Source organism: Actinacidiphila paucisporea, from assembly GCF_900142575.1.
Lineage (GTDB): Bacteria > Actinomycetota > Actinomycetes > Streptomycetales > Streptomycetaceae > Actinacidiphila > Actinacidiphila paucisporea.
On record NZ_FRBI01000030.1, the window covers coordinates 1 to 57,671 of the forward strand.

A 57,671-nucleotide genomic window follows, 5' to 3' on the forward strand; every position below is an offset into this window, starting at 1 on the left:
GCGGCTCTGGTCGAACGCCTGGGCCGAGTTCGTGCCCTTCCTCCGGTTCGACGCCGAGATCCGCCGTGTCATCTGCACCACCAACGCCATCGAGTCGGTCAACGCCCGTATACGCAAGGCCGTCCGCGCCCGCGGGCACTTCCCGAACGAGGCCGCCGCGCTGAAGTGCGTCTACATGGCCGTCATGGGCCTGGACCCCACCGGCCAGGGATGCAAACGCTGGACCATGCGCTGGAAGCCCGCACTCCAGGCGTTCGACATCGCCTTCGACGGCCGACTCTCCATCGGCCGCCGCTAACCCACACAACCCCAGTTACACCAGTCGCTAGACAGACCCGCGCCCGGCTGGGGAGGCCGTGGCCGTCGCCCGCAGACTCAAGGACGACGGCGCGATGCCATGCGGTCGATGCCCGACCAGTACGACCACCCCACTGCCGCTCCACGCCGGCCCGGCCGCGTCGCCAATCGCGACGAAGGCCGAACCGGTCGACGGGACGGTCGAGCCGGACGGGCCAATGTTGTCGAGGCCGCATGACCACGGCCGGTGCCCTGCCCGGTTACCTCGATTCAGATCCAACCGGCCCGCGACGCGGCGTGCACAGCACTGATCCTGTTCCCTGCCTTCAGCTTGCGGATGGCCGAATGGATGTGGTTTCGGACCGTTCCCGGGCTCAGATGCAGCTGAGACGCGATGGCGCTGAGGGGACGGCCGTCTTCGGCCGCCTTCAGGATCTCCGCCTCACGGGCTGTCAGCGGGTTCTCGCCTACAGCCAACATCTCGGCGACCAGTTCGGGCGGGAAGTGCCATCCCCCCGCGTGCACCTCACGGATCACCCTGCTCAGCTCGCGGATCGAGGTCTCCTTGGTGAGGATTCCGTGCACTCCGGCCTTGAGGGCCCGCTGCAGGTGTCCTGGCCGGGCGTCGCAGGTCAAGATCACCACTGGGAAACCGGGCCGTTCCCGGTTCAGCTGCTCAGCGACCTCGATCACGTTCACGCCTGGCGTGTGCGTAGCGAGAACGGCGAGTCCCGCCTGGTGGTCGTCCACCAGCTCCAGCACTCTGTCGCCCCACCCTGTGTGGGCGACGACCTCGATGTCTCCCGACTGTTGAAGGAGTTCAGTGATGGCCTCCCGGGTGAGGGCTTCGTGCTCGGCCAGGACAACCTTGATCGGCATCTTCCCTCCACCAGTCCCTCTGTCAACGGCGCTGTCGCTAGCACTGACAGGTGCGGTCAGGTCACGGGCCGTGAATGAGCGTGTCGCCGACTGCGCGCAGCTGCGCAGGCAGACCGGCGAGCCCGGCCCCGGGGCCCGAACCGTGCTGGGCGGCACTGTCACTGGTGATCCGCAGATGCGCGGTGCGGTCGCCAGTCCAGACCTCGATCGGACAGTGACCGGCCTCGCTGTGCTGAATGGCGTCGGCGTTCGCTCGCGCGCCATCCAGCTGAACACCCCCTGCTTCGGTGGGAGCTGCGTGTCCAACGGGCGGGCGGCCCCCCAAAGCACCCCCGTGCCCTCCGGGTGGGAGCGCAACCTCTTGATGTCGGTGGCCAGTTCGCCGAGACGACGCCTGCTGACCGGGGAGCGGATCTCGGTGAAGGATCGGTGCGTGAGTACCGTCGCAAGGGCTGACCAGGCCGACATCTCGGGATCGGCCGCGGGCACGGAGCGACTCTCCGCCACCGCGAGAAACGGTGTGGAAGGACGTCCCTCAGACTGTCCCCGCAGGGGCGGCCTAAGTGCGGGAGCCGGCCTCGCTGGTCGGCCCCAACCGGCCGTTCTCCGGAAACAGATCTGCCAATCATCCGGAATATTGAATTCCGCAGGCGCGGCCACTATGGCTTTTTGTGACCAATCTGAACCTAGAGGGAGAGCCCCGATCGCCGACCGTTGGCGCACATTCACGTGAGCGTTATGGATTCCGCCGTGGTGCGGGTAACCATGCAGCGAAACTCGGCGACTGATGTCGATTTCCGTCGCCAGAGGTAAGTGTGACCTTACTGGAAGCTGGCAAAAGATCATTGATCGAACCCCCCGTTATGCGTACATGTGTACGCGCTTGCGATCCGTAAGTTGTAGAACCCCTCTCGTTTCAACTCCTCTACGGTCAGCCTGTGGCGGAAGGCGATCCGTGAGTTGATCTCCGACGTGATTGCTGCAGGTCGTGGGCCTCGGGCAGGTTGTGGGTGGGTGGACGAGCTGGTATCGGCGTAGGCGGCGATTGCCTGTTGGTCGGCGGGGCGAGCCGGTGCGGCGAGGTGCCGTGCCGGCTCGGGGGCAGGTTGGTCGGTGAGACCGATGAAATTGTTGCGGGTGATCCGCAGCTGGTCAATCTTCTCGTCGATCTTCACCGGGGTAGTCACGGGCCTAAGCGTGCGCTCGCCTGTATTGTCTCTGAAGGACAGCTGAAAGAGGGTGGATGAGTCCTGTTTGCGGAGCCTTTGATCTTGGATGGGCGCAGATTTAGGACAAATCGATTGGACTCGACGGCTGGTGGAGCCGGTCCTGGGACATTTCAGGGAGACCGGCGGCGATGTTCGTGCGGCTAGCGGCTAGCGGCTAGCGGCGTTTTTGCCCCGATTCTTCAGTATGGTCCGGTCGCTTATCGGCTCGGTGAGTCGCCCCATTGGGAGCGGGCGAGTTGACCGATGGCCTGCGGTGATGCCACACCCGCCGGCAGGTCGGTGATGGCGTAGGCGGTCTCGCGGGTGATCTTGCCCGTCTTGAGGTCGGTGCGGTGCCGGTGGATCTTGGCGAGCCCACTGGCCAATCGCCAGGTAGGAGCGAGCCCCGGTCAGCACCGCACTGCAGGCAGTGAGCAGGACCGCCACCAACGAGTGACGCCGCCCGGCCGATGGCGCGGGTCGCGAAGGACGGCCAGCTGATCGGCGATCCCACTCGCGGCGCGCTGGGCCTCGGTGGGCGACCTGGTCAGGCAGACGGTGGCAGTCTGGCGGCACATCGAAGCTCTGGAGGGGGAGGGCGACTTGGCAAGGTCACCCCGTCAACCGGAGCTTCGTTGCATTCGTGACGACCTACCCCGCGGCGCGTTCACGGCGATGTACGGCGCGCCGGCCCTGTGGGGCTGTCCTCCTTCGCCGCGGAGCACACCCGGCCGCCACCCCCCGACTCCGGCTTCGCCCGGGTCCTCACCGCCCAGGCCTCGACGCCCCCGCGCCCAGGACATCACAGCGCCCTGGAACAGGTCCGCGGGCGGATAATCGCGTACGGTCCTTCGCGGCGGCCGGATCAGCCCGCGGACCGAGCCTGATACAAGGTGGCCACACCAGGTGAGAAGGGCTCGTGGGCGATGAAGTGCTTGGTCAGTTCGACACGACTGTTGATGTCGAGCTTCGAGAACACGCGGCGGAGATGGCTGTCGACGGTGTGGGGCGACAGGAACAGTACGCTCGCCGCTTCTCTGTTGGTCTTGCCGTCGATGATCGCCCGCACGACGCGAAGCTCCGCATGTGTCAGGCTCTCCCAGCCCGACTTGGGCCGGTCGGCAGTCAGGCCACGTACATTGCGCACGCCGAGGCGACGCAGTTTCTTCTGTACTCGGGCCGCGTCACGCTGTGCGCCGCAATCCAGGTAGAGATCCATGGCGGACTCGAGGAGCCGAACCGCTCGGGTCTCCTTGCTTCGCGTACTCTGTTCCGCCCGTGCCGCGTCCTCAAGTGCGCTGCCCGCCGCCAGCGGGCGAGCGGCGAGCCGGTAAAGTTCCACGGCGCGGTGCAGAGCAATCGGGTCGTTGTGCAGCACGCCCTCGGCGTGTTCGGCGCCGCCCGCCAACGACTTCACGGTCGGGTTGCGCTCGGAGACTCGCCGGGCGTACTCGGCCGCCCGCTCGGCCTCCGTGCCGAGTCCCACCTGCCTTGCCAGGCGTACCAGTGTTGCCGCCGCCGTCGGAGCCTCGGTAAAGAGCAGCGGATCGGTTGTGACCTGCCCTTCGACGTTGATCAGCGTCTGGACCGTCATCGCCGGACGCCCACTGGCCGCGTGAAATTGGGCGAGTGCCCAATCCAGGCCTGCCCTGTCGGCTGTTGAGACGCCGGCCGTCAGCCGTTCGGTAATTCGCAACTGTTCACTGGCGGTGGCGAGATCACCTCGATGGACGCTGATTCGCGCCAAGACGACTCGAAGGGGTACAGAGTCCTCGGGCGCCGCCCTGTCCGCCAGACGAAGCCCGGCTTCTGCTTCGGCCCGTGCCTCCTCAAGCCGGCCCGTCGCTGCCATGAGTTCGGCGCGGTGGCCGTGCCACAGCGGCTTCGACCAGGCCTCGCCGAGTTTCTCCGCCTCCTGCTTGACGGCAGCACAGACGGCTGTCGCCTCCTCGAACTGGTCGGTTGCGATGAGGGCCCGGACCATCCACGTCCACAGCGGGGGTGCGCCCGCGTCATGGCACGGCGGTGTCGCCGCCTGTCGTGGGTCACACGCGGAGAATCCCCCGGCGATCGAATCAGTGCCGTTGCCGGACCCGTAGTTCCGACGGGTGACACGCGTCGGTGCGATGCCGTCCGGCCGCCCATGCCACGGTGCAGTGACCGCGCTGGGCATGCCGCTCACGCGCGCGGTGGTGCCCGAGAGCGCCTCATTGAGTTTGGCACGATCCAGCTCGCAGATGTCGTGCCTTGCCAGCGTGCGCAGGAGTAACTCAGCTGACGTGCCGTAGTAGTCGGCGTCCCCCAGTACTTGCCCCAGTTCGAGCACCAGCTTCACCTCGGCCGCTGCTTCCATACCGGGGCGCAAAGCGACGTCCGCCAGCCGGCCGGCTTCGGCGGCCCGCCCCGCTCCGGCGAGCAGACTCAGGGCGCTTGTCAGCGTGCGCGGTGACGCGTCGAACAGATCTCCCAGGGTCGATATGGCCCAAGCCGCCGCATCGTTGCCACCGCGCCCGAAGGGTTGCGACGGCGGTAGAGCGGAGGATGTGACGACCGGTAGGGCAAGCCACGGTAGCTCGGACGGTGCGTCCGCCGTGATGGCCGCGGATTGGTGCAGTGCAGGAGCAGGCGAAGGCCAGCCTTCGAGCCGTTCGTGAGGGTCCCCACCATCCGACTCGGCGCCGATCGCAGGCTCCGCCGACGTCGACGAGTCGGTGGCGGGAGCCCGTTCCCGGAACGGGCCACGCTGAAGCGATTCCTCTATCACCTCGTGTGCGAACGCCAGCCTTAAGCCGTCCCTTCGCATCAAGCCCAAGTGCACCGACTCGTCGGCGCTGGAGGACAGATCGGGGGCCGGAACGCCGAGCCGGGCTGCCGCCTCCTCGACCGTGAACGTACGACCGATCGTCCCGCCGTACGCGAGCAGGCGCCGAACCGCGGGCGGTATGTCGTCCAGCAGGCGGTCGACAGCGGCCAGCATGCCTTGGGGCAGACGTTCGGCCACGATTGAAGCTGTGCCATCCATGACGACCACCTGTCCGGCTTGCATGAACGCACTGAACAGCTTTTCGACCAGCCACGGGTTACCACCGCAGCGGGCTGCCCAACTGAGCACGGACGAGTCCGGCTTGACACCGAGAGTGCTGGTGCACAACTCGGCCACTGCCTCATCGTCCAGCGCTCCTAGATGAAGGCGCACCGCAGCGTGGTCGACCAACCAGCTGACGGCGTGCTGGGCGAGTGATCGTGAGGGACACGGCCGACGTGCGAGCAGCCACAGCACCGGTGATGAGGCGAGCGACCGCACCAGCCCCCGGAGAGCCAGACCACTGACATCGTCGATCCGCTGGACGTCGTCCAGAACGATCATGAGGGGGTGCCTGCGTGCCACGTTCTCGACGAGTTCACCGATACGATCGATCAACCAGAAAGGATTTTTGTCCGGTTGGACAAGGTCATCGAAATCGGCTTCACCGGAGATCACATGCCGCAGCAAATTGATCAGTAAGTGTATGGAGACCGGCTCATCGGTTCCATTCGCTCGCCCGGCTACCACGGTCAGGCCGCGTTCGGCCCCTTCCAGAGCTGCGGCCTTCAGTAAATGCGTCTTTCCTGTGCCCACCGGACCCTCGATGACGATGCAACCGCCGAAGCCCTCCAGGGTTGCATCCAAATGGCTACCCACTTCGGATAGTACGTGTTCACGCCCTACCAGTGGATTCATGGTTACCCCCGTGTTGCTCTGCGGAATCGTCGAAAGCATGCAATGGCCAACGCGGTAGGTGGGGCCAGTTGAGATGCGGGCGAAGGAAGCCATTGCTGGACGGGCGTCGGTCGGGTTCCCGGAGGTATCGCGGTGTTCGACTGTCCGCACTGGTCGGTTGAACACCCAGGAGACCGAACGCAAGATCACTTTGAGTGACGGTGCGACTACTTGTGTGTGCGCAGATGCCTTAAATGCGGGGTCCATGTGGGCACGATCTGATCGCGGCGATCTGGTGATCTCAGATGCCGGCGCGCTGGACTGTGCGGTGAAACCTTTTCGAAGCGCCATCGCTAGGAGTTGCGCCCGCACCGATGTCGAAGTCGAACTCGATCACAAAGCGCAAGAGTCAATGATCGTAGATCAGCCCCGGGTGGGAGATCGACGCAATCCAGCGTAACAGCCTGAATGTCTCACCGGCACTACCCGCATGAGTAGTGGGCAGGGCGACACATGACAACTAGTGTCATGCCATGGTGATTTGATGTTGAGTGGCGCAGAGAACGTGGGCGCGCTGGTCCAGAAATACAGGTTACTTAGCTGGCGCCGCACACCGAACTGGGGAGATGTGGCGGAGGGGCGCGTGCATTCGGAATGGACTGGAACTCCGCGCTCGAATTGATGTGATCTCAGCGAATTCATAGGAGTCCGCGATGCGTGAGTATGAGAGTGATCGTCGCCTCGATCGGGGGACAGGCGCATGACCCTCGGCTACCTTGGGGCCGCCGCGGATACGGCTGCTGTCGATGCCGTCATCAGGAGCTTCTTCGCCGAGCGCCGTACGGAAGCCGAAGCACTCGGCCAGGACTTCGGGGCGGCGGTCGCTGAACTGGAGAACTACGTTCTGCGCGGCGGCAAGCGCATCCGGCCAACCTTCGCCTGGCTGGGCTGGATCGGTGCTGGCGGTGACGAGGGTGACCCGGCCGCCACGCAAGTGCTGAGTGCTTGTGCGGGGCTTGAGTTGCTGCACGCGTCAGCCCTGATTCACGACGACATCATCGACGGGTCCCGGACACGTCGCGGGCATCCCGCGGCGCACGTGGCCTTCGCCGAGCGGCATCGGGCGCGAGGTTTCTCCGGTGACCCAGACGCCTTCGGCACGGGTACTGCCATCCTGGTCGGGGACCTTGCCCAGACTTGGGCTGACGTCATGGTCCGCGAGTCCGGGTTGCCGGCGGACGCGCATGCCCGAGTCGGAGCCGTGTGGTCCGCTGTGCGCTCGGAGGTCCTGTACGGTCAGTTGCTCGACCTGATGAGCCAGGCGAGTGACGACGAAGGCATCGGTTCGGCGCTGCGCGTCATTCAGTACAAGACGGCCTCGTACACGGTGGAACGCCCGCTGCAGTTCGGTGCCGCGATCGCCGGCGCGGAGGCCGACCTCGTCGCAGCCTACCGGGCGTTCGGCGTCGACATCGGGATGGCGTTCCAGCTCCGCGACGACCTGCTGGGCGTGTTCGGCGACCCGAATGTCACGGGCAAGCCGTCGGGCGGTGATCTTAGCGAGGGCAAGCGAACTGTGCTGCTCGCGACGGGGCTCAAGCGGGCGGATGAATGCGATCCAGGTGCGGCGAGCTTCCTGAGGGCGAAGGTCGGCACCGACCTCTCCGATGGCGAAATCGCCACCATACGCGGCATGCTCGTCGATTTCGGTGCCGTGGAAGGGGTCGAGCGGCAGATCGCGTTCCGCACCGACCGGGCCATGGCCGTGCTGGAGGCAAGTAGCGCCACTGCCCCAGCGAAGGATCAGCTCGCCGCGATGGCGATCAAGGCGACGCAGCGGGACCAATGATGGCACCGACAAATTCGGGCGCCTTCACCGGTCAGGGGCGTTCGGCGAGTGGCTCCGACGGTGACCGCGGCTGGCTCGGTGTCGGACGCGCCCACGGCAAGGCCATTCTGCTCGGGGAACACGCCGTCGTTTATGGCGCTCCAGCACTGGCCATTCCGGTTCCGCAACTGACGGTCACGGCGAATGCCACGCGGGTACTGTGTCCGGGCGACGGTGCGGACAGGGTCTCCTTCGCGATGACGGGGCCCGGGTCCGCGTCAGCGACAACGCTTGCCACGGACGGCCTGCGGCGCCTTGTGGCGGACTTCAAGGACATGACTGGCGTCAGCGGCCGCATGTGTGTCGATGTGCTCATCGACTGCACGATCCCGCAGGGCCGTGGGCTCGGCTCCAGTGCCGCGTGCGCCCGAGCAGCCGTTCTGGCATTCGCCGAACTCTTCGACCGCCGGCTGGACGCCAAGGCGGTGTTCGATCTCGTGCAGGCGTCGGAGAACGATGCCCACGGCAGGGCCAGCGGCATCGATGCCCTCGCCACCGGTTCGGCGTCTCCCATCCTCTTTCGTTCCGGCACCGCCCGGGAACTGCCCATCGCCATGCCGGGGAACGGCGGCCGACACTCCCCGGAGCGGTCCGACGGCCACACTGCTGCCAGCCGAACCTTCGGCTTCGATGGGGTGTTCGTCATCGCAGACAGCGGTGTCAGCGGCTGCACCAAGGACGCGGTGGACCTGTTGCGGAGGCAGTTCGAGCGGAACCCGGAAGCGCAGACGGAATTTGTAGGCCGGGTGTCGAGGCTGACCAACGCAGCCACGCTCGACCTCGTTCGCGGCCGGCCCGGCGATTTCGGCACGCGGCTGACCGAGAACCACAGGCTGCTCCGCGAGGTCGGGCTCAGCACGGACCGCATCGACGCACTGGTCGATACCGCGCTAGCGGCCGGGAGCCTGGGCGCCAAGATCAGTGGCGGCGGACTGGGAGGCTGCATGATTGCGCTGGCAGGAGAGCCTCGCACGGCAGAGGCGGTCGTGCGGCGCCTCCACGCGGCCGGCGCCGTACGGACCTGGGTCGTTGCGGCGGGGAGGTTCACGCGTCATGCCAATTGACTATCCGCTGGGGTGGGCCGGGCCGCGTGAGAAGGTGCTTGACCGCGGCGCGACCGCCGTCGCCCATCCGAACATCGCGCTGATCAAGTACTGGGGCAAGCGCGACGAGCGACTCGTCATCCCGTACGTCGACAGCCTCTCGATGACTTTGAACATCTTCCCGACGGTAACCACCGTCCGGCTCGTCCCTGAGGGGCAGGCCGACACCGTGATGTTGGATGGTACGTCCGCTTCGGGCGAACAGCGGCAGCGCGTCATCGCTTTCCTGGATCTGGTACGGGAGATGGCCGGGCGTACCGAACCGGCTGCCGTCGACACTCGTAACTCCGTCCCCACGGCGGCGGGGCTGGCGTCTTCGGCGAGTGGATTCGCTGCCCTGGCCGTCGCCGGCGCCGCCGCATACGGACTCGCTCTCGATCCCACTGCGCTGTCGCGTCTGGCCCGGCGCGGGTCTGCCTCGGCTGCCCGGTCGATATTCGGCGCCTTCGCAATATGCTACGCGGGCCGGGGTGTCGGGGCGGCCGCTGACCTCAGCTCCTATGCCGAGCCGGTGCCCGTCGCGAAGTTCGACCCGGCGCTGGTAATCGCCATGGTCAACGCGGGCCCCAAGCCAGTGTCCAGCCGCGCAGCCATGCGGCGAACCGTCGGTACATCGCCGCTCTACCGGTCGTGGGCGCTCTCGAGCAAGGCTGATCTGTCCGACATGCAAGCAGCGCTGCAACGAGGCGATCTCGAAGCCGTCGGGGAGATCGCCGAGCGCAACGCCCTCGGCATGCACGCGACGATGCTGGCGGCCCGGCCGGCGGTGCGCTACCTGTCGCCGGCCACTGTGGCCGTGCTCGACAGCGTCCTGCAGCTCCGGAGGGACGGTTTCGCGGCCTACGCGACCATGGACGCCGGACCCAACGTCAAGGTGCTCTGCCATCAAGCGGATGCTGCTCGGGTGGCTGACACCGTGCACGGCGCCGCAGCTGGATGCTCGGTGGTCACCGCCCGCCGCGGGCCGGGCGCTCGCCTGCTGATCGGGGCCGAGCAGTGACCGACCAGGGAACGATTATCCGGCATGCGCCGGGCAAGCTATTCATCGCAGGCGAGTACGCGGTGATGGAACCGGGCCACCCGGCGGTCCTCGTAGCGGTCGATCGCGAGGTCAGCGTCACCGTGTCGGGCTCCCACGGCGTCGACCTCGTGATCGACTCCGACCTCTGCCCAGGTCAGGCGAGATTCCAGCGGCGTAGCGGCGGGCTCGCGGGGCTCACTGCGGAAGACGCGCAACAGGCCCTGGACAGCCTCACCCATGTGGTGTCGGCGATCGAAGTGGTTGACGGACTGCTGGCCCAGCGCGAGTTGTCCGCGCCCCCGATGCGCGTCTCGATCAGGAGCCGCCTGCACCGCGACGGAACCAAGCTCGGCCTGGGGTCGAGCGGCGCGGTGACGGTTGCGGTGGTGACAGCTGCGGCCGCATACAGCGGTATGGAGTTATCGCCCGAAGCACGGTTCCGGCTCGCGATGTTGGCGACGGCGCGGCGCGAGCGCGGATCCTCCGGCGGCGATCTGGCTGCCAGCGTCTGGGGCGGTTGGATCTCGTATCAGGCGCCCGATCGGGCCGCGGTGCTTGACATGGTGGAACGCCGGGGCATCGAGGAGACGATCCGCGTGCCGTGGCCGGGTTTCGGTCTGCGGCGGTTGCCGCCACCCAGCGGACTCGCGCTGGAGGTGGGGTGGACAAGACAGCCGGCCAGTACCCCGTCGATGGCGGGGCGCCTGAGAGCACGCGAGTGGCAGGGCAGTGCCTCGCAACAGAGTTTCCTGGCGGACAGCGATGCGTGCGTGCGCGCCTCGATCCGCGCGCTCCAGCGGGGAGACGACGACGAGCTGCTGCGACAGGTCCGAGGCTCCCGCCAGGTGCTCGCGGAGCTGGACGACGAGTTCCGGCTGGGCATCTTCACCACCGCGTTGACGGCGCTTTGCGACGCCGCCGAGGCCGTTGGTGGTGCGGCCAAACCATCGGGCGCCGGCGGCGGCGATTGCGGCATCGCGTTGCTGGACGCCACGGCCAAAAGGGAGATCGTTCGCCTGCGCAAGGAGTGGGCCGCCGCGGGGGTGCTCCCCATACCGATTCGAGTCCAGCCGACGAAAGGAAGCGTGGAATGATCTCCGACCGCAAGGACGACCACGTCCGGTTCGCCGCAGAACAGCAACGTCACTTGGAGGGATACAACCAGTTCGACGATGTGTCCTTCATCCATCACGCCCTGGCCGGCATCGACCGGTCCGATGTCTCCCTGGCCACACGGTTCGGCGGCATTGAATGGAAGGTTCCGCTGTACATCAACGCGATGACCGGCGGCAGTGCCAAGACCGGTGCCATCAACCGGGATCTGGCGATCGCCGCTCGCGAGACCGGCGTTCCCATCGCGACCGGTTCCATGAGCGCGTACTTCGCCGACGAATCCGTGGCCGACACGTTCAGCGTGGTGCGCCGCGAAAACAAGGACGGGTTCATCATCGCGAACGTCAACGCGAACGCCTCCGTCGAGAGGGCTCAGCGGGGCATTGACCTGTTGCAGGCGGACGCCCTGCAGATCCACCTCAACGTCATCCAGGAAACGGTGATGCCGGAGGGTGATCGGTCGTTCTCCTCCTGGGCACCGCAGATCGAGATGATCGCGGCCGGAGTTGATGTCCCGGTGATCGTGAAGGAGGTCGGCTTCGGCCTGAGTGGCGAAACCATCTCGCTCCTAGCGGAATTGGGAGTATGCGTGGCCGACGTCGCGGGCCGGGGTGGCACGAATTTCGCGCACATCGAGAACGACCGGCGGGATCACGCCGACTACTCCTATCTCAACGGCTGGGGACAATCCACTCCCGCCTGCCTGCTGGATGCCCAGGGTGCCGGTATTCCGGTGCTGGCTTCGGGCGGTGTCCGCAGCCCGCTCGACGTGGTGCGTGGACTGGCGCTCGGAGCCGCGGCGGTGGGAGTGTCCGGCGGGTTTCTCAGGACCGTTCTCGACGGTGGCGTGCCGGCCCTGATCTCCCAGATCTCCGCATGGCTCGATCAGGTCGAAGCGCTGATGACCGCGTTGGGCGCGCGAACTCCGTCCGATCTGACCCAATGCGACGTGCTCGTCCGCGGCGACCTGCGCGCGTTCTGTGCCGACCGGGGAATCGAGACCCGCCGGTTGGCCACACGTTCTCTCTCCGGCACCACCATGCACGAGGCTGTTGGAGGCACCCGATGAACGACAACCACTCGATCGCCGGCGTTCCCATGAAATGGGTGGGGCCGCTGAGGGTTTCGGGAAACGCTGCGACAACCGAGACGCAGGTTCCGCTGGCAACCTACGAGTCGCCCCTCTGGCCCTCCGTCGGCCGGGGCGCGAAGATCTCCATGCTGGTCGAGCACGGCATCGTCGCCACGCTTGTCGACGAGCGGATGACGCGCTCGGTGTTGGTCAAGGCCAAGGACGCACCGACGGCGTACCTGGCCGCATTGGAAGTTGACGCGCGACTCGACGAGTTGCGCGAAGTCGTACGGACCTGCGGCAGATTCACGGAGCTGATCGGGTTCCGCCACGAGGTCGTGGCCAACCTGCTGTTCCTCCGGTTCGAGTTCACCACCGGCGACGCCTCCGGGCACAACATGGCGACGCTGGCCGCAGACGCGCTCCTGACCCACATCCTGCAGGCCATCCCGGGAATTTCGTACGGTTCGATTTCGGGGAACTACTGCACCGACAAAAAGGCCACCGCCATCAACGGTATCCTCGGTCGCGGGAAGAACGTAGTCGCTGAACTGCTTGTACCGCGCGACATCGTCCATGATGTGCTGCGCACCTCTGCCGCGAAGATAGCCGAGTTGAATCTGAACAAGAACATGATCGGCACTCTGCTTGCCGGTGGAATTCGCTCGGCCAACGCGCATTACGCGAACATGCTGCTCGGATTCTATCTGGCGACGGGCCAAGATGCGGCCAATATCGTTGAGGGCTCGCAGGGTGTGACCGTGGCCGAAGATCGAGCCGGCGACTTGTACTTCTCCTGTACCCTGCCGAACCTTATCGTGGGAACGGTTGGGAACGGAAAGGGACTTGAGTTTGTCGAGGAAAATTTGACGCGGCTCGGCTGCCGGGCAGCGCGCGAACCCGGCGAGAACGCGCGCAGGCTCGCCGCCATCGCGGCTGCGGCGGTGCTGTGCGGCGAACTCTCACTCATGGCGGCGCAGACGAACCCGGGCGAACTCATGCGAGCGCACGTGCAATTCGAGCGCAAGACCGAGATCACGAAGATCGGAGGCTAGAGATGTCCGGGGATTTCACTATCGGAATTCACGACCTTTCCTTCGCGACGACGCAGTTCGTCCTGACGCACGCGACACTGGCCGCCTACAACGGCACCCCCGTCGGCAAGTACCACGCGGGTATCGGCCAGAGATCGATGAGTGTGCCCGCCGCCGACGAGGACGTCGTGACCATGGCCGCCGCTGCCGTCGCCCCTATCGTCTCCCGGCATGGCTCCGACCTCATCCGGACGATCGTCTTCGCGACGGAGACATCCATCGACCAGGCCAGGGCGGCCGGAATACCTGTCCATTCGCTGCTGGGGCTTCCCTCGGCGACCCGGATCGTCGAGCTCAAGCAGGCGTGTTACGGCGCGACAGCGGCTCTGCAGTTCGCCATCGGCCTCGTCCGTCGTGATCGCTCGCAGCAGGTCCTCGTGATCGCCAGCGACGTCTCGAAGTACGACCTGGACACTCCCGGAGAAGCGACCCAGGGTGCGGCCGCGGTGGCCATGCTCGTCAGCGCGGATCCCGCACTCGTGCGGATCGAGGACCCGTCGGGTGTGTTCACGGCCGACATCATGGATTTCTGGCGGCCGAACTATCGTGCTACCGCCCTGGTCGACGGCAAGGAGTCCGTCTCCGCGTACCTGCAGGCGGTGGAGGGGGCATGGAAGGACTACGCAGAACAAGGTGGTCGCCGGCTCGACGAGTTCAGCGCGTTCTGCTACCACCAACCGTTCACGAAGATGGCCTACAAGGCGCACCGGCACCTGCTCCAGTATTGCGGGAGCAACATTGACGAGGGCGAGATCACCCGCGTCATCGGGCAGACGACGGCGTACAACACCGTCATCGGGAACAGTTACACCGCGTCGATGTACCTCGGGCTGGCCGCGTTGCTCGATAACGCCGATGACCTGAGCCACCAGGCCATCGGCTTCCTCAGTTACGGTTCCGGCAGCGTCGCCGAGTTCTTTGCCGGTACCGTGGTCCCCGGATATCGGTCACACCTGCGACGCGCAGCGCATCACGAGGTGATTGTCCGGCGCCAGGAAATCGATTACGCCAAGTACCGGGAACTCCACGAGCAGTCCTTGCCAGTTGACGGCGGGGACTATCGCGTGCCGAGGGAAACCACCGGGCCGTACCGGCTGGCCGCACTGTCCGGTCACAAGCGGATCTACGAGCCGCGATAGGACGCCCGCTGAGTCGCGGATCAGCGGCTCCGGGGGGCTACCAGGCCTGATTCGTAGGCAACGACCACGAGCTGGGCGCGGTCGCGGACCTGGAGCTTGACCATGGCCCGGTTGATGTGGGTCTTCGCCGTCAGCGGACTGATGACCATGCACTCGGCGATCTGGTTGTTGGACAGCCCCTGCGCGGCCAGGGTGACTGCCTCGCGTTCACGGTTGGTCAGCTCCTCCAACCCCGTGCCGACCGCTGTGCTCGTCGGTTGGGCGAGGTATCGGCTGATCAGCCTTCTGGTGATCGACGGTGCGAGCAGGGCGTCACCGCGCGCGGCGACGCGTACCGAGTGAAGAAGGTCGTCCGGTTCGATGTCCTTGACGAGATACCCCGCAGCGCCGGAGCGCAGCGCGTTGAACACGTACTCGTCGAGGCCGTAGTTGGTCAGGATGACTACGCGCACCCCGGCCAGGGCCGGGTCCGCGGCGATCTGCCGGGTCGTTTCGATACCGTCCATAACCGGCATCCGGATGTCGACGAGGGCGATATCGGGCAGGTATTGCCTGGCGAGGGCCAGGCCCTCCAAGCCGTTGGCAGCCTCGGCCACCACCTCGATGTCGTCCTCGGCGTCGAGAAGCGCGCGGAATCCGCCGCGCAGGAGCGACTGGTCGTCGAGCAGCAGGACACGAATCATGGAATCCGCGTCACCACCAGGAGTTCGGCCTGGACGGTGAAACCGCCCTGGGTGCGCGGTCGCGCGGGGGTGCTCATACGCGCACCCTAGCGGGTTCCGCCGCGAGCGACCCCGGCTCACGGACGACCTGTTGACTACCGTGCACGCGCCGACAGGCTACTCGGACAAGCCGGAAGGAGTGCTCCTGTGTCAAGCCGGTGGGTCGAGGCCCAGGAGTGAGGTGAGGAGGTCGCTGAGGATCTGCGGGCCATGCTGGGTGAGTATGGATTCGAGATGGAACTGCACGGATCGGAATCCTGCGCCCCGCAAGGCATGCACGTGGCCTGTGCGAGGGTCACGGCTGATGTCTACGGGCTTGCGCTGGTCGGTGCCGGGAATGAAGTCGTGTTCGGAGCCGGCGGCGTAGGTGTTGTAGAAGCCAACGAGTTCGGATCGGCCGAACAGGTTGACCGACTTCTGGACGCCTTGGTTGGGCACCGCGAGCCGCACGATTCCGAGGCCGAGCTCGGTGGCGAGTATCTGGTGACCCAAGCAGATGGACAGGAACGGGACGGTGCCGGCGAGCAGGTCCCGGGTGAGTAGGCGGAGGGTGTTCATGCGCGGGTCTGTCGTGTCGCGCGGGTCGCCGGGGCCGGGACCGACGATGACGAGGTCGAATTCCTCCGGGGACCGCGGATTGTCGAATCGCGTGATCGTGGTTCGGACGCCGAGGGCCTGCAGTTGATGTCCGAGCATCCCCATGAACGTGTCCTCGTTGTCGACGACCAGCACACTCCGCCCGTCCAGCGCCGGGTCAGGTGTTCTCTGTGCTCCCTCGAACCAGAATCGCGACAGCGTGGTGTTGCGGGACTTCAGTGCCCGACGCACCTGGGGATCGGCGGCCGGTGGCGCGTGCGCTTCCACCGCAGCCGGCTCACCGCGGGTGCCCTCCACCGCGAGGCCGAGCGCCTCGAGCATGCCTGCGGCCTTCGCCCGGGTTTCGGCGACCTCGGAATCAGGGTTGGAGTCACGGACGAGGGTGGCGCCGACGCCCAGCCGTAGCCAGCCGTCCTCGCGGACCTCGGCGGTCCGGATCATGATCGCCGAGTCGAGCGTGCGGCTGCCCACCGCATCGCGGCCGAGGAGCGCGAGAACGCCTCCGTAGTATCCACGGCCTGTCGTCTCATGACGGCCGATGACCCGGAAGGCGTTTTCGAGTGGACTGCCCGTGACGGTCGGAGCGAGTAGGGTCTCTCGCAGTAGGTCGCGTACGTCGAGAACGCTATGGCCGGTCAGGACGTATTCGGAGTGGGTCAGGCGTGCCATTTCCTTGAGGAACGGGCCGTGGACCTGGCCGCCGGCTGTACACATGCGGGCCATCATTTTCAGTTCTTCGTCGACGACCATAAAGAGTTCGTTGGCCTCCTTCGGGTCGTTCAGGAACTCTAGGAGTCCGGAGATCTCCGGGCCGGTCGGGGGGTGCCGGTAGGTTCCACTGATGGGGTTCATCGAGACGGTCCCGTCAGCCATGCCGACGTGTAGTTCCGGCGACGCGCCGACGAACGTGCCCGCACCGGTGTGGAAGAGGAACGTCCAGTACGATCCGAGCTCGCCGGTCAGCAAGCGTCTGAAGATGGCGAGTTCCGTACGAACCGAGTAGTCGTCCAAGCGTGCGACAAAGGACCGCCTGATGACGAAGTTGGATCCCGCGCCCTGTCCGATCTCGTCACGCAGCACCCTTTTGACAATCGCCGCGTAGTCCTCATCGCCGATGTCGAATCCGGCCTCGGCCCCGCGCACTTGCTGCTCCGGCAGGCCTGCCAGGGCCTGACCGCGGGTGAGCTCAGCCTGCTCGTGGACTCGCATGGCGAGCAAGGGCGCGTGATCGTCGCGGCAGGCGAACCCACGTTCGGTGATCTGCCGATACGGGATCGCGACGAGGAGGTCGTGTTGCGCGCCGCTCACCGGTCGGTCAGGCAGGGGCAGATCGGCGAGGTTGTCCACGGTGCAGACCTCGCCGGTCAGAACCTCCACGTTCGCGTCTGGCGCCGAGCCGGGCCGATAGAGCAGGGCGAAGGCACGCCCGTCCTCGCCGAGACCGGTCAGAACATCAGGAGGGCCGGCCGTGCTCGAATCCGTCCCAAACATGTCGTTCCCCTTTGCGTGAGACCAGACCATCTCCTCGATACTGCGGCGGCGAAAGACGTCGCACAATAACGTGAGTCTCCATCGCGTGTTTCCGGTAACGACCCCGGTGCGATGGCGTGAATATCTGAATCAAGCGCTACTGCTCGTGTGGGTAGTGGTCGGGCAGGTGTCTCACGATTACGGTCGTGGCATACCTGTTCGAGAGAGCGGTGAAAACGACTGTGGACGTGCTGGTCCAAAAATACGGCGGTACTTCTTTGCAGACGCTTGACTGCGTTCGTCATGCCGCCCTCCGCGTCGCGGAGGCGCGGCGGAGCGGAGTGTCGGTGGCCGTGGTCGTGTCCGCACGCGGCGGCAGAACCGACGATCTGCTGCAACTGGCAGCCGACGTCGGTGCTGCTTCGCCGTCCCGGGAACTGGACCAGTTGCTGGCCGTCGGCGAGTGCGAGTCGGCGGCGCTGATGGCCCTCACCCTGAACGGGCTGGGGGTGCCGGCGATCTCGCTGACCGGTCACCAGGCCGGGATCCAGACCACCGATCGGCATGGTGACGCGCTCATCTCGAGGATCGGAGCGGGACGTGTGCGGGCGGCTCTGGAGGGTGGCAACGTCGCCGTGGTCACCGGTTTCCAGGGCGTCGACCACGCCGGGGACATCGTCACACTCGGGCGTGGCGGCTCCGACACGAGCGCCGTGGCGCTGGCGGCGCGACTTCGTGCGGTGGCTTGCGACATCTTCACCGATGTGGACGGCGTCTTCAGCGCCGATCCCCGCATCCTGCCCGCGGCGCGATGCCTGCCGTGGGTCCAGCCTGGCGTGATGGCGGAGATGGCGTTCGCCGGCGCGAGGGTTCTGCACACCCGTTGCATCGAACTGGCAGCCATGGAAGGGGTCGAAGTGCGCGTCCGGAACGTGGCATCGCAGGCGCCCGGAACGACCATCGTCGATCGGCCGGATGACAGACCGCTGGAGACCCGTAAGGCCGTCGTGGCAGTGACCCATGACACTGACGTGGCGCGCGTGCTGGTGCACTGCCGGGACATCCGCCGGGACCTGGCTCCCGAGGTGTTCGAAGTGCTGGCCAAGCAGGGGACGGTGGTGGACCTGGTAGCCAGGTCCGGGCCCTACGAGAACGAGTTCCGCATGGGATTCACGATCCGCCGCAGCCAGGCCGACTCGGTGCGGACCGCCCTGCACAATGTGGCGGCCGCTTTCGGCGGGGGTGTGCATCTCGATGAGAACGTCGGCAAGGTGTCGGTGGTCGGTATGGGCCTGCTCAGCCGTCCGGAGTACACGGCCAGGCTCATGTCGGCTTTGGCCGCGGCCGGGATCCCGACGAGCTGGATCTCCACCTCCCAGATGCGGCTTTCCGTGATCGTGCCGCGAGAGTTCACCGTCGATGCCGTCGAGACGCTGCACCGCGCGTTCCACCTTGACCGGCATGAACCGCATGAGCCGATGGACGTCACGTCTACGGCTTCCGGCCGTTCCGCCGCCATTTGAGAGAGGCAGGACACAGTGGCTGTGCACAACGCTTCGTTCGCCCATAATCTCCGCTTGCGACGTCTGTTCCGGCATGGCGATGGACGCTTGCTCGTCGTGCCGCTCGACCATTCCGTCACCGACGGACCCTTGCGCTCCGGCGATCTGAACTCATTGCTGGGTGAGCTCGCCGGCACCGGTGTCGACGCCGTGGTCCTGCACAAGGGCAGCCTTCGCCATGTCGACCACGGTTGGTTCGGCGACATGTCACTGATCGTGCACTTGAACGCGAGCACGAGGCACGCGCCGGATCCGGACGCGAAATATCTGGTCGCCCACGTGGAGGAGGCGCTGCGACTGGGCGCCGACGCGGTCAGCGTGCACGTGAACTTGGGGTCACGTCAGGAGGCCCGACAGGTCTCCGATCTGGCGGCCGTGGCGGGGGAGTGCGACCGCTGGAACCTGCCACTGCTCGCCATGGTGTACGCACGCGGACCGCAGATCAGCGACTGTCACGCCCCGGATCTCGTGGCCCACGCCGCGTTACTGGCCGCTGACCTCGGCGCGGACATCGTCAAGACCGACTATGCGGGCACACCCGAGCAGATGGCCGAAGTGGTACAGGCCTGCCCGATCCCGGTCATCGTGGCCGGCGGCCCGCGCTCGGTCGAGACCGACACTGTGCTGGCCTATGTGTCCGACGCCCTGCGTGGCGGTGCGGCCGGAGTGGCCATGGGACGCAACGTCTTCCAGGCCGACCAGCCGGGCTGGATGGCAGCCTCGATCGCGCGGCTGGTGCATGAAACGCGACGCGTCTCCGACCGGGTTGGCGTGAGCAGCCGACTTGCCTTTACGACCTGAACTCCCGGACTTTCCCCAGAGGAGATACCTGTGAGGTCGCGCTGGCTGAGTATCCGCAACGCCAACCGAGCTGACGGAGAGCCATGGCTGAGGCGGTTGTCCGCCGGAGGGTGGTGGATGTCGTGGTGGCATCCCATCCGGCCGACCTGGAGTCGCTTCCCCCGACGGTGAAGTAGGTCTGTTCCCGCGGAACCACCCACCGCCCAAGTAGCTGGAGTCGGCCGGCCTGGCCATCGCCAACCTGCCGGGCCAAGACCGGAACGAGTTGTTCGGGTACGACGGCTGAGAAAGCCGCAAGGACTAGCAGGAGTTGATGATGGAACTGACCGGAATCGAATCAAGGGTCGTGCTGGTCACCGGTGCGGCGCAGGGCATTGGAGCCGCCGTGGCGGAAATCCTGGCAGGCGCGGGAGCGCACGTCGCGGCTGTGGACCGCAACGCCGAGGGGCTTGCCACCGTCGTTGCCAAGCTTGAGGCAGAGGGCGGGGTGGCTCGCGGCTACCCCGTCGACGTGTGCGACAGCGAGGCGGTCGACGCGCTCGTGGGGCGTATAGAAGACGAGCAGGGGCCCATCGGCATCCTCGTCAACGCGGCCGGCGTCCTGCACACCGGCAGGGTGGTCGAGCTGTCGGATCGGCAGTGGAACGAGACCTTCTCAGTCAATGCGGGTGGCGTGTTCAACGTGTCCCGCGCGGTGGCCCGGCGGATGATCCCCCGCCGCTTCGGGGCGATCGTGACCGTGGCGTCCAATGCTGCCGGTGTACCACGCACGGAGATGGCCGCGTACGCTGCCTCAAAGGCCGCGTCCGCTCAGTTCACCCGGTGTCTTGGGCTGGAGCTTTCAGACCACGGCATCCGGTGCAACATCGTCTCGCCAGGCTCAACCGACACTCCCATGCTGCGCTCGATGCTCGGCGAGGACGCCGATGCGGGGCAGGTTATCGAGGGCACGCCTGCCGCGTACCGCGTCGGTATTCCGCTGCGGAAGCTGGCCCAGCCGCGGGACGTGGCTGAGGCGGTCGCGTACCTCGTATCCGATCAGGCCGGTCACGTGACAATGCACGATCTGTATGTGGATGGCGGGGCTGCCCTGCACGTGTGAGTCATCAGACGGAAACTGGAGGTGAATGATGGCCATGACCCCGATCGCACCGTACCGCATGCCCGGCGACGGCGATCTGCCTAGCCCGGCGGTGCCCTGGCGTCCCCGTCCGGACCGGGCCGTCCTGCTGGTGCATGATATGCAGCGGTATTTCCTACGCCCGTTTCCGGCCGGGCAGTCTCCGCTGACCGATCTGGTCGGCAACACCGCGAAGCTGCTCGCGGCGGCGCGTGCGGCCGGTGTGCCGGTGATGTACACGGCACAGCCGGGCGGCATGAGCAGCCAGGACCGGGGGTTGCTGAACGACTTCTGGGGTCCTGGCATGGGCGTCGAGTTGGCTGACCGAGGCATCGCCGATGATGTCGCTCCCGAGCCGGGAGAAACGGTGCTGACCAAGTGGCGCTACAGCGCGTTCTTTCGGAGCGACCTGGAAGACCGGCTACGGCGGTCGGGAAGGGACCAGCTCATCATCTGCGGTCTCTACGCCCACATGGGGTGCCTCATCACCGCATGCGACGCGTTCAGCCGGGACATCCAGCCGTTCCTCGTGGCGGACGCGCTTGCCGACCTGTCTCTCGACGACCATCTCATGGCGCTTCGCTACGCCGCGGATCGTTGCGCGGTGCCGCTGTCCATGGCCGATGTGCTGGCCGGGCTGGGGACCTGAAGCCTTGTGCTGGGGCGGCCCAGTGCCCGTACCGAGGCCGTCTCCCACGACTTTGCTCGGCCATGTGTCCGCCTGACCTGTTCCAGCCGGGTGGGGTGTTCGCCGATTCGGTTCTCCGAGGGGCGGATCCACAGCCTTGCGCTGAGCCGGCCGGGATCGTTGATCGCCACGGCCAGCGACGGTCCCCTTGCTTATGGAGGACCAGACTCAGCCCACGGTCCCCACCGAAGAGCGCGCCCGTGCCAGCGGCGAGGCCGCTGAGTTCCTGCTTCCAGGCGTCGAGGTCGTGCTGGAAAAGGTTGAGCTCCAGGTGCGCATCGATGAAGCTGGCGCGCGCCGGCACTTAGCCGAGCCGTGGCAGTCAGTACCCCTGGCTGGAAGCGGGGCGGTGACGCGCACGACGCAGGGATCGCTCTCCGCGTCCTTCAAGCGAATCAGGTCCCCGCAGGTGCCCATCGAGGGACAGGCCTGCGCCGGCGAGGCAGCAGCCGACGGCCTCCGGCCGGTACTGAAGCATCTTGAGCTTGCGTTTCACAGCGCGGGTGATCTGGCTGAGGTCGGCTGCGGCGAGGTTGCCGAGGTCGCGTTTGACCAACGACCCACACGAGCACGACCGGGCCGTCGAGCTGGGTGTGGGCGCGGGTGACCAAGTTGCTGTAGGCCTTCCAGCCGAAGCCTCTCGGCACGTCCTTGCGGCCGCGGTACTCGCGGATCACGTAGATTCAGCCGGGGACCGCCTCCTGGGCTTGTAACAGGTCGTGCCCCCCATCGAAAAGCGTCCGGAGGTACGGCCGCGCGCACGACGGGCGTCCGGCAGATAGGGCCGGCCCCAGGTTCTGGCACGTGGCGGCGTCTTCGATGGCCCGGCTTCGACCTCGGCGATCACCCAGGAACCGAGCTCCGCCCAGTGCTCCGACCCGCGGCCGGGTCTCCTTCTTCCACACTTGACGGCTTCGTCGCCGCGCTCGATGGCCCGCGCGCGGGCTGCTGCCACGACCAGCCGTACCGCTTGAGTAGCCTCCAGGTGCCCTCGACCGTGTAGGAGACATGGAAAAGCCGGCCGATCAGGGGTCTTCACCCACGCCAGCCTTGCCGGTCCGCCCATCCGTGAACGAGCGGCCCGCGCCCCAACTCCCGTTCCGCCCTTTTAATCTGAGCCTCGCTGAGCCATGGACGGCCCGGCGACCCCTTCGACAGGACCCCGGCTTCTCCCCGTTCACGCCAGGTTCGACGCCACCGCTCCACCGACCGCTCGCTGACACGCAGCTCGGCTGCGATCTCCCCCTCTCTCTGCGCCTTGGCGTCGAAGCGTTCCACGGCCGCAGCCGTAACCGCTCCCTCGCGGCCCTCCCGGCGTCCGTCAGCCCGCCACCTGCGCATACCTCATTCCTCACGGCTACCAGAACTGAGCAACCGCCATGAGGCGAACGATACCGAACATCACCCATTCAAGTTCAGTAGTAGATTATCCTCGTCCCGTCCACGGCTCGATCGAGTAGTAGACACTACCCACGCGGGGCCTTGAGCGAGTATTGCTTACGGTGAGACCGCCAGGAATTATGCATGGGAAGCGTATCGCTTCCCCGAGATGAACATTTGGTTAGGTGTCAGCTCCGCGGTGGTCCCTCCTGTTGACCTCTGCAGGACCGGCTTGCGTACACACAATGCCTCCTACCTGACGATAGGTGAGTGTTCGGATGTGGAGCAATTTGGAGACCCTGAAAGTCGGCAACAACTCATCCAGCTACGGACTACCGGCGCGGGAGGCGCACGCGGAGGGTCCGGTCACATCGGACGCGACTGCCGTGTTTTCGGTATCGGTATCCTCGATCTTTCCTGGTGATTCACCTCGACTGACGGGGGAGAATCCTCAGCATGTGCAAATACTGGCTGCTACGCAGGAGCTTCCGCCGATTCTTTTGCACCGCAGAACGATGCGGGTCATCGACGGCATGCACCGGCTGCGAGCTGCGATGCTCCGGGGCGACGAGACCATCTCGGTCACGTTCTTCGAAGGTGACGACAAAGAAGCCTTCCTGCGTTCCATCGATGCCAATATCAAGCATGGCCTGCCGCTTTCACTTGCCGATCGCGAGGCGGCTGCCGGCCGTATCCTCGCGATGTACCAGCAATGGTCGGACCGGGCTGTCGCGGCTGTCACTGGGCTGTCTCCCACCACGGTAAGTGCGATCCGGCAGCGTTCGTTCCCCCCGGCTGAGCGGCGCGTGGGGAGAGATGGGCGAGTCCGTCCCGTTGATGGATCGGCGGGCAGGCGGCGTGCGAGCGAGGTAATCGCCAGGAAGGCCGATGCGCCGTTGCGCGCCATAGCCAGGGAAGCCGGCGTCTCGGTGGGGACTGCGCGACGAGTGCGTGAGCGCCTGCGAGCGGGCCAAGACCCGGTCTTGACCTCTCAGCGCGTCACCGCCCAGGAGCGCGGGCCGTCCGTCGATGCCCCGGTGGAGCCACAGAGACACGGAACGGGCAACCCGCGGCGCAGCGCTGACTGGCGTTCGGTGCGAGACAACCTGAGCAGAGATCCCGTTGTGAGGTACGCGGAGAACGGCCGCGCCTTCGTCCGTTGGATCGATGGCCATGTGATCGAGCCGGTTGAGTGGTGCGGGCTCATCGATGCTGTGCCACCGCACTGGCGGAATTCCGTCGCCGACTTGGCCCGGTCGTGTGCCGGAGCCTGGTTGGAGTTCGCGCAGGAACTTGAGAAGAGGGCGCGGACGGAATCGGAACTCAGCGAGCGTTCGGCGTAAGCATATTGCCCCTTGTGCTTCGCCTGGTGAAGAGCGTGAAGGCCGCAAACGGATGCGATATCAAAGCCGCAGCACTCCGAAACTGCTGGGGCCCGCTGGTGTCAGCAGACGAGAACTCCGACATTTCTCCGAGGGTCCCCGCGGCGCCCGCGAATTCGACGCGGTGCAGAGCGAATGGCTGCGACCGACCGCGAACGCGGCAGCACGACCGCATCCGACCCGACCGGCCCCCGTGCGGGTCCGGCTCCGCCCGTCCGTACGAGGAGTGTGATCGCACCATGCGAGTGATCGACTGGGTGGCGCTGGGCCGTTCCTCCGTTGCCCTGGTTACCGACCGGGTGCTGCGCGCACTGCTCACGCTCGGCACGGTGGCCACCGGCGTCACTCAGCCCGGCTGGCTGAAGGCGCGCGGCGAGCACTGGTGGGAGGGTGCCGCTCCCGCGAAGGGCACCGGGCCACGCTCGCTCGTAGCCGCGGCCGGGGCGGAGTCCGGCACCCTGCGCGACCGTGGACTGCTGCGCAAATTGAGGTCGCTGCGCGGCAGCCAGGACCTTCCGCGGCTGGGGGAGACGGCAAGCACGTACGAGGATGCGGCGCCCGATTGGCATCCCGAACGCCGCTCGGCGAACGACAGCTGACGCCGGCGGGACCGCGCACCGGTCCGACCGCCGCGCTTCCATGCCGGGAAGAACTCCCTTCTGCGGTTCAGCTTTCCGCCATGTCCCCGGTGACGATGCGGCCGGCCCGCGAAGGTGTGGATCGGATCCCACCCTTCTGCTAGGCGGCCGCGGAGGTGGTGAGTCGACGATTCCCCGGCACTACCGTTGCGCGTAATGGTGGCTGCATCGAGCCCCACAGTCGCGGGCCGGGTGCAGCATCACTTGTCCACAGGGCCACTCACGGAGCCATCAGGCCGCCTGCGCCATCGCAACTCCCGCGCGGAATCACGCGAATACGTGAGACCTCCCGTTGCCAGGACGGGGCTACGGTGAGCTTGGTGGCCCTGTCGGGCCGAGGCCCTGTCCGGTGTGGAGGAACTCAACAATGTCCGAACGTACTCATATCGTCGTCGTCGGCGGGACGTCCGGGATCGGCCGGGATATCGCGCAGTCCTTCGCCGCGCGGGGATGCGACGTGGTCATCACCGGCCGCACGAGCAGCCGGGCAAAGAGTATCGCCGAGGAGATCGGCGGGCGGATCCGCGGGCTCGGATTCGACCTGACCGACCCGGAGGAGATCGCGGAAGGGCTGGCCGACGTGGACGGCGTCGACCACCTCGTCCTCGCGGCGGTCGAGCGCGACCACAACACTGTTCGCGACTACAGGCCGGCGAACGCGATGCGCCTGCTGAACATGAAGCTCGTCGGCTATACCACTGTCGTACACACCCTCGCCCCGCGGATGACCGCCGGCAGTTCCACCGTACTGCTTGGCGGACTGGCCATGGAAAGGCCATATCCCGGCTCCACGACCGTGACAACCGCCAATGGCGGGATCAGCGCGCTGGTCAGGACGCTGGCCGTGGAGCTTGCGCCGATCCGGTTCAACGCCCTGCACCCGAGCCTGGTCGGCGACACGCCGATCTGGGATGACAAGCCCGGCATCCGCGACGCCGTAAGGCAGCGCACGCCGACCAAGCGCCTGGTGACGCTGCAGGACTGCACCCACGCGGTGACCTTCCTGCTGGAGAACCCCTCGGTCAACGGCGTCAACCTGGCGATCGACGGCGGGGAACTGCTCATCTGACACCGCGGGCGGCGGTCGTCACTGGCCGGGTGACCGGTCACCGGTATCCGGTGTGGACCTGATCTTCCACGGTCCCCACCGGCCGGTCGCGCCCTGCCCGTGCTCCCGGTCCCCACGCTGGTAGCGGGTGAGATCGCGGGCCGAGAACAGCCCCATGCCCGCGTGGAAGCCCACCACCGGTACCGGAAGCCATGCCCAGTAGACGAGTTGGCCGTCGACTTGGAACTCCACCTGCGACGTCTGCGCCCGGTAGGTGATGGCGTAGCGGTGCTCGCGCCCTGGCTCCGTCGGCACTGGAAGAACCACCCGGTGAACGTAGTGCTCGTGCCGCTGGGTCACGCCTGGGATCGCCAGTCGTTCCACCACCGCGTAGACGGTGTCGTCGGTGGCGGCGGCATTGAGCACGACACCGGTCTGAAGGTCGAAGAGGTTCACCGTGCCGTAGGCGTCGAGCAGGTCGTGAGGAATCTGGCCGTACGTCCGCACCCCCATCTCGACCTCGAAGCTGAGCACTCCCGCCGCCGGCACCAGAAAGCGCCGCACGGACCGGTACATCTGCTTGGCGTTGTTCTGCCTCGGGTCCGTGTCGTGGAAGCGGGTGAACGGGTTGACGGTCAGCTCCAGTCGCCCGTCACCGGTCCGCACCTGTGCGTTGCGGTCCCGGTACTGGTGCCGTACACCGTCGGCCCCGGTTACCGACATGATTCCCCAGCGGGCGGGGTCGAGCTCGCCACTGGTGAAGTCGTCGTACGTCCAAGCGGCTACCGCCGGAGTCGTCGTCATTCGAACACCATCTGCCGTGCCGACGTCGCCGGACATCACACGTTCACGTGGTTCGGCCGGGGTCACGCCATCTCATCACGGCACGGCGGAAACCCCGTGAACGAGCCATGCCCGTACGGCGAGTGGTGGCCAATGCTGCTCTTCAGACCGCCACGTCACGATGTCGTCATCGCGGCGTCCTCACTTACGGAGGTGTCATGGGCACGTTAGATTCGGCATTGAACCGTGACCGCTATGTCGCCGTACATGACAGCGCCCGGTTCGCGGCTCTGCGGCGCCGGTCGAACACCCTCACCCTCTGGGTGAGTGTCACCTTCTTCGGGTTCTGGTTCCTCACCATCTCGCTCGCCGCGTTCGCCCCGGACTTCTTCAACCACGGGCTCTTCGGCCCGTTCAACGTGGGCCTGCTGTTCTTCTTTCTCTCAAGCTTCTCTGTGGTGGTGACTACCGCCGTGTACATGCGACTGGCCCGTGCCCGGCTTGATCCGCTCAGCGAAGAGATCCGGGCCGACCTGGAAGGAGATCTCGGATGACCACTGTTCTCGCGGATCCTCCCCCCATCACCAACACCTGGGCGGCGCCCGCCCTCGCCACCGTGGTCGCCCTCGTACTGGCTGCCGTGGTGTTCGCCATCGTGAGATCGGTGCGAGGCCGTACACGCACACCCGACGACTTCCTCCTCGCGGGCAGAAACGTCGGCGCCCTTCCGAACGCCGTCACGATGGTCGGCGGGATCATCCTGTACTCGACCGTGATCATCAGCATCGGCCACATCGCGCTGAACGGCCTGGACGCCATCTACCTCGTGGTGGCCTTCACGATCGGCTCGGTGCTCGGTGTACTGATCTACGCCGCGCCGCTGCGCAACGTCGGCGGCTACACGCTCGGCGACCTGTTCGTGCTGAGGGCTCGCGAGCGCCCGGCACGGATCGCCTCCGCAGCTACCACGTTGGTGGTCTTCACCATGTTCATGGTGGTCATGCTGGCTGCGGTTGGCCTGGTCGCCAACCGGATGTTCAACACCAGCTCCACGGTGAACAAGCCCTTCGTGGCCGGCGTCATGTTCCTCGTCGGCTTGATCGTCATCGCCTGGGTGTACATGGGCGGGATGGCCGGAGTGACCCGGATACTGGTGTTCAAGACGATTCTGATGGTCCTCGCGGTCGCGGTGCTGACCGTGGCGGTGATGGCCAAGTACAAGATGAACATGGTCCACCTGCTCAACGACGCCCAGGACCACGCCCCGCCGAACAAGAGCGGTGCCAAGCTGCTGGAGGACGGCCGTCTGTTCAGCAAGGGCACCACGTACAACTCAGGTCAAGATCCGTGGGTCCACCTGTCGAAGCTCGTCTGCATCGCCATCGGCGGCATGGGGATGCCGTGGTTCTTCATGCGCTTCCACGTGGCGAGGAACGGACGGGAAGCGCGGCAGTCGGCGGGCTGGGCGTCGATGATCACCGCCGCGTTCTTCCAGTGCATCATCATCCTTGGTCTCGGCGCCGTGGCGATACTCCACGCGAAGAACGTCCAGGTGGTCCCCGAACACCGCGACGCCACCCTGCCGAAGCTCGTCGACAACCTCTTCGGCAAGTGGGCGAACGGCGTGCTCGGCGGATTCGCCCTGCTGTCGGTCGCCGCGATTCTCGCCGCCGTGCTCATCAACGGGGTGACCTCCTTCACCAAGGACATCAACGCGGCGCGCGGGCGGAATCCGGAACCGGCCGCCGAAGTGAAGGACATACGACGCAACGTGCTGGTCATCGGGTTCGCATCCCTCGTCCTGGGGACGGCGATGGCACCCCTGCTCACCCACATCTTCATTCCGACGTCCATCGACCTGGGGGCCAGCGTCGTCCTGCCGTCGCTCCTCTATTCGCTGTACTGGCGGCGCTTCAACACCCGGGGACTCATGTGGACGGTCTACGGAGGGATGGTGGCGACCCTCGTCATGGTCGTCTTCTCCAACGGCATTTCGGGTGACCCCCACAATGCCATGTTCGCCGGCCTGGACTTCAAGATCATCGACCTCGAACCCGGAATGATCTCGGCGCCGATCGGCTTCCTCCTCGGCTACCTCGGCACGGTCACCAGCCGTGAGCGCAACGACGCCGGCTTCGCCGAGATGCGGGTCCGCGCCCTCACGGGCGCTGTCATCCCCGCGCCGAAGGCCCCGCTCGCTCGCAGCGCGGATACGGGCGAACCGGAGAGCCGCACGCCCAGCGAAGCCCACTGATCAACTGCGATCGGTGGGGGGCGGTGCGAACCGTCCCCCACCCCTTCGGGAGGTAGATTGTGGAGCCGGTACCGGTTCTGGTCGTCGGCGCGGGCCCGGTCGGCATGACCACAGCCCTTTTGCTCGCCCGCCACGGCGTGACCTGTGTTCTGATCGACCAGGGCTTCGACACGACGGTGCATCCGAAGCTGGATTACGTCAACTCCCGCAGCATGGAGTTCTTCCGACAGCTCGGCGTCGCCGGCGATATCCGGTCCGCGGGTGTCGGGCACGGGCATCCCTCTGACGTGATCTGGTCCACCGGCCTCTCCGGCGAGCCGATCACCACATGGGAACTCCCCTCGGTAGCCGAACAGTGGCGGGCAATCGCCGAGCACAACGACGGCACCCAGCCCGCCGAGCCCAGCCAGCGGATCTCACAGATCGATCTGGAGCCGGTGCTGCGCTCCCACTGCCGGCGCAATCCGCTCATCGAGCTGCGCTGCGGCCTGCGGCTCGACTCGCTCACCCAGGACGCCGGCCAGGTGACCAGCCACCTGGCCGACACGATGAGCGGCGAGCGGGTCCGACTGCGGTCCCGATACGTGGTCGGCTGTGACGGTGCCTCCAGCCAGGTCCGCGACTGCGTGGGCATCGGTGAGGAGGGATTCGACGTACCGGGACTGCCGGGCGCGTTCATGGTGCACTTCAAGAGCCGCGACCTGGAAAGCCTGCACCGGCACGGGCGGTTCTGGCACTACTTCGCCTTCCGGTACATCATCATCGCCCAGGACGAGACCGACACCTGGACCGTTCATGTCAACGGCATGGAGCCATCCGAGTTCGACACGCCACCGGCCGATCCGGTGGCGTTCCTGCGCGACATCACGCAGACCGACCTGAAGGTCGACAAGGTGCTGCTGACCTCTCGCTGGCGCCCCGGCTTCTCCCTCGCGGACCGCTTCCGCGCCGGACGGGTCCTGCTCGCCGGCGACAGTGCCCACCGGATGTTCCCTACCGGCGGCTACGGGATGAATACGGGCATCGCCGACGCGGTCGACGCCGCCTGGAAGATCGCCGCCCTCGTCAAGGGCTTCGGAGGCCCCACGCTGCTCGACAGCTACGAGGCGGAACGCCGCCCGGTGGGCCTGCGCAACCTGAAGACCTCACACCGGCACCTCGGCGTGCACCTCAGGGCAGGCGCTCTCGTGCGGGAGGGCGGCTCGCGCAAGGCCGTCGCCGCGTTCCTCGAAACCGAACGCGGCGAGAACGAGTACGCGGGCATCGAGCTGGGCTACCGCTACGCCGGCTCCCCCCTCATCTGCCATGAGGACGGGCCAGAACCCCCCTGGCACCCGGGGGAGTACACGCCGACGACCTGGCCGGGCGGCCGCCCGCCCAGCCTTCTTTTGCAGGACGGCACAGCGCTCTACGACCGGTTCGCCTTGTCCTTCACGCTCATCGACTTCGCCGGTGACGGCGGCGCCGACGAGCTCCTGCGCGAGGCGGCCGCTCAAGGCCTGCCGGTTGGCCACGCCGTGGTGAACAACGCCAGAGCGCGGCAGATATGGGAACGCGACCTGGTGCTTCTCAGGCCGGACCACCATGTGGCCTGGCGCGGGAACAGCGCCCCCGCGGATCCGGCTGCCGTCGTCCGGAGGGTACGAGGCGCCTGACGACGACGCCGGCGCGTTGGTCTCGGGGTTGGTGCGGGTGAAGGCGTGATACGCCGTCAAAGATTCGACATGGCGAGGCACTTGGAGGACAGATGCCCGGAACTCCCGAGGTGGAAGAGCTCTGCTCGGCCATCGAGCAGTCAGCCCGGAAGCTCGGTGTGGCCTACTCGCGCGACAAGGTCTGGCCCATCCTGACTGCGTACGGGGACGCGTTCGGGCATGACGCGACCGTTGTCGCCTTCCGGGTGGCGACCAGTATGCGCCAGGCGGGTGAACTCGACTGCCGCTTCATGACGCATCCGAAGGAACGTGAGCCCTATGCCGTTGCTCTGTCGAACGGCATCACCCCGGAGACGGACCATCCCGTAGGAGACCTGCTCGCGGACATCCAGGAACGCTGCCCCGTGGACAGTTACGGTATCGACTTCGGGGTCGTCGGCGGCTTCAAGAAGGTTTATGGCTTCTTCACCCCGGAAACTCTGCAGAAGGTGTCGACGTTTGCCGACATGCCGTCCATGCCGCGCAGTCTGGCCGCCAACGCCGATTTCCTCGCTCGTCACGGCGTGGCCGACAGAGTCAACGTGATCGGAATCGACTACGGGCACCGGACGGTGAATGTGTACCTCGGTGCGCCGGCTGAGTGCTATGAACCGGAGACTATCCGGTCGATGCTCCGCGAGCTCGGCATGGCGGAGCCGAGCGAGCAGTTGCTCAAGCTCGGGGAGAAGTCGTTCGGGCTGTATGTCACCCTGAACTGGGAGTCCTCGAAAATCGAGCGGATCTGCTACGCCGTGACCACCACGGATCTGGCCACCCTTCCCATTCCGGTCGAACCGGAGATCGTGCGATTCGCGCAGAGCATCCCATATGGCGGCGCTGAGCGTAAGTTCGTCTATGGCATCGCGCTCGCCGCCGAAGGGGAGTACCACAAAATTGAGGCGCACCTCAAATGGCAGGCCGGGGTGATGGACTACATCTGACGGTCGAACCAGAGATGTGGGAGGTGTCGCGCTCACCCCCGGGTAGCGCTCACTACTCGATCGAGCAGTGGCCTGGGTCGAGGTGCGTCCTCTAATCTCGCACCGGTATGGCCACAATCTACCTGATGGTATGCAACCGCCAGGGCCGAGTTGACCGAAAGGGGAAATTCTGGTGAGGAATTTGAGGCGGCTGCGGAGTCCGCGCCCAAGGTATGTGGTGGCCTTCGCCACCTCAGCGGTCCTGGTAGGGGCACTGGTCGGTGCCATGCCGGCATCCCCGCAGCAGGCGCCGCCGGCCTTCGATCTCGATCACGGGAACATCCTGACGCAGGTCGTCTATCCGAAGTTCCAGAGAGAGTCGCGTGAGTCGGCCGCCGGCCGTGCCGTGACGTTGACTGTGGATCACGCGATGCTGATAGAGATGCCATGGTTCGATGCCATAGCCCCCTATCGCGACAAGGCGGTGGGCATCTTCTCGAACATCCCTCGCCGCCCGGCGGAAGAGCACACGCTGCGCAACATGAACATCGCTGTCGCCTACTCCGCCTTCACCTCGCTCAACGCCGAGCTACCGGAATCCAAGTCCGTCTGGATCGAGATGATGCAATCGGCTGGTCTCGACCCCAATAACACCGCGGAGGACCCGACCACGCCGAGCGGGATCGGCATTCTCGCGGCCAAGAACGCCCTGGCGGCGCGCGCACATGACGGCTCCAACCGGGATGGGGACGAGGGCGGTGTCAAGTACAACCGGCAGCCCTACGCCGACTACACCGGCTACAAGCCGGTCAACCCCCCGTACGCGCTCCGCAACCCGTCGCGCTGGCAGCCGAATACCAGCTCGACGAGGAACGTCTACCGTGTCCAGGAGTTCGCGACTCCTCAGTTCGGCCTCCTGAAGCCGTTCACGTTCGACAGTCCCGCCCAGTTCAAGGTTCCGCCGCCCGTGGACAGCAACTACCGGAACCGTGGCGCCTACAAGCGGCAGGCCGACCAAGTGCTGAAGGCGTCAGCGGCTCTGGACGACCGCGAGAAGGTGGCCGCCGAGCTCTTCAACGACAAGGTGCTGACCTTCGGGGCCGTCGCCGGCAGTCCGGTGGTCTTCGCGGGCCAGTACGACACCGAGAAGATGGTCGACTACATCGCCACGACTGACGTTTCCTTCGTCGACTCCACTATCGCGACGTGGTATTTCAAGCGGAAGTACGACGCGGTGCGGCCCTTCAGCGCTATCCGGTACCTGTACGGGGACAAGAAGATCACGGCGTGGGGCGGGCCCACACAGGGCACCGTCAGCGACATCACCGGAAACGAGTGGCGGAGCTACCTGAACGGGGACACCGCCGACGCTCCCGAGTATCCTTCCGACACCGCCGCGCTCTGCCTGGCCTTCGCCTCGCAGGTACGGCTCTTCACCGGCACCGACCAGGCCGACATTACGTATACCGCGCCGAAGGGTTCCTCCGTCGTCGAGCCGGGAGTCACCCCGGCCACCGACGTCAAGTTGCAGTGGAGCAACTGGACCGACTTTGCAAATGACTGCGGCGAGAGCAGTGTCTCGGCCGGCGAGAACTTCCCGCCCTCGATCAGGGCGGCAGCTGAATACGCGCCGAGGATCGGCGAACTGAGCTACCAGTACATCCAGCGCAAGTTGAACGGCGGCTGATCGCTCTCGCCGTTGACTCCGGCCGCGGCGGTGCCTTCTGGTTCCGCCGGCGGCCGGATGCTGAACCACTGGCTGGCCCGGCCCCCGCAGTACTACGGCAGGAGTACCGCAGCCGTGGCAGCGCGACCCATATAGTGCCTCCCTCCGCACGATGACGTTGAGGTTCCCGATCGCGAGGATTGAGCACACAGCTCAATGACTCAAGGAGAAGATGATGTCAACCGAGGCTCCCCCCAAGGACGGAGCTCTGGCGGGACTGGCCCGGTTCTGCTACCGGCGCCGCCGCCTGGTCCTGATGGCCTGGATCCTGGGCGTGCTCGCCGTGGCGTTCGTCGGCTTCCGCTTCGCCGCCGCCTCCGACAACGACTTCACCGGTGGCACCACCGATTCCGCCCGTGCGCAGGCCCTGATTGAGAAACACTTCCCGGAGCAGCAGGGGGACACCCTGACTCTCGCTGTCAAGGCGGACAAGGGAATCGACGACCCGGCCGTCCGGGCGAAGATCGAGAAGGTCATCAGCACGCTTGACACCTTCACCGTGACCGGCCCGGTGATCTCGCCGTACCAGGACGCGACCCTGGTGACGAAGGACCGCCACATCGCCCGTACCACCATCCCGCTGACCAACAAGGAGGCGTCGAAGAGCGACGTCAAGCCCCTGGTCGACGCGGTCAAGGATGCCTCCGGCGATGGGGTGCTGATGGGCCTCGGCGGGGACAAGGCGGAGAAGGCCGAGACCCCCAAGCCGGGCCCGGCGGAAGGCGTGGGCGTACTGGCGGCCGCCGTGATCCTCTTCATCGCTTTCGGGTCGCTGGTGGCGATGGGCCTGCCGATCGTGACCGCGCTGATGGCGATCCTCGGCGGCATCGGACTGCTCAAGCTCGTGGCGCACGTGGTGCCCTCGCCGGACTTCACCGTGCTGGTCGCGGCGCTGATCGGGCTCGGAGTCGGTATCGACTATGCGCTGTTCATCGTGACCCGCTACAAGGACAGCCTGCACGACGGCGACGATCCCGAGACCGCCACGGTCAAGGCCATCACCACCGCAGGTCACGCGGTGCTGTTCGCCGGCACGACCGTCGTGATCGCCCTGCTGGGCCTGGTCGCGATGGGACAGCGGCTGATGACCGGCGTGGCCATCGGCGCGTCGGTGACCGTGCTGGTGACAATGATCGCCGCGGTGACGCTGCTGCCGGCCTTCTTGGGCTTCACCGGCCGTAAGATCAACTCGTTGCGGCTACCCCGTCGCAGGTCCCGGCGGCTCGAGTCCGCCGGTGCCCCGTCCCGGGAGCGTCGTACCCCCGCCGAACGCTGGGCCGGCGTCGTACAGCGCAGGCCGCTGGTCGCCACGGTACTGGCCGGCGCGGGCCTGCTGGTACTGGCCGCCCCTGCGCTGTCGATGCGCCTCAGCCTGCCCGACGCCAGCGTTCAGCCGCACGATCGGAGCAGCTACATCTCGCACCAGATCGTGTCCGAAGGCTTCGGTCCCGGCTACGGCGCACCCATGGTCTTCGCTACCCAGGTCGACTCCACGAACGCCGATCTGCGTCGCGTCGTTGACAAGGTCCGCGCGACCGAGGGCGTCGCCTACGTCACGCAGCCTCGGGTGAGCAAGGACGGGCAGGCCGCCACATTCATGGCCTTCCCCGAGACCGGATTCCAGGATCAGGCGACCACGGACCTGGTGCACAAGCTACGTGACAGCGTGCTGCCCGAGGTGTCGGGCGGCGACCGGGTCTTCCTCGGCGGCCCGAACGCGGGCGCGATCGACTTCGCTGCTCAGACAAGCTCGCGCCTGCCCTGGATGATCGGAGTCGTCATCGCGCTGTCCCTGTTGCTGCTGATCGGGCTGGTCCGGTCGGTCACGATCGCGCTGCAGGCCGCCGTGATGAACCTGCTGTCCATCGGCGCTGCCTACGGAGTGCTGGTCGCGATCGTGCAGTGGGGATGGCTGGGCTCTGCCCTCGGTTTCCCCGCCGCGATGCCGGTCACGACCTGGGTGCCGATGATGATGTTCCCGGTCCTGTTCGGCCTGTCCATGGATTACGAGGTCTTCCTGATCTCGCGGGTCCGTGAGGAGTACGAGCGCACTGGTGACACCCGGCGTGCTGTCACCAGCGGGCTGGCGCGGACGGCCAAGGTCATCACCGCCGCGGCCGCCATCATGATCGCCGTCTTCACGACGTCCCTGCTCGGCCCTGACGTCGCTGTCAAGCAGATCGGCCTGGGCATGGCAGTCGCCGTGCTCGTCGACGCCACCGTCATCCGGATGGTCCTCGTCCCTGCGGTGATGGAGCTGTGCGGACAGGCCAACTGGTGGATGCCAGGACGGCGGGCGCCGAAGGCGACCTCGGGTCCACACGCCGGTGTGGGTGAAGAGGCCAGAGTCTGATCTTTCCTCGACGAGTCGGAGTGCGGACAATCCCGGGTGGGGTTGCCCGCACTCCTTCGTCAACCTCCGGGAGAGCGCACTCTCGCGGAAGGAGCCCGCACGTGAGCCTGAAGGCGGCGCGTTGACGATCTCCGGGCCTCATCGCAGAAGCCGGTCCGGTAGCGCGTGCGCCACAGGTTCAGCCTGGTACAAACAGGCCCGTCGGCCGACAAGGATGCTAGGCGGCACGCCATCGTGTGATGACAGGACATCCATCACTTCTCAAACCACCCTCGCTCAGCAGCGCGAAGACGTGATGTGCGTGCAGTGGCTGCTGGGCCAAGCTATCAACACACCCCTGGACCGGGCGGGAAGCTCCGGCGCTGTCGGGCCGGTCGGGGCGAACGGTTCTCGCTCGTCCGGCGACCGGCTCGCCACCTGCCGTGGCTCCCGGAAGCACGTCTCTCCGAACTCTTGACGGGAGCACACATGCAGCCACTCAGCTCCACGGCGGACTCCACCCAACTCGGGACGTGGGAGGGCATGCCGGCGTCCCAGCAACCGGACTGGCGAGACCATGCCGGCTACGAAGAAGCGTGCCAGGGGCTGGCGTCGGCCCCGCCCCTGGTGACGGCTGCGGAGATTCGGCAGCTGCGGTGGTCGCTGTCGAGACTGATGACGACCAACGCCCACTTGCTTCAACTGGGTGACTGTGCGGAGAGCTTCTACGAGTGCACGCCTCGACATACCTCGGAGAAGCTGAGTGTCATCGACCGGCTGGGAGATCGGTTCAGCGAACTCACCGGCCAGACTGTTGTTCGTGTCGGGCGTATGGGTGGACAGTTCGCCAAACCCAGGTCGCAGGCGACCGAAGGTCACGGCACACTGACCATTCCCTCCTTCATGGGACACATGATCAATTCGGAAATCGCTACGCCGGCGACCCGCAAGGCCGATCCGTGGCGCATGTTGTGGGCCTATGACGCCAGCGACAGGGTGCAGCAGGTGATGCGCAAGCATCGCCAGGGAAACGGTCGTGTGCCGACAGGGGAAGGGCCATGGTCGAGCCACGAGGCCCTGGTCATCGACTATGAATCCCGATTGATCCGCCGCGACCCGGACTCGGACGACCTGTACCTGAGCTCGACACACCTGCCGTGGGTGGGAGAGCGGACACGCCAACCGGCCGAGGCGCATATAGCCATGCTCTCCTCTGTGGTGAATCCGGTGGGCTGCAAGATCGGACCGACCGCGAACCCTGACAGCGTACTGCGGGTGTGTGACGCCCTCGATCCGCGACGCGAGCCCGGCCGCCTCGTCCTGATACCGCGAATGGGCCGAGACCTGATTCAGGAGGCCCTGCCGCCCATCGTCCGCCGCATGGTGAATGCGGGACACCCGGTGGTCTGGCTGAGTGACCCCATGCACGGCAACACGGTGAAGTCCCGGGCCGGTCTGAAAACACGTTACCTGACCGACGTGATCACCGAGGCACTGCGATTCCGCGACATCCTTGAGGAGAACCGGCAGCACGCCTCGGGACTCCACATAGAGGTCGCGGCGGATGACGTGACGGAATGCATCGGTGGATCGGTGCGGACCGAGGACGAATTGCAGCGTCACTACACTTCGCTGTGTGATCCGAGGCTCAACGTCGAACAGGCCACCGAGCTCATCGAGGTGTGGGCCAAGGGAACAGCAACGGTTCGTTCCTGATCCGCCGGGCCTCCTGCCAAGGCCAGTTTTGGGGCCGGCTAACGACCTTGGGAGCGTTTGAGCTCGGGGCGTGCCGGCTTGGCAGCGCCGCTGATAGGTGATCGGCAGACGGCGTCTTGCAGGAAGGGCCGATTACCTGCGGGGCGGGCAGTGAGCCTTTGCCAACCTAACTGATGATGGCGGTAGTTGGCTCGACAGCAAGCACAAAAGGCACGGGATGAACGTGCAGGTCCTCGCCGATCCCTTCGGTCGACTGTTGTGGCCTCGCCTGCTTTGCAGGGCCTCGTCGTTCAGCGGTTGTGTCCGACTTGATGGAAATTCAGCTGGTTGGCATGGCCGTGGAGTTCGTTGCGTGAGGCGGGACGGAGGCAGGCACGATCTCCGGGTGATCATGAGGTGTCGAGTCCCTGATCACTGCAACGGAAGACCGTGCCTGCGCGCTCATCATCGCCCATCCCTGCCGGCCTGAGCCAACTCACCGCCGCCCACCCAGCTGGGCTCGGGGAACATCCGCATCTGCTGGACTGCCTTGTGACGGTGCCCGATCCGCGCCGGGCCAAGGGCCGCCGCCATTCCCTCTCCTTCGTTCTCGCGCTCGCCGCGTGCGCGGTGCCGGCCGGCGCGAAGTCGCTGACGGCGATCGCTGAATGGGCGGCCGACGCACCGGTCTGCGTGCTCAGTGCGCTCGGCGGTCCGAACCGCGAACCCACCGGCCCCAGCGCTCCGGCAGAAGCCACCGTGCGCCGAGTCCTGCAGCGCACCGACGGCGACGCCCTCGATGCGGCAGTCGGCGCCTGGCTCGCAGCCCGCGACCCCGGCCCCACGCCCGTCGTCCAGGACGCGGACCAGCTGCCCCGCCGCTCACTGGCCGTGGACGGCAAGACGGTCCGCGGCGCCCGCCGCACCGACGGCACCCAAGTGCACCTGCTCGCCGCGATGACCGGCACCAGCCTGGTCACCGCCCAACGCGAGGTCGGCTCCAAGACCAACGAGATCACCGTCTTCAAGCCGATGCTCGCCGAACTCGACCTGGCCGACACCGTGGTCACCTTCGACGCTCTGCACACCCAGCAGGCCCACGCCCGCTTCCTGGTGGAAGACAAGAACGCCCACTACATCGCCGTGTCGAAGGGAACCAGCCGCTGCTGCACCAGCAGATGAAGCAACTGCCCTGGCGAGACGTCCCGCTACTGGGCAAGACCCGCGCCACCGCACACGGCCGGGACGAGATCCGCCGCGTCAAGACCGCCACCGTCGCCCGCGGCCTCGCATTCCCCTACTCCGCCCAAGCCGTGCAGATCGTGCGCCGCCGCCGGACGATCAGCACAGACAAGGTCACCCTGGAACGCGTCTACGCGGTCACCGACCTCACCGCCGAGCAGGCCGACGCCCCCGAGATCGCCCACCGCGTGCGTGAGCACTGGGGCATCGAGGACAAGATCCACCACGTGCGCGACACCACCTTCGCCGAGGACGCCTCCCGCGTACGAACCGGAATTGCACCCCGAGCCATGGCCGCACTGCGCAACCTGGCCATCGGCGCCCTCCGCCTCACCAACTGCGACAACATCGCCGCCGGCCTGCGCAAGCACAGCCGAGACACCACACAGCCCCTGACCACCCTCGAAATCAGGTGACCAAACCAGGACAGAATCCATGAACGACGCCACCCTGGCCTGCTTTGCCCGGTGCTGTCCACGACATCCGCGCGGCTCGCGAGCACGGCATCGTCGACGCCCTCACTGAAGCCGACATCAGGTGCTGGGCCGACAAGGGGTACCGAGGTGCCGGCGGCACCGTCCGCACCCCGGGTGGGGACGGTGGGAGACCCTCTCCGCCGGTCAGCAGGCGGTGAACCGCTCCCGGCCGGGCAGGGCGTCGAGGTCGGGCACGCCCGCGAGGTGGCCGTGCGTCTGCTGGACGCGGCGGGCGTCCCCCGACCGGCGGGCGGCCGGCACCCGAGATCCAGCGCCGCGCCGACGACAACTTCGGCCCGGGCGCGTTCCGGTTCCCGCAGCCGGCGTACACCCCGCACGCGAAGAAGGCCCTGGAACAGACGATCGGTGAGGCTCGCGCCCTCGGGTAGGAGCGACTACGAGACCGCGCTCGCGGCCTGACCACCACATCAATGGTGTCCGTCAAAGCGGAACAACCTCAGACGGAGTGAGAAGGGCCTGGATGGTGCGGACGGCACGTCGGCCAGTGGTCCGCTCTTGGCTCCGCGTCGTTGACACCACGACGACGGACTGGCCCCGGTTGTCGTGGACGTCCGCGACGACGAACGCCCCGCCGCAGCGGGGCGTTCGTCGGTAGGCGCGCTCTTCGCTCGCCGTTATCCGGCGCTCACGGTGACGGGCGCCGGGCGGCCGCCGCGAGCTGCCCGCTCCTCGGCGTCGAGCTCCGGGTAGACCGGGCAGTGGTTGTGGAGCTCGAACGGCGCGAAGGTGTCCCAGCGGCGCTGCTGGCGCAGCCACTGGGTGAAGGGGTTCTGGTCGGTCCAGAAGTCGCCGCTGAGGATCCGGGCGAACCACGGGTCGCGGTCGACCGAGAAGCCCTGCTTGCGCAGATACGCGCCGAGCTGGTAACCGGACTCGTAGTACGCGGAGATCAACCGGGTGTAGGAGTCGTATCCGGTCTTGTAGAGGCTGGAGTAGGTCTGCTGAAGCTCCTCGGCGCGCTCCGGCGCGTCCAGCATCCGGTCGATCGTCTTGGCACTTTGGAAGCCGGTGGCGACGGCCAGGCAGGTGCCGCCCGAGAAGATCGGGTCGATGAAGCTGCCGGCGTCGCCGGCCATCATCCAGCCGGGTCCCGTGACCATGTCGGAGTAGTAGCAGTAGTCGGTCTCTACGTGCAGCTCGGGGCGTGGAGTCGCGCCGGTGAGGCGCTGCATGATCCGCGGGGTGCGCGACAGATGCTCCTTCCATACGGCCTCGGGGCTGTCGCTTGCGCGCAGCACGGAGAGCGGCATGACCGCGCCGATGCTGATCACGTCCGACCAGATGGGAATTGCCCAGATCCATCCGTCGGCGTGGCCGCCGATCTGGATGTCGCCCTCGTAGCCGGGGTTCTGGCTCTCGTCGAGGTCCTCGTAGTGCCGGAACACCGCAACGTTCTTAAGCCAGGGAATCTCCTGGCGGGTGTTGAATCGTTGGGCCGCCTTGCTGGCCCTGCCGCCGGCGTCGAGAACCCAGAGGGCATGCGCGGTGTGCGACTCGCCGCCGGTCTCGTAGCGGACGCCGGTCACCCGGCCGCTGTCGTCCGTGAGCAGCTCGTGGACCATGGCCTGCTCGATGACTTGTGCGCCTTTGCTGCGGGCGTTCTGGGCCAGCAGGTTGTCGAAGTGCGAGCGCTCGACCTGGAAGGCCGTCGGTTGCCTGCCGGGGCCCTGGTCACAGAAGTCGGTACGGCGGAAGTTCCCATCGGGGAAGATGAACTCCGCTCCCCGCTTGACCGGATAGCCCTGGGCGGCCGCCTCGTCATACAAGCCGAGCTGCTTGAGCAGCTCCGCAGTGTAGCACAGTTGCGACTCCCCGATATGGAAGCGCGGCAGCGAGCGCCGCTCCAGGAGCAGCACCGTTCGGCCCGCCTCGGCCAGCACCGCAGCCGCGGTGGATCCGGCTGGCCCGGCGCCGATCACGATGACTTCGACGGAGGCGGACTGCGGGCTGTTCTCTGTCATTTTGTGGGTCCTTTCGTGGCGTTCTGCCCCTGCACGGCGACGGCCTGGGGTGCCTTTTCGGCGTCGTATCCGTAAAGCCATTCCTGGCTGCGCGGGTCGGCTGAGGCCGCCATGGCGGTGTCGCGGCGGCGCTGCTCCTCGCCGTCGGGCAGATGGAGCATCGTGCTGTTGCCGCGGGAGATCCGGTGCACCTCATCGGTGCGGTGCCGGCGTACCTCGGCGTACCGGGCAAGGGCGCGGGGCCGCTCGTTCGGACCGGGTCCGGCCTCTGCGAGGCAGACGGCCAGGGCCGCGGCGTCTTCGATGGCCTGGGTGGCGCCCTGGGCGAAGAACGGCAGCATCGGGTGGGCCGCGTCCCCCAGAACCGCCAGCCGGGTACTCGTCCAGCGCTCGGCGATATCGCGATCATGCAGCGCCCAGCGGCTGGTGCGGTCGGCGGCGGCCAGCAGATCGCGTGCGGTGGGGTCCCAGCCGTCATAGGCGGCGAGGAGATCCGCCACACTGCCCTCCGCCGACCAGGACTCCTCGTACCACTCCCCGGCCGGGGCGGTAGCGGCAAAACTGATCTGCTTGCCAGCGGAGACGGGGTAGCACACGAGGTGCTGGCCGGGCCCCAGCCAGATGACGACCTTCCGCTCCTCGGCGAGCTCGGACAGCCCGTCGGCGGGCACCAGACCGCGGTAGATACTCTCGCCCGAGAACTGTGGCCGGTCGTCTAGGAGTTCGGCGCGGACGCGTGAGTGGATACCGTCGGCGCCGACCACCAGGCCGGCCGTCGTGGTGTGGCCGTCCGCGAAGCTGAGCGTCACCGAGTCCGCTCGCTCCTCCACCCCGATGCAGCGCGAGTTCAGCCGGATCCGTTCGCTGTCGACCAGGCCGAGCAGCGCGCTGTGCAGGTCGGCGCGGTGGACGGCGTAGTACGGGGCGCCGAAGAGCTCTTCTGCCTCCGCTCCGAGCCGTGTACTGCGCAGCACACGGCCGTCGGACCAGCGGCGCATCTCCAGTGCCTCGATCGTCACGGCGGAGTCCTCAAGGACGGTCCTGAGTCCGAGGCGGTGCAGCAGCAGCACGGCGTTTGGCGTCAGTTGGATGCCGGCGCCCACCTCCCCAAGCTGGGGAGCCTGTTCGTAGACTTGGAAGTCCCAATTCCGGCGCCCAAGGGCGGCGGCCAGGGTGAGGCCGCCGATGCCCGCGCCGATGATGGCGGTGTGGTCATTGGTTCCGATCACAGGCTCAGTCCTTCGGGTAGGTCCGTCAGTAGTAGAGAAGCGACTTGTCCCAGTCCTCGTCAGGGCCGAAGAGGCTCCGGGGCTTCACCACGTCGTGCACGCCGGTGAGTGTCGAGAGGGGCACGAGAGTCCCGGGCGGGACGCTCTGGACGCTGCATGGGACGTGAAGTTCACGCTGGACGGTGTCTGCGACGAAGCGGCAGGCGGCATCGCCGTGTTCGGGTACGACCTCCAACTGCACCACCAGCCGGTGGTGCTCGGCTTTCGCCCTCCAGAACTTCACGCCGTGCTCGATCGGCAGTTGGAAGACAAGGTCCTCCAGCGAGCTCTGGGTGACCTCGCCCAGGCCGACGGGGTAGCCGAAAGCGGCCCGGCCGTAGACCTTGACGGTGGGCAGTAGCCAACCGCACGGGCACTCCTCGCCGGAGACCTCGACGTGGTCTTCGATGTTGTAACGCAACAACGGCATCGCTTCGCGGTAGAGCGGGGTCGCCACCAGCTGCCCGCTACCCTCGCGGGACAGCCGGCCGGTGCTGGGGTCGTACACCTCGAACAGCACCCGGTCGGACCACAAGTGCAGTCGGCCCTCGGGACATTCGCCGGCCAGGCTGCCGGTCTCGGTGGATCCGTACTCCTCCACCACCGGCACCCCCCACACCCGGCGGATCAACTGCCGGCGCGCCTGGCTCAGCGGCTCGCCGCCGACGAACAGCGCGCGCAGCGCCGGGAAGTCTTTGTCCGGGCGGTAGCCGGCGGCCTCCGCCGCGGCGGCCCACATCAGCGTCTCGGTCGGCATCGACCAGGTGAGGCTGACGCCGAGGTCATGCAGCACGCGCACGACGCGTGAGTACGGCATCGCCAGTGATCGGTTGTCGCCGGGCACTACCGTCGCGCCTTGGCTGCGGGCGGCGGCCTGCGCCAGATGACCGGTGATCATCAGGGCGTACGGGGTGCGCACCAGGAAGACATCGGAACGGGTGATCGGTATCCATTTGCGGGCATAGCGGTCCGAGAGGTCGATCCAGTCCTCGGCCGTGTAGTACGAGGGGGTGGGCTGGCCGGCCGTACCGCTTGACTCGTGGTAAGTGGCGAGCCGCGCCTTGTCGACGCCCAGCATCCCGAAGGGGTAGTTGTCGCGCAGGTCCTGCTTGGATGTCATGGGCAGTGCAGCGAAGTCGGCGGTGGTGCGCGGCGCCGGCCCTTCGGCCCAGCGGCGGCTGTAGAAGGGCGAGCGCGCCGCCCACTGAAGGACTTCGGGGATCCTCGCCTCCTGCAACCGGAGCAGTTCCGAAGGGCTGCTCCAGTCCCCGATATCGGGCAACGTCCGGGTCGCGGTCTGTGTCATATCGCTCCCTCTCCTAGGATGCGGCTGGCATTGCCCCACATGACCTGTTGCTGCTCCGTGGGGGTCAGGCGCAGCGCCCGCAGCTTCGCGATCTCGACCTCGTAGGCCTGTGCGGGGTAGTCGGAGCCGAACAGCAGGCGCTCCGCGCCGAGCCGCTCGGCTGCGATCCGGGCGATGATGGTGTAGGTGCCGGATGTCTCGGCGTAGACGTTCTTCAGCGGCGCCACCGTGTTCACGGCGTGCGCGTCGATGCCGATGAACCCGCAGTGCCCCAGCACGAAGACCACCTCGGGGAAGCACTCGGCGAGCGTCGCCAGATCGGCTGTTCCGCAGCCCGGCCGGCCGATCGGCACGACGTATACCGAGTGCCCCGCCTCACCGGCCGCTTCGATCCAGGGCCTGGTGCGGGGATCGTCGAGCCGCACCCCGTGCACGGCGGGCGCCAGTTCGAGCCCCGCGTATCCGGCCGCCACGGCCCGGTACTCCTTCGGGCCGCGGTGAGGATTGCCGAACCAGCAGGGCCGCAGCCGGCCGTCGGAGGCCTCACACAGTTGTCGGACTCTCTCGTTGTCCGGTTCCACCTCCATGTGGCCTCCGCTGATGATCTGCTCGGCCATCCGGTCCAGGCTGATCACTCCGCCCGCGACCACGACGCTGCGGGTGATACCCGCGGCGTCCATGGCCGCGAGCTGACGCTCGACCGCGTCAGGCCCTGGCATCAGCCTGGCGTGGAAGTCCCAAACGCGGCCTTCACTGCTCACGGCAGAACTCGTTGATGGGGTAGCCGACATGGCGATCCTCGGTGGGCAGGTAGCCCAGCACCTTGTCGCCCGGTTCGATGTGGGTGCTGTTGAGCACCATGCCGCCGGGGCCGAGTACGCGTACGTGCCAGTCGTCCTGCAGGATCAGGTCGACCTCCCGGCCGTCGGGCGCCACGGCGCTGATCTGCAGCAACGGCCGTGACTCGATCTTCACCCGGCCGACGGTGACGATCCGGGTCTTGCCGGTGATGTCGACGGCCGTGACGCGGCTGCCCGAGACAAGTTCGCTGAGGTAATTGGTACGGCCCCCTTTGCCAAGGGTGTACGAGTGGATGGCGCCTGCGTTCACCCGGAATGGGCGGGTCGGCATGTAGGGCAGCGGGTGTGTCTCGCTGACGCACAGGATCATGCCCTTGGAGTGCGAGCCGACAAGGATGCCCTCGTCCTTGCCGAGGTAGCTGCAGGTGTCGACGCAGGCCCGCTCGCCCATGCCGACGTGCTGGATGCCGGTGACGGTGAGCTCGGTCAGCGCCAGGTCCGGGGACTGCTCCGCGGCCGCGGCGACCAGTTGGGTGGTCTCGCCGACCTGCACGGGCGCCAGCATCACACCATCGGAGCCCAGCTCCAGGACACCGAAGATGATCTGGGACTCCTCGACGTCCTTGGCGACAGTGATGAGGCTGCCCTCGCCCTTGATCGCCGCAGCGATCACGATCTCGAGCGGGATCTTCGTCGGGTCACGGAAGTCCAGCACGCTCCACGCCTCGCTCAGCCCGGATCGGCAGGCCTGCTCGAGGCTGTCCGCGTCGACGATCTCTACGTAGCGGCCCCATTGCACCTCGGGGTAGCGCTGGGTCAGTTCGGCGGTGGAGCCGTGCTTGTCGGTGTCGACGACCACGATCTCGGCGCCGGTCAAGTCCTCGGGGATCGGGTTCTCCCGCAGCAACAGCACCTTCTTCACTGTCGGCGGCAGTGCGGAGAGGTCGGCGATGTCGTCGGTGACGATCGCGTCGACCCTCTGGTGCACCGCCTCCTCGAGGACCGCTGCCTTCACCGGGCCTTGAAGCGGGCGTACATCGATCCAGCAGAGCTTCACGGGATCTCCTCGTCATGGTTTCGCCCGCACGAGGCGGGGTGGTGGTGACTGGGAACGGCGAGTGGCAATGCCAGATGACCAGGCTGGCGGGCGGCGAGATGCACGCATGCAGCGAGGGAGCCGCCGCAGCCTGGTCCGCGGGCCTTGCGCGGACCACGGTGTGCATCGCACTCCTCGACGGGTGAGCGGCTGGCGTCGGAATCAGCCTGCGGCAGTACCCCGGGGGTCGGCATCACGCGATCGCGTGATGCCCGCGACGGCGCTCAATTCTGAGATGAACTCACATCAGTTATGGATCGGCTAAGGGCTGTCCCGCGATCCCTGGTGGAACAGCATGCAGCGTCAGATACGGTGGTTCGCCAGGCGGAGGGTCGTCCTCATACCGGGTCGTATTCGGACGAGCCCGACAACGCCGCGAGGCGCCGTAGCTGTCGTCGCACGCCCGCCGGGGATTACGGGACCGCCCTTAGTCACGCCGGTTTTCGCTGTGCGTCGCCTGCGCACTACTCGTCTGGGTAGCGGGGTCGCGGGAAGCAAGAGGTTTCCGGAACGCCCGATAGCGGAGTTCCGCCAACATCTACGTCGCTCCGTCAGAAATAATGCGCCATGGCGTAGTTGGCCAACTTACGCATCCGCACGCGCGGACACGCGAATACGGGCGGTGCGGTGATGCCCACCACACCGCCCGTCAGGTCGACCAGGGGGCCAATCGGTCAGGAGGCGACGTCGCCGTTGACCTGCCGCTGCACGAATTCGTAGGCCAGGTCACCGAACTGCGCACCGAACTCGACGGACTTCTCAACCGTCGGCAGGAAATGTACCCCGCCCCAAACCCGGCTATGGGAACCGTCGTAGACGTACTCGGTCCAGTTTGTGTAGCGCAACTCGACGTCCCGGACGGGTGTTATCTTTGGTTCCACCAACGACATGCCGGCCGGGAGAGTGTGCGCCAGGTTGAGCTTGTCGTCGTCGAAGAACCGCCGCACCGCCTGCGCCTGAGCGGAGTACAGCGTCGAGGATCCAGATGGGTAGTCGGGGTGGTCGCCGAGGTTCAGGTAGCTGGTCCACTCGTTGGCGGGGATGTCGTTGACCGTCCCCTTGCCGGGGCCGCCCCAGGCGGTCACTTTGGCGGTGCCGTAGACGTGCCGGATCGCGCTCCAGGGGCGCACCGCGTCGTACACGGTCTTCTGGTACCAGGCGGCGATCAACGCGTCGTAGAGCGCCACCGTGTTCGTGAACATCAGGTGGACCCAGCCGTCGAAGTCCAGCTCGTCCTCGTGAGCCATGGCCGCGGCGGCAGCCGAGAGGCCAAGGCCCAGGATCTTGTTGTCGAAGAACTCCGCCTTCACCTTCAGCTCGTCGGTGAGTCCGGCCGACGCGGCAAGGACCTCATCCGCCGAGCGCTTGTACTCCTTGGCCCGTGTGACGTCGGTGTGATGGGGCGGGGCGAGCCTGAACTGGCTCGGGCTCTTGTAGGTGTGGGCCTTGACCCGCCCCATCTGCGGTGTGGCGAATTGCTGGACGGTAAAGATTCCCAAGTCGCCTGCTCCGCCGCCGAGGCGGCGGTTGTGGGTCCACAGCAGCGGCTGCCAGCGCGAGGGGTAGGCCAGTTTGAAGGCGCTGTTGACGGGTTGGTAGCCGGTGTAGTCCTGATAGGGCTGGCCGTTGTACCTGCGGCCCAGGTCGCCGAGCTGGTTCATACCGTCCTGCCGGGCGAACGCGACGACTGCCTTGCCGGCCAGGTTGCCGATGCCGATGGGACTGGTCCGGTTCTCAGACATGTCGTCGGGATCCAGGCCGATCTCGGTCATAAGGTCCCGGAAGGCCGTCTCTCTGCCAGGTTCCACACCCTCGATTACGCGTAGCCCGGCGTAAAGGGCGGCGATGTTCTTGTTCCGGTTCGTGGCGGCCTCGCTGGTGGGGCGGCGGCCCAGCCGGGAGTGCACGCCGACAGCGGTCGGATGGTATGGCGCTGTCGCGTCGAACCATGCCGTCGTCGAGAGATGGATGAATCGGTGGAGAACGGTCACGTCCATCGGGGCGATGGTGTCGTGGAGCGGACGGAACCCGGGCATCAAGTCTCGGATGAAGACGCCGTTGTCGAAGTCGAAGCTGGTGGACTCCGCCGCCGGACCGGTCGGCTCATCGGCGGAGGCCGTTCCGCTGAGACCCCACGTGCCCAGTGCCGCGGTCGAGACACCGCCGAGACCACCGAGCAGCAGCGATCTGCGCCGAGGGGAGAATTCTGAGTCCTGAGAACGCCTGAACGCGGTCATGGGTTGTGTCCTCTTCTTCCTTAGCGCGTGGGCTCTGCACTTTTGCGTATGGACGCTTGCGCGAGGGTCCGAATCGCAGCACTACTAGAAAGTTGCACTGTGCGAATGTGCGATCAATGAATTCGGCCTCGCGTCTACCGCACCACCAGGCAGAAGGAACTACCTGCGTTGCCGAGGATGGGGTTGGCCTGGCGGCCTGGTCAGACGGCGACCGGAATACGCGGACGCCACGCACCGCGTGCTGGCGACACTGGGATGCGTACTCTCACAGTGGTCCGGTGCGTCCCACTCCCTTCCGGCATGTGATCGGCTTGTCATGACGGTAATCGCGGCATACCGTGCTGCCCACTACTCGTGTGGGTAGTGGTCAGATGAATCGGCGGACCGGTGCGGGGCGACGACGAGGTGCGCTGCTACTGCACTTCGCCGTGCCATCCGATTCTGAACGTCGAACAGGCGACGGAAACCATCGGGACATGGGCGAAGAGGGAGCGGCGACGGGAGACCTTCGGGAAACAGTCCGCCCCTCATTGAGTCGTAGAGGTCAGCGGACTGGCGGGGCCACCAGACCGGATTCGTACGCGAAGATCACGAGTTGGGCGCGGTCGCGGGCGTGCAGCTTAGCCATGGCCCTGTTGACGTGGGTCTTGGCCGTCAGGGGACTGATCACCATGCGGTCGGCGATCTCGTCGTTGCACAGGCCCTGCGCTACCAGGATGACGGCCTCGCGTTCACGGTTGGTCAGCCCCGCTGGCTCAGCGTCCGCTTCCTTGGGCAGTGGCTGGGCGATGTACCGGTCGATCAGACTGCGGGTGATCGAAGGGGCGAGCAGTGCGTCGCCACGGGCGGCAACCCGTACTGCGTGCACGAAGTCGTCCGGCTCTATGTCTTTGACGATGAACCCGGCGGCGCCGGCGCGCAACGCGTTGAAGACGTACTCATCGAAACAGTAGTTGGTCAGGATGACGACGTGCACGTGGGACAGGGCCGGGTCCGCGGCGATGTGCCGGGTTGCCTCGATGCCGTCCATGACCGGCATCTGGATGTCGACGAGCACGATGTCGGGCAGGTGTTCCCGGACAAGAGCCAGGCACTCCCTGCCGTCGGCGGCTTCGGCCACCACCTCGATGTCGTCCTCGACCTCCAGGAGCGCGCGGAATCCGCTGCGCAGTAGCGGCTGGTCGTCGACCAGCAGGATACGGATCATGAGGACCGGTCCAGGGGGAGTTCGGCCTGGACGGAGAAGCCCCCTTCGCTGCGTGCCTCGGTGCGCAGCCGGCCGCCGAGGGCCGTGACCCGCTCGCGCATCCCGATCAGCCCGACGCCCGGCTTCGGGACGGCGCCCGGTTTCATCCTCCCGTCATCGTCAACCCGGATGGCAAGGGCGCTGGGACCGTAGTCGATCCGTACCGATGCCTTCGAGGCTGCGGCGTGCCGGGCGATGTTGGTGAGCGACTCCTGGACAATCCTGTAGGCGGCCCGGTCGAGCGCTCCCGGCACGTCGCAGCGTTGCCCAACGATCGTCAGCGTCGCGTCCAGGCCGTCCTTGCGGGCTCGCTCCACCAGCGCCGGCGCGCTGTCGAGGCCGTGCGGCGGGGTCTTCCTGTCGTCGCGCAGCGCCTCCAGGGTCGCGCGCAGTTCCCGGGACGCCTCACGGCCGGCCTGATGAATGGCGAGCAGGGCCTGCGGCACCTGCTCGCCGCGCTTCCGGGCCAAGTGGACGGCCACTTCGGACTGCACTTTGATGACGGAGATCTGGTGGGTGAGCGTGTCGTGCAGCTCCCGCGCGATATGGAGCCGCTCCTCGTCGGCGCGGCGCCGCGCGGTCTCCTCCCGGGTGCGCTCTGCCTCATCCGCCCGCCGCTCGGCCTGCCGCAGCGCTTCGCCTGCGGCACCGGCAGCGATCAGCCAGGCACCTTCGAGAGCGCCCCGGCCCTGAGCCAATGCCTCGCCCAGATTGTGCAGTTGGGCCAGGGCAGCCAGAGGCAGTGCAGCCAGCATGGCCACGGACGCCGCCACGGTGATGCTCCGGTGCCCCGCTCGCACGGCCGCGTAAACCGCGAACAGGTAGGCAACGGCGGGCACGTCCAGACCGGCTGCTTGGTAGCCCACAGCGCACAGCCCGGTGACGGCCAGGACTACAAGAGGAGCGCGTCGACGGGCGGCCAGCGCCAGGCCGCCGACCGCCAGCAGCACGTAGCCGAGCAGGTGGGGACGCGAGGCCGAGTGCTCCGCGGACAGTCCGGTGATCAGCAGCGTTGCCGCCACGCCGACAGCGATCGCCCAGTCTCTGACATCAGCCCGGACACTGAAACGTACAGTGCTGCTCATGCACGCACCGTAGCGGTACTCGGGTTGTGAGTGAATCGTGCTGGCGGACGAGCGGGGGGATACCACGCACGCGGTATTCGGGCACTGCCTGCGGCATGGGCAGTAGTGCGAAGTGCATCCGTTCGCGGGATGACGGGTTGCCCCCGGGAGGGCAAGCTGGGCATCGACCGGCGAGGCTCATCCCCGTTGGGCTTCGCCGGTTGCGACCATCCGGGTGGGACCTGTCCTGGCCCCACCGTGAATGAACGACCTGCCGGCGCTGATCGTATGGACGGCGCCAGACACAGGAGGTGCCCCGTCATGCACGACAGCGCTGAAGACGTGGTCAGTGTCCGCTATTTCGCGGACGACATGCAGGCCGCCATCGACTTCTACACCACCCATCTCGGGTTCGCGGTGCAGCTCAGCTCCGTCCCTGCCTTCGCCGCACTCACCCGTGGCCGTCTGCGACTGGTGTTGAGTGGAGCGGGAAGCTCGGGCGCACGGGCGATGCCCGACGGACGTGTGCCGCAGCCGGGCGGCTGGAACCGTATCCTCCTGATGACGCAGGACATCGACGCCGAGGTCGAGCGGCTACAGGCCGCCGGGCTTAAGTTCCGAGGCGAGATCGTCACCGGGGTCGGCGGTTCTCAGATCGTGCTTGACGACCCCTGCGGCAACCCGGTCGAGCTCTTCCAGCCCACGCTGTAGCCCAGATCAGGCTGGGCCGATGGGGGCCACCGGTCGGCTGAAACTATCGTAGGACATCTCGCTGAGACCGGTGGCGATTTTCGTGAGGCTGAAAGTTCGCAGCGTGCCGGCGGCGAGGTTTCGGAGGGTGGCCATCCGCGCGAGCGGTTGCGCGGAGGCCTCGCGGCATCGGCCCGCCGACGGTCACCCCCGATGGGTTTGTCCCGACCTGCCCACCGACCGTGCAGCACACCGGCCGGTGGGCCTCACTGCCGACCCTGCCCAAGTCCCGCTTCCCCTTGATCGGCGAGAGAATAGATCGCGACTCCGCGTGCCAATTCGACACGGGTGTTGATACCCAGCTTCCTGTAGATCTTCCTGAGATGGTAATTCACGGTATGTGCCGATAGGTAGACTTTCTTGGCAATCTGGCGATTCGTCAGTCCCGTACTCACCAGATAAACGATACGTCGCTCCATTTCGGAGAGAGTTTCCCAATGAGCGGAATTTAACTCCGGGCCGACATTTTCGGAACTCGCAAGCGGCGGATCTGGGTAGGTCGAAGCGGCTTGCTGTCTCGTTCCTGGAGATTTTTCGGCACAGAACTTGGCAATTTTCTCTGTCGCCGGGGCGACCATGATTGGATCCGGCAACCGTGTGATGATGCGCACCAGCGCGGCCGGATCACTATTCGCTAGCGCTCTCGCATGCATGGCGCTCACGCTGATGACCGAAATCCCGGGGTTGTCCTCCGCGAGGCCTTCCACTGTTTCGAGAACACGGCACTTGAGGTTGGTGTCACCCATATCGAGTGCGAGGCGGACCAGGAATGCCGCGGCACCAGGATCCTCTATATAAAGACTCCGTTGCGTCGGGAGATAGCCATATTTACCGGACAACAGTTCGATTGCTGCTTCAGGTCCTTCTCTCTTGGCGGCGACACACACTTCTGTCCAGGCGTACTGCACGGAGTAGAGCGCCGCTCTGTCACCCGTCGAGTCGCTGCGCATCCGCTGCAAGTGCTCTTCAGCTGCGGGTAGGTTCCCCATGTGCAGAGAGACAGTACTGAGCACGGAGAATGCAAGAGGCCGGAGCACGGAAACAGCGTCCCATCCCACTGCGCTAGTCGCCAGTTCGGCCTCTCGGCGGGCGTCGCCGAATCGTCTGGCCTGGAGATACAACCAGGATCGTATTGTCGCGGGCGCAGCAGCCCAGACGGGTGTGGACAGCCCGGCCAGGCCGGCTTCCGCCTCGTTGATCAGCGATTCGGCCCTGTCGAATTCACGAATGCTTGTGAGTTTTCCAGCGAGGGCCAACTGGAAGTGAAGACGCCAAACTGGATCAACGCTATCGCCGCATCGCACCGCGGTAGAACCCAGGCTGAGGCTTTCAGTCAACTCCCCAACGCGCCAGCGGGTGTTGGATAGTGTTGTCAGCGCCATCAACGCGGCAACGTCTCCGTATCCAGTGCTCCGTTCCCGTAGAATCCTCTCGGAACGCTTCTCGGGTTCTTCCTTGCCGAGTATGGAGTAACCCAAGATCGCAGATGCTTCCGCATCAAGCCGCGCGGAGGTCGAACTGCCCGGGTCGGAAAGAACGCGCTCCGCGACACGTATTCCAGCTGCCACCTTTCCGTTCATGATCAGGCTGTGGGCCCGTGAGACTACTTCACCAGCTTCTTCATTGACCCCGTGGGGCGGTTCCGCGGGTCCCTCAGCCACCCACATTGGACGCTCGGCCACCCAGGATCGCCGATCGGATGCCTGTGAACGTCTTGTGCTTCCCGCGGGATGACCTGCCGCCTCACGGCGCAACGCTCCACGCGCGGGACCAGGTATGGACTCGATGACACCCCGCAAGAGGAAATCGCTCTGAAACGCGAATCGATGCTCGACCGTAACCACGAAGCCCGAGGCTATTGCGTCATCCAACGGCGGAAGCAAGGTGGCAGGGGATCGATCCAGCATTCTGGAAACATCCTCCAGCATGAAGAATCTCCCCAGTACTGCGGCGACCTTCAAAAACTGCTGACAGTTCGTGCTCAGATTGCCCAACTGGTGCTTCACAAATTCCAGAACGCGAGGCGGAAGCCGCCGTCCAGTCAGTTGAATCGTTCCGTTGTGTTCCTTTACGAGTCCCTCTTCGACCAGCCCGATGGCAAATTCAGCGAGCAGCCGAGGGTTTCCGCCGGCGCCAGCTGCAAAGTCGAGTAGTTCATGGTCTATGTCAGCCCCGAAGATTTCCCGCAAGACCTGTTCGTTGACGTCTTCGTCAAGAGGCCCCAGCATCAGCTGGTGGGTGGCGCGCGCAGCGTTGTGTATGGCTTCCGGCTCTTGGTTCCCCATCGTAGGCCTCGTTGTCATAACCCCGGTCCACCCCGTGTATCGTTCGACGTGCTGCAACCCCTGGGCGGCAATATCGGCGGAGAAGATCGATCTCCTTGCGCTGGAATTTACAGATCGCACCATTCTCGTGGCTGGGCCTCCCAGAGCAGCGGCCTCGGCCTGTGGGATTGTTCGACTACAGGTAGGGAGTCATCTTATGAACCCCTCGACGCTACGATTCACCGATTTTCGACAACCGTTTGCGGGCGCTGAGAATTTCAACACAGCTGGCGTTGCAAATAGTATCGAAGCTTTTCGGCCAGGACGAGGGACGAATGAGGCGATGTCGGCTTCCCGAAGCCAACCGGGTGCCGGCTCTCTGCGGCTTCGTCTGATGGTCGCCCCGCGTGACCGAAATCGACGGTCCTCGCGGTTGCGGAAGTCGAAGGCAAGGCGAGCATCGCGCATGACGGGGCGGTCGTTGCCCTCGGAAGGGGCGTTGGCAGTGCCGGAGAGAATGCAGGTCGGGTGCCATGCCACCGCAGGCGTACATGCCAACAGGGCAAGGCAGGTCGCGCAGGAACTCTTCGGCCTTCCGTGCCCCGCGGACCCCCTGGCCCTGGGTTCTCGCTCGCGCCAACTCGCGCATGTGGATCTGGGGTTGTCCGTGCCAGGCTTACTTGGTTGCGGCGTATGAGCTTGCGGACGAGGTACGTGCCCGTATCCGGGAAGCCCGCTCGGTGAACGCGGGGGCGCGGGCATCGCGTTTCGGCGCACCGCTGGCGCGACTTGTGCCGGCGGATTTCGGCTTTGCAACTGCCGCGGGGCAGGTTTCGTGAGCGCGTGGTGACCCGCTTCTCGCGTGCGGTGACGAAGACATCGCAGGCGCAAGCTCGGGCGGTCCCATCCTCGGCCCGGATCACGCCCACCTCCTCCTCCCCCAGCAGATGTGTGGCCGCCGCGTAAATCTCGGTATCGTTGCTCCTGCGCCTCGGTGACAACTACGCGGGTTGACCAAATCTTGCCGTTTTGTCCCGAAAGCTGGTATGCAACGGTTCAGCCCGCTATGGGTATCGCCAGCTCAGAGACCTGGGCGAATAATGAAATCATGACCTGAATTTTTAATGATTTCCATAGAATTTTTGTCACGACGTGAGGATGTATTTTTCATAGTCTCTTGCGTTACTTTTGCTTGGTGCGGACCATGACATATGTCATGGTCTGTTGTCTCCGCCGGGGCGGTTGCAAGGTCCTGACGAGTGGTCGACCGTTCAGGTTACGACAGCATGACGACCGCCGAAGATGTCTGGTATGAACTTTTTCCCCGTGATCTCGGACATTCGTTCTTATGCGGCGAGGGCGTGTCGTTGTCGGGTCTCTTGCGGGGTCAGGTAGCCCCAGTTGGGGTGTTTGCGTAGCCGGCGGCGGTTGTAGAAGGTCTCGATGTAGGAGAAGACCGCGGCGCGGGCGGTGGCCCGGTCGGGCCAGGTCCGGGTGCCGGTCTCGGCTTTGAGAACCGCCCAGAAGCTCTCGGCTGCGGCGTTGTCGTCACACGAGCCGGTGCGTCCGGTGCTCACCCTCATGTCCAACTCGGCTGCCGCCGTTCGGAATTGGGCTGAGGGGTAGTCGCTGCCGCGGTCGCTGTGTGCGATGCAGCCGGGCTCCGGGCGGCCGCGTGCGTGGGCCATGTGCAGGGCGTCGACGACGACCAGGTCGGCGCGGTGGTGGTCGGCCATCGACCAGCCGACGACCTCCCGGGTGGCCAGGTCCAGCCAGCAGGCCAGGTAGAGCCAGCCCTGCTCGGTGGGCAGGTAGGTGATGTCGCCGACCAGGCGGGTGCCGGGCCGGTCCGCGGTGAAGTCGCGGCCGATCAGAGCAGGGTGACCGGGTAGGTGGCCTTCTCCGCCGCGATGAACCGGTAGACCTCGCTCACCGGTCGCTCTCCCGCGCGAAGAAGGCCGTGGTGGGGTCAACCCGTCAGCGCAACAGGGGTTCCAGCCTATCGGCGGGCGTGTCGAAGTCGAGGGTCTTCCGGGGCCGTGTGTTCAGCTTCAAGGCGATCCCGTCGAGGTCCTCCTGGGTCAGGTGTTCCATGCTGGTGCCCTTGGGCATGTACTGACGCAGCAGGCGGTTGGTGTTCTCGTTCGTGCCGCGCTGCCAGGGGCTTTGCGGGTCGGCGAAGTACACGCTCGGGCCGGTCGCGGCGGCGACGTCCTTGTGCCCGGCCAGCTCCATGCCCCGGTCCCATGTCAGCGACTTCCTGAGGCAGGCGGGCAGGTCGAGCATCCTGGCGGACAGCCGCGCGGTGACGGTGGCCATCTCCCGCCTGTCGAGCTGGACGAGGACGGTGAAGCGGGTGGAGCGTTCAACGACTGTGGCAATCTGGGTCAGCCCGCGGCCGAGGAGAAGGTAGCCTTCCCAATGGCCGGGAATCGCGCGGTCGTCTGCCTCGGCTGGCCGCTCGCTGATCGAGACTGCTTCCTTGATCTGTGAACGCCACTGTCCAGTAACGGTGTTGTGGATATTGCGGCGTGTCGGCCGGCGGGACCTCAGATGCTTCTGGAGCTCCTTCGCGAGCACCCCGCGGGCCTGGATGAACAAGGACTTGTAGATCGTCTCGTGGCTCACCCGCATCCCCGATCCGGCAACGAAGACCCTGGCCAGATGGCCGGAGATCTGCTCCGGTGGCCAGTCTTCGGCAAGCTTGTCAGCCACGAAGTCCCGAAGCGGCCGATTGGAGGCGAGCAAGCACGGCTGCCGGCGCCGCGCGCTGTCCCAGGCGCGGTCCTCGGCATCCACGGCCCGGTAGCGGGCGGGTCCCTTGTTGCGGGCGATCTCTCGGCTGACGGTCGAGGCGGCCCGTCCCAGGGTGCGGGCTATCTCACGGATCGAGTCGCCACGAGCGAGACCGCGCGAGATCGACTCCCGCTCGTGCAGAGTCAGTTGCCCCGCCCTCCGTTGCCGGACCGGTGGAACATATCCGCCGTTGGACTTGACGATCGTGAAGATCGATCCGGGCGGCCTGCCCAATGCCCGCGAGATCCCGCTGATCGACTCGCCGGCCTTCCAGCGGTCCCATAACTCTCGCTTCTGTGTGTCCGACATCCCCGGACGACCCAACCTCGCCATACGCGCCATCCTCCATGCCTGGGATGTTGCGCTGACGGGTTGAGTCCACCGTGGCTTTTTTCAGGACCTCGATGGTCTTCTGCTGTTCGAGGTTCTGCCGGCGAAGGCGACGCAATTCCTCGTGCTCGGCGCTGGTCAGTTCACCCGGGCCGCCCTCGCCGCGGTCGATCTTGTCCTGCTTGACCCAGCTCCGCAGCCCCTCGGGGCTCACTCCCAGGTCTCGGGCCACCTCGGTGACCGTTTTGCCGGAGGATCGGGCCAGCGCGACGGCATCATGCTTGAACTCCTCCAAGTACCGCTTGCCCTGCTTGTTGCTCACCTGGCACTACTTCCTCTGGGACCTCGCGTCCCAGTCTCCAGGTGTCCAGGTCAACGGGGAAGCTTCACCCTCCGCGTTCCTTCCGGCACCGATCCACAGGTTCCGAGCATTGCTGATGCCGTGCAGCAGGACCAGTGGCCTTCCCGCACCCACCTCCCGGTAGGCCAGGCGCACACCGTCGCGGCCGGCGAAGAACGTCACATCGGGATTCACCACATGCGGGACCATATACCTGCAGGCCCTGGACACCCTCCCGCGGCCTGCTGCCGCCCGTGTGGGGCACGGGCGCGGCAGGCAGGCCGCGGGGAGGGTCCGCCGATCAACCGCCGTTGATCGGAGCCATCTTGTCCACGATGCCGGGATTCTGCCCGATCCACTTCCGCACGCCCTGCGCGGCGTTGCCCTGGCCCGCTCCCTGGATCGTGGCCTCGAGCGAGCCGAGTTGTGCCTCCGTCATGTGGAACGTCCGCATCCACGCGCTGACCTGGGAGAGCTTCGCGCCGCTCGCCTTGTTCGCGAGGTCGTGGACGGAGTCGCCCGGCCCCCACAGGCCCTGGGGGTCGGCCAGCTTGGTCAGGTCGTAGGTGCTGTACGCCCAGTGCGGGGACCACAGCACGACGGCGACGGGCTTCTTCTGCGCATAGTCGCGCTTGAGTTCCGCCAGCATGCTCGCGGTGGAGCTGCTCACCACCTGGTAGTCCTTGTCGAGGCCGTAACCGGGCAGGACCGTGGAGCGCAGGAGCTTCATCTCACCGGCGCCGGGCTCGATACCGATGATCTTCCCGCCGAACTCGGCGCTGCGCCCCTTCAGATCGGCCATGGTCCGCACGCCCTTCACGTAGGACGGTACGGCGACCTCCAGGGAGGTGCGGTCGTACCACGCGCCGAGGTCGGTGTAGTCCTTGCCGTACTGCTTGAGGTAGGACGCGTGCGTGGTGGGAAGCCAGGCGTCCGTCAGGTAGTCGAGCGAGCCGGTCGCGAGACCGGTGAACGCGGCGCCGGGATCGTAGGTGCTGACGGCCGGCTTGTAGCCGCGCTGCTCCAGCACCTCCTGCCACAGGTAGGAGGACGCGATCGACTCGTCCCAGTTGAAGGAGCCGATCCGCACGGACTGCCCCTTGCCGACGTTCGCCGCCGCGGACACGTGCGGCGCGGACCCGTTCCCG

45 protein-coding genes and 4 pseudogenes (1 of these 49 running past the window's edge) are annotated in these 57,671 nt (G+C 66.3%); 27 read left to right on the forward strand and 22 right to left on the reverse strand.

The genetic code is table 11. From position 1 onward, the window contains the following. The coding region (locus BUE44_RS30485) for a transposase (protein ID WP_200804569.1) at positions 1-298 on the forward strand (298 nt) is incomplete at its 5' end. Between the two features lie 269 nt (positions 299-567). On the opposite strand, the gene BUE44_RS37650 is transcribed toward BUE44_RS30485, so the two are convergent. The 4 genes from BUE44_RS37650 to BUE44_RS30495 form a co-directional block, all read right to left on the reverse strand. Further along, positions 568-1,176, reverse strand: coding sequence for a response regulator transcription factor (locus BUE44_RS37650; RefSeq protein WP_073502262.1), 609 nt, complete (start codon positions 1,174-1,176; stop codon positions 568-570). Between the two features lie 842 nt (positions 1,177-2,018). Beyond that, positions 2,019-2,363, reverse strand: a complete 345-nt coding sequence (locus BUE44_RS37225; RefSeq protein ID WP_235002608.1) for a hypothetical protein — start codon at positions 2,361-2,363, stop codon at positions 2,019-2,021. A gap of 239 nt (positions 2,364-2,602) precedes the next feature. Next, the gene (locus tag BUE44_RS38075) at positions 2,603-2,770 is read right to left on the reverse strand and encodes a hypothetical protein (RefSeq protein WP_200804570.1); all 168 of its coding nucleotides are present in this window, start codon (positions 2,768-2,770) and stop codon (positions 2,603-2,605) included. Between the two features lie 479 nt (positions 2,771-3,249). Next, a complete protein-coding gene (locus BUE44_RS30495) occupies positions 3,250-6,105 on the reverse strand; it encodes a helix-turn-helix transcriptional regulator (protein WP_235002610.1) in 2,856 nt (951 codons plus the stop codon). 739 nt (positions 6,106-6,844) lie between these two features. Here BUE44_RS30495 and BUE44_RS30500 point away from each other — a divergent pair. Genes BUE44_RS30500 through BUE44_RS30530 form a run of 7 tightly spaced genes read left to right on the forward strand, consistent with a single transcriptional unit; the run spans position 6,845 to position 14,514 of the window. Further along, a complete protein-coding gene (locus BUE44_RS30500) occupies positions 6,845-7,933 on the forward strand; it encodes a polyprenyl synthetase family protein (RefSeq protein ID WP_073502264.1) in 1,089 nt (362 codons plus the stop codon). After that, positions 7,930-9,036 carry a mevalonate kinase gene (gene mvk, locus BUE44_RS30505; protein ID WP_235002612.1) on the forward strand — a complete coding sequence of 369 codons (1,107 nt, stop codon included), beginning with the start codon at positions 7,930-7,932 and terminating at the stop codon, positions 9,034-9,036. Before BUE44_RS30500 ends, mvk begins: the two co-directional genes overlap by 4 nt. Beyond that, on the forward strand, positions 9,026-10,075 hold the full coding sequence (mvaD, locus tag BUE44_RS30510) for a diphosphomevalonate decarboxylase (protein ID WP_073502302.1): 1,050 nt from the start codon (positions 9,026-9,028) through the stop codon (positions 10,073-10,075). Before mvk ends, mvaD begins: the two co-directional genes overlap by 11 nt. Further along, a complete protein-coding gene (locus tag BUE44_RS30515) occupies positions 10,072-11,190 on the forward strand; it encodes a phosphomevalonate kinase (RefSeq protein ID WP_200804571.1) in 1,119 nt (372 codons plus the stop codon). The genes mvaD and BUE44_RS30515 overlap by 4 nt, the downstream gene beginning before the upstream one ends. Then, positions 11,187-12,278 (forward strand): type 2 isopentenyl-diphosphate Delta-isomerase, encoded by a 1,092-nt coding sequence (gene fni / locus BUE44_RS30520; protein ID WP_073502266.1) that lies wholly within the window; start codon positions 11,187-11,189, stop codon positions 12,276-12,278. Before BUE44_RS30515 ends, fni begins: the two co-directional genes overlap by 4 nt. Further along, positions 12,275-13,336, forward strand: a complete 1,062-nt coding sequence (locus tag BUE44_RS30525; protein WP_143172617.1) for a hydroxymethylglutaryl-CoA reductase — start codon at positions 12,275-12,277, stop codon at positions 13,334-13,336. Before fni ends, BUE44_RS30525 begins: the two co-directional genes overlap by 4 nt. 2 nt (positions 13,337-13,338) lie before the next feature. Beyond that, entirely contained in the window at positions 13,339-14,514 is a 1,176-nt protein-coding gene (locus BUE44_RS30530) for a hydroxymethylglutaryl-CoA synthase (RefSeq protein ID WP_073502267.1), read from the forward strand. 20 nt (positions 14,515-14,534) lie between these two features. On the opposite strand, the gene BUE44_RS30535 is transcribed toward BUE44_RS30530, so the two are convergent. Together BUE44_RS30535 and BUE44_RS30540 are read right to left on the reverse strand one after the other, a co-directional pair. Continuing rightward, on the reverse strand, positions 14,535-15,197 hold the full coding sequence (locus tag BUE44_RS30535) for a response regulator (protein ID WP_073502268.1): 663 nt from the start codon (positions 15,195-15,197) through the stop codon (positions 14,535-14,537). Between the two features lie 189 nt (positions 15,198-15,386). Continuing rightward, positions 15,387-17,324, reverse strand: a complete 1,938-nt coding sequence (locus BUE44_RS30540; protein ID WP_073502304.1) for an anthranilate synthase family protein — start codon at positions 17,322-17,324, stop codon at positions 15,387-15,389. 185 nt (positions 17,325-17,509) lie between these two features. Here BUE44_RS30540 and BUE44_RS30545 point away from each other — a divergent pair, with 185 nt between their 5' ends. The 4 genes from BUE44_RS30545 (at position 17,510) to BUE44_RS30560 (ending at position 21,435) form a co-directional block, all read left to right on the forward strand. Next, positions 17,510-18,826, forward strand: a complete 1,317-nt coding sequence (locus tag BUE44_RS30545) for an aspartate kinase (RefSeq protein ID WP_235002614.1) — start codon at positions 17,510-17,512, stop codon at positions 18,824-18,826. A gap of 15 nt (positions 18,827-18,841) precedes the next feature. Beyond that, on the forward strand, positions 18,842-19,666 hold the full coding sequence (locus tag BUE44_RS30550) for a 2-amino-3,7-dideoxy-D-threo-hept-6-ulosonate synthase (protein ID WP_073502269.1): 825 nt from the start codon (positions 18,842-18,844) through the stop codon (positions 19,664-19,666). A gap of 316 nt (positions 19,667-19,982) precedes the next feature. Then, positions 19,983-20,768 (forward strand): 2,3-dihydro-2,3-dihydroxybenzoate dehydrogenase, encoded by a 786-nt coding sequence (locus BUE44_RS30555; protein ID WP_073502306.1) that lies wholly within the window; start codon positions 19,983-19,985, stop codon positions 20,766-20,768. 25 nt (positions 20,769-20,793) lie between these two features. Then, positions 20,794-21,435, forward strand: a complete 642-nt coding sequence (locus BUE44_RS30560; protein WP_407640074.1) for an isochorismatase family protein — start codon at positions 20,794-20,796, stop codon at positions 21,433-21,435. Here BUE44_RS30560 and BUE44_RS39880 read toward each other — a convergent pair. Together BUE44_RS39880 and BUE44_RS39990 are read right to left on the reverse strand one after the other, a co-directional pair. Continuing rightward, positions 21,356-21,778, reverse strand: coding sequence for a DUF5959 family protein (locus BUE44_RS39880; protein WP_407640075.1), 423 nt, complete (start codon positions 21,776-21,778; stop codon positions 21,356-21,358). The two genes, BUE44_RS30560 and BUE44_RS39880, sit on opposite strands and share 80 nt — an antisense overlap. 108 nt (positions 21,779-21,886) lie before the next feature. Continuing rightward, positions 21,887-22,822 (reverse strand): annotated as a pseudogene (locus BUE44_RS39990) (winged helix-turn-helix domain-containing protein); the annotation flags it as partial. A gap of 547 nt (positions 22,823-23,369) precedes the next feature. Between BUE44_RS39990 and BUE44_RS30575 the strand changes: the two are divergent. From BUE44_RS30575 to BUE44_RS30585, 3 genes are all read left to right on the forward strand, one after another. Then, a complete protein-coding gene (locus BUE44_RS30575; protein ID WP_456049216.1) occupies positions 23,370-24,197 on the forward strand; it encodes a ParB/RepB/Spo0J family partition protein in 828 nt (275 codons plus the stop codon). A gap of 278 nt (positions 24,198-24,475) precedes the next feature. Then, positions 24,476-24,835 carry a hypothetical protein gene (locus BUE44_RS30580; protein WP_143172618.1) on the forward strand — a complete coding sequence of 120 codons (360 nt, stop codon included), beginning with the start codon at positions 24,476-24,478 and terminating at the stop codon, positions 24,833-24,835. A 406-nt stretch (positions 24,836-25,241) separates the two neighbouring features. Next, positions 25,242-25,943 (forward strand): SDR family NAD(P)-dependent oxidoreductase, encoded by a 702-nt coding sequence (locus tag BUE44_RS30585; RefSeq protein WP_073502272.1) that lies wholly within the window; start codon positions 25,242-25,244, stop codon positions 25,941-25,943. Positions 25,944-25,961: 18 nt separating this feature from the next. Here the strand turns inward: BUE44_RS30585 and BUE44_RS30590 are convergent, their stop codons facing one another. Further along, a complete protein-coding gene (locus BUE44_RS30590) occupies positions 25,962-26,726 on the reverse strand; it encodes a DUF6081 family protein (protein ID WP_073502273.1) in 765 nt (254 codons plus the stop codon). Between the two features lie 197 nt (positions 26,727-26,923). Here BUE44_RS30590 and BUE44_RS30595 point away from each other — a divergent pair, with 197 nt between their 5' ends. The 11 genes and pseudogenes from BUE44_RS30595 to BUE44_RS30635 form a co-directional block, all read left to right on the forward strand. Continuing rightward, positions 26,924-27,259: a DUF485 domain-containing protein gene (locus tag BUE44_RS30595; protein ID WP_073502274.1), complete on the forward strand. Its 336-nt coding sequence runs from the start codon at positions 26,924-26,926 to the stop codon at positions 27,257-27,259. Further along, positions 27,256-28,959 carry a solute symporter family protein gene (locus tag BUE44_RS30600; RefSeq protein WP_073502275.1) on the forward strand — a complete coding sequence of 568 codons (1,704 nt, stop codon included), beginning with the start codon at positions 27,256-27,258 and terminating at the stop codon, positions 28,957-28,959. Before BUE44_RS30595 ends, BUE44_RS30600 begins: the two co-directional genes overlap by 4 nt. Before the next feature lie 59 nt (positions 28,960-29,018). Further along, on the forward strand, positions 29,019-30,614 hold the full coding sequence (locus BUE44_RS30605) for an FAD-dependent monooxygenase (protein ID WP_235002617.1): 1,596 nt from the start codon (positions 29,019-29,021) through the stop codon (positions 30,612-30,614). A gap of 92 nt (positions 30,615-30,706) precedes the next feature. Continuing rightward, positions 30,707-31,594 (forward strand): aromatic prenyltransferase, encoded by an 888-nt coding sequence (locus BUE44_RS30610; RefSeq protein WP_073502277.1) that lies wholly within the window; start codon positions 30,707-30,709, stop codon positions 31,592-31,594. 217 nt (positions 31,595-31,811) lie between these two features. Next, positions 31,812-33,260 carry a DUF6851 domain-containing protein gene (locus BUE44_RS30615; RefSeq protein ID WP_073502308.1) on the forward strand — a complete coding sequence of 483 codons (1,449 nt, stop codon included), beginning with the start codon at positions 31,812-31,814 and terminating at the stop codon, positions 33,258-33,260. A gap of 211 nt (positions 33,261-33,471) precedes the next feature. After that, a complete protein-coding gene (locus BUE44_RS30620) occupies positions 33,472-35,652 on the forward strand; it encodes an MMPL family transporter (RefSeq protein WP_073502278.1) in 2,181 nt (726 codons plus the stop codon). Positions 35,653-36,120: 468 nt separating this feature from the next. Further along, on the forward strand, positions 36,121-37,347 hold the full coding sequence (locus BUE44_RS30625; RefSeq protein WP_073502279.1) for a 3-deoxy-7-phosphoheptulonate synthase: 1,227 nt from the start codon (positions 36,121-36,123) through the stop codon (positions 37,345-37,347). A 199-nt stretch (positions 37,348-37,546) separates the two neighbouring features. Next, a pseudogene (locus BUE44_RS39890) lies at positions 37,547-37,635 on the forward strand (IS5/IS1182 family transposase); the annotation flags it as partial. Positions 37,636-37,884: 249 nt separating this feature from the next. Then, positions 37,885-38,508, forward strand: a complete 624-nt coding sequence (locus BUE44_RS38935; protein ID WP_235002619.1) for an ISAs1 family transposase — start codon at positions 37,885-37,887, stop codon at positions 38,506-38,508. Continuing rightward, positions 38,505-38,984 (forward strand): transposase, encoded by a 480-nt coding sequence (locus BUE44_RS38940; RefSeq protein WP_235002620.1) that lies wholly within the window; start codon positions 38,505-38,507, stop codon positions 38,982-38,984. Before BUE44_RS38935 ends, BUE44_RS38940 begins: the two co-directional genes overlap by 4 nt. Before the next feature lie 38 nt (positions 38,985-39,022). Continuing rightward, positions 39,023-39,210, forward strand: a pseudogene (locus tag BUE44_RS30635) (IS5/IS1182 family transposase); the annotation flags it as partial. 469 nt (positions 39,211-39,679) lie between these two features. Here BUE44_RS30635 and BUE44_RS30640 read toward each other — a convergent pair. From BUE44_RS30640 to BUE44_RS30675, 8 genes are all read right to left on the reverse strand, one after another. After that, a complete protein-coding gene (locus tag BUE44_RS30640; RefSeq protein WP_073502280.1) occupies positions 39,680-41,026 on the reverse strand; it encodes an NAD(P)/FAD-dependent oxidoreductase in 1,347 nt (448 codons plus the stop codon). Continuing rightward, positions 41,023-42,255: an FAD-dependent monooxygenase gene (locus BUE44_RS30645; RefSeq protein WP_235002622.1), complete on the reverse strand. Its 1,233-nt coding sequence runs from the start codon at positions 42,253-42,255 to the stop codon at positions 41,023-41,025. The genes BUE44_RS30640 and BUE44_RS30645 overlap by 4 nt, the downstream gene beginning before the upstream one ends. A gap of 25 nt (positions 42,256-42,280) precedes the next feature. Further along, positions 42,281-43,600, reverse strand: a complete 1,320-nt coding sequence (locus tag BUE44_RS30650; RefSeq protein WP_073502281.1) for a phenylacetate--CoA ligase family protein — start codon at positions 43,598-43,600, stop codon at positions 42,281-42,283. Then, positions 43,597-44,361, reverse strand: coding sequence for an amidohydrolase family protein (locus tag BUE44_RS30655; RefSeq protein ID WP_235002624.1), 765 nt, complete (start codon positions 44,359-44,361; stop codon positions 43,597-43,599). The genes BUE44_RS30650 and BUE44_RS30655 overlap by 4 nt, the downstream gene beginning before the upstream one ends. After that, entirely contained in the window at positions 44,351-45,457 is a 1,107-nt protein-coding gene (locus tag BUE44_RS30660; RefSeq protein ID WP_073502283.1) for a 3-dehydroquinate synthase II, read from the reverse strand. The genes BUE44_RS30655 and BUE44_RS30660 overlap by 11 nt, the downstream gene beginning before the upstream one ends. Positions 45,458-46,170: 713 nt before the next feature. Beyond that, positions 46,171-47,733, reverse strand: coding sequence for a DUF6851 domain-containing protein (locus BUE44_RS30665; protein ID WP_235002626.1), 1,563 nt, complete (start codon positions 47,731-47,733; stop codon positions 46,171-46,173). 544 nt (positions 47,734-48,277) lie between these two features. Further along, positions 48,278-48,940 (reverse strand): response regulator, encoded by a 663-nt coding sequence (locus tag BUE44_RS30670; RefSeq protein WP_073502284.1) that lies wholly within the window; start codon positions 48,938-48,940, stop codon positions 48,278-48,280. Beyond that, positions 48,937-50,064: a sensor histidine kinase gene (locus BUE44_RS30675; protein ID WP_073502285.1), complete on the reverse strand. Its 1,128-nt coding sequence runs from the start codon at positions 50,062-50,064 to the stop codon at positions 48,937-48,939. The genes BUE44_RS30670 and BUE44_RS30675 overlap by 4 nt, the downstream gene beginning before the upstream one ends. Before the next feature lie 300 nt (positions 50,065-50,364). Between BUE44_RS30675 and BUE44_RS30680 the strand changes: the two genes are divergently transcribed. Further along, positions 50,365-50,754: a VOC family protein gene (locus tag BUE44_RS30680; protein ID WP_073502286.1), complete on the forward strand. Its 390-nt coding sequence runs from the start codon at positions 50,365-50,367 to the stop codon at positions 50,752-50,754. Positions 50,755-50,999: 245 nt separating this feature from the next. On the opposite strand, the gene BUE44_RS30685 is transcribed toward BUE44_RS30680, so the two are convergent. The 5 genes and pseudogenes from BUE44_RS30685 to BUE44_RS30705 all read right to left on the reverse strand — a co-directional run. Further along, positions 51,000-53,078 carry a helix-turn-helix transcriptional regulator gene (locus BUE44_RS30685; protein WP_159450314.1) on the reverse strand — a complete coding sequence of 693 codons (2,079 nt, stop codon included), beginning with the start codon at positions 53,076-53,078 and terminating at the stop codon, positions 51,000-51,002. A gap of 1,325 nt (positions 53,079-54,403) precedes the next feature. Continuing rightward, the gene (locus BUE44_RS30690; RefSeq protein WP_159450315.1) at positions 54,404-55,030 is read right to left on the reverse strand and encodes an IS3 family transposase; all 627 of its coding nucleotides are present in this window, start codon (positions 55,028-55,030) and stop codon (positions 54,404-54,406) included. A gap of 4 nt (positions 55,031-55,034) precedes the next feature. Further along, positions 55,035-56,186, reverse strand: coding sequence for an IS30 family transposase (locus BUE44_RS30695; protein ID WP_073502287.1), 1,152 nt, complete (start codon positions 56,184-56,186; stop codon positions 55,035-55,037). Between the two features lie 103 nt (positions 56,187-56,289). After that, positions 56,290-56,505, reverse strand: a pseudogene (locus tag BUE44_RS39895) (transposase); the annotation flags it as partial. Positions 56,506-56,824: 319 nt separating this feature from the next. Further along, positions 56,825-57,671, reverse strand: the 3' end of a protein-coding gene (locus BUE44_RS30705; RefSeq protein ID WP_073502289.1) for an ABC transporter permease/substrate binding protein. It continues 968 nt past the right edge of the window; only the last 847 of its 1,815 coding nucleotides appear in the window; its start codon lies beyond the right edge, outside the window; the stop codon is at positions 56,825-56,827.

Coding starts and splice junctions, on each gene's coding strand:
- BUE44_RS37650 (WP_073502262.1), bottom strand. CDS start 1,176: ATGCCGATCAAGGTTGTCCTGGCCGAGCACGAAGCCCTCACCCGGGAG.
- BUE44_RS30495 (WP_235002610.1), bottom strand. CDS start 6,105: ATGAATCCACTGGTAGGGCGTGAACACGTACTATCCGAAGTGGGTAGC.
- BUE44_RS30500 (WP_073502264.1), top strand. CDS start 6,845: ATGACCCTCGGCTACCTTGGGGCCGCCGCGGATACGGCTGCTGTCGAT.
- mvk (WP_235002612.1), top strand. CDS start 7,930: ATGATGGCACCGACAAATTCGGGCGCCTTCACCGGTCAGGGGCGTTCG.
- mvaD (WP_073502302.1), top strand. CDS start 9,026: ATGCCAATTGACTATCCGCTGGGGTGGGCCGGGCCGCGTGAGAAGGTG.
- fni (WP_073502266.1), top strand. CDS start 11,187: ATGATCTCCGACCGCAAGGACGACCACGTCCGGTTCGCCGCAGAACAG.
- BUE44_RS30525 (WP_143172617.1), top strand. CDS start 12,275: ATGAACGACAACCACTCGATCGCCGGCGTTCCCATGAAATGGGTGGGG.
- BUE44_RS30530 (WP_073502267.1), top strand. CDS start 13,339: ATGTCCGGGGATTTCACTATCGGAATTCACGACCTTTCCTTCGCGACG.
- BUE44_RS30535 (WP_073502268.1), bottom strand. CDS start 15,197: ATGATTCGTGTCCTGCTGCTCGACGACCAGTCGCTCCTGCGCGGCGGA.
- BUE44_RS30540 (WP_073502304.1), bottom strand. CDS start 17,324: ATGTTTGGGACGGATTCGAGCACGGCCGGCCCTCCTGATGTTCTGACC.
- BUE44_RS30555 (WP_073502306.1), top strand. CDS start 19,983: ATGGAACTGACCGGAATCGAATCAAGGGTCGTGCTGGTCACCGGTGCG.
- BUE44_RS30560 (WP_407640074.1), top strand. CDS start 20,794: ATGATGGCCATGACCCCGATCGCACCGTACCGCATGCCCGGCGACGGC.
- BUE44_RS30575 (WP_456049216.1), top strand. CDS start 23,370: ATGCGGGTCATCGACGGCATGCACCGGCTGCGAGCTGCGATGCTCCGG.
- BUE44_RS30580 (WP_143172618.1), top strand. CDS start 24,476: ATGCGAGTGATCGACTGGGTGGCGCTGGGCCGTTCCTCCGTTGCCCTG.
- BUE44_RS30585 (WP_073502272.1), top strand. CDS start 25,242: ATGTCCGAACGTACTCATATCGTCGTCGTCGGCGGGACGTCCGGGATC.
- BUE44_RS30590 (WP_073502273.1), bottom strand. CDS start 26,726: ATGACGACGACTCCGGCGGTAGCCGCTTGGACGTACGACGACTTCACC.
- BUE44_RS30595 (WP_073502274.1), top strand. CDS start 26,924: ATGGGCACGTTAGATTCGGCATTGAACCGTGACCGCTATGTCGCCGTA.
- BUE44_RS30600 (WP_073502275.1), top strand. CDS start 27,256: ATGACCACTGTTCTCGCGGATCCTCCCCCCATCACCAACACCTGGGCG.
- BUE44_RS30610 (WP_073502277.1), top strand. CDS start 30,707: ATGCCCGGAACTCCCGAGGTGGAAGAGCTCTGCTCGGCCATCGAGCAG.
- BUE44_RS30620 (WP_073502278.1), top strand. CDS start 33,472: ATGATGTCAACCGAGGCTCCCCCCAAGGACGGAGCTCTGGCGGGACTG.
- BUE44_RS30625 (WP_073502279.1), top strand. CDS start 36,121: ATGCAGCCACTCAGCTCCACGGCGGACTCCACCCAACTCGGGACGTGG.
- BUE44_RS38940 (WP_235002620.1), top strand. CDS start 38,505: ATGAAGCAACTGCCCTGGCGAGACGTCCCGCTACTGGGCAAGACCCGC.
- BUE44_RS30640 (WP_073502280.1), bottom strand. CDS start 41,026: ATGACAGAGAACAGCCCGCAGTCCGCCTCCGTCGAAGTCATCGTGATC.
- BUE44_RS30650 (WP_073502281.1), bottom strand. CDS start 43,600: ATGACACAGACCGCGACCCGGACGTTGCCCGATATCGGGGACTGGAGC.
- BUE44_RS30665 (WP_235002626.1), bottom strand. CDS start 47,733: ATGACCGCGTTCAGGCGTTCTCAGGACTCAGAATTCTCCCCTCGGCGC.
- BUE44_RS30670 (WP_073502284.1), bottom strand. CDS start 48,940: ATGATCCGTATCCTGCTGGTCGACGACCAGCCGCTACTGCGCAGCGGA.
- BUE44_RS30675 (WP_073502285.1), bottom strand. CDS start 50,064: ATGAGCAGCACTGTACGTTTCAGTGTCCGGGCTGATGTCAGAGACTGG.
- BUE44_RS30680 (WP_073502286.1), top strand. CDS start 50,365: ATGCACGACAGCGCTGAAGACGTGGTCAGTGTCCGCTATTTCGCGGAC.
- BUE44_RS30685 (WP_159450314.1), bottom strand. CDS start 53,078: ATGGGGAACCAAGAGCCGGAAGCCATACACAACGCTGCGCGCGCCACC.
- BUE44_RS30695 (WP_073502287.1), bottom strand. CDS start 56,186: ATGGCGAGGTTGGGTCGTCCGGGGATGTCGGACACACAGAAGCGAGAG.